General features: G+C 61.1%; 53 protein-coding genes and 1 pseudogene. 18 read left to right on the top strand and 36 right to left on the bottom strand.

The features are described from left to right. Nucleotides 1–154 precede the first annotated feature (154 nt). Nucleotides 155–397 (bottom strand): CopG family ribbon-helix-helix protein, encoded by a 243-nt coding sequence (locus Mame_RS25945; protein WP_051085171.1) that lies wholly within the window; start codon nt 395–397, stop codon nt 155–157. A 120-nt stretch (nt 398–517) separates the two neighbouring features. Next, nucleotides 518–997, bottom strand: coding sequence for a MarR family winged helix-turn-helix transcriptional regulator (locus tag Mame_RS25940; protein ID WP_018067055.1), 480 nt, complete (start codon nt 995–997; stop codon nt 518–520). A gap of 103 nt (nt 998–1,100) precedes the next feature. Between Mame_RS25940 and Mame_RS25935 the strand changes: the two genes are divergently transcribed. Then, nucleotides 1,101–1,805, top strand: a complete 705-nt coding sequence (locus tag Mame_RS25935; protein WP_026173870.1) for an SDR family oxidoreductase — start codon at nt 1,101–1,103, stop codon at nt 1,803–1,805. Between the two features lie 55 nt (nt 1,806–1,860). Next, entirely contained in the window at nt 1,861–2,514 is a 654-nt protein-coding gene (locus Mame_RS25930; protein ID WP_018067057.1) for an MBL fold metallo-hydrolase, read from the top strand. 279 nt (nt 2,515–2,793) lie between these two features. Here Mame_RS25930 and Mame_RS25925 read toward each other — a convergent pair whose 3' ends face one another. The 8 genes from Mame_RS25925 to Mame_RS25890 are packed head-to-tail and all read right to left on the bottom strand — an operon-like array spanning nt 2,794 to nt 9,303. Beyond that, nucleotides 2,794–3,240, bottom strand: coding sequence for a RidA family protein (locus Mame_RS25925; RefSeq protein WP_018067058.1), 447 nt, complete (start codon nt 3,238–3,240; stop codon nt 2,794–2,796). After that, complete coding sequence (locus tag Mame_RS25920) at nt 3,240–4,460, bottom strand: pyridoxal phosphate-dependent aminotransferase (RefSeq protein ID WP_018067059.1); 1,221 nt, start codon at nt 4,458–4,460, stop codon at nt 3,240–3,242. Before Mame_RS25920 ends, Mame_RS25925 begins: the two co-directional genes overlap by 1 nt. Before the next feature lie 19 nt (nt 4,461–4,479). Continuing rightward, a complete protein-coding gene (locus Mame_RS25915; protein ID WP_018067060.1) occupies nt 4,480–5,481 on the bottom strand; it encodes a threonine ammonia-lyase in 1,002 nt (333 codons plus the stop codon). Between the two features lies 1 nt (nt 5,482). Next, entirely contained in the window at nt 5,483–6,226 is a 744-nt protein-coding gene (locus tag Mame_RS25910; protein ID WP_018067061.1) for an amino acid ABC transporter ATP-binding protein, read from the bottom strand. Between the two features lie 47 nt (nt 6,227–6,273). Further along, a complete protein-coding gene (locus Mame_RS25905; RefSeq protein ID WP_018067062.1) occupies nt 6,274–6,933 on the bottom strand; it encodes an amino acid ABC transporter permease in 660 nt (219 codons plus the stop codon). 12 nt (nt 6,934–6,945) lie between these two features. Next, complete coding sequence (locus Mame_RS25900) at nt 6,946–7,653, bottom strand: amino acid ABC transporter permease (protein ID WP_018067063.1); 708 nt, start codon at nt 7,651–7,653, stop codon at nt 6,946–6,948. Between the two features lie 43 nt (nt 7,654–7,696). Further along, nucleotides 7,697–8,569: an amino acid ABC transporter substrate-binding protein gene (locus Mame_RS25895; protein ID WP_026173871.1), complete on the bottom strand. Its 873-nt coding sequence runs from the start codon at nt 8,567–8,569 to the stop codon at nt 7,697–7,699. A gap of 29 nt (nt 8,570–8,598) precedes the next feature. Further along, a complete protein-coding gene (locus tag Mame_RS25890; RefSeq protein ID WP_026173872.1) occupies nt 8,599–9,303 on the bottom strand; it encodes an HAD-IA family hydrolase in 705 nt (234 codons plus the stop codon). A 225-nt stretch (nt 9,304–9,528) separates the two neighbouring features. Between Mame_RS25890 and Mame_RS25885 the strand changes: the two genes are divergently transcribed. Next, complete coding sequence (locus Mame_RS25885) at nt 9,529–10,209, top strand: GntR family transcriptional regulator (RefSeq protein WP_018067066.1); 681 nt, start codon at nt 9,529–9,531, stop codon at nt 10,207–10,209. A 14-nt stretch (nt 10,210–10,223) separates the two neighbouring features. On the opposite strand, the gene Mame_RS27475 is transcribed toward Mame_RS25885, so the two are convergent. From Mame_RS27475 to Mame_RS25875, 3 genes are all read right to left on the bottom strand, one after another. After that, nucleotides 10,224–10,544 carry an IS110 family transposase gene (locus tag Mame_RS27475; RefSeq protein ID WP_051085167.1) on the bottom strand — a complete coding sequence of 107 codons (321 nt, stop codon included), beginning with the start codon at nt 10,542–10,544 and terminating at the stop codon, nt 10,224–10,226. A 14-nt stretch (nt 10,545–10,558) separates the two neighbouring features. Beyond that, nucleotides 10,559–10,813 carry a hypothetical protein gene (locus tag Mame_RS27470; protein ID WP_051085168.1) on the bottom strand — a complete coding sequence of 85 codons (255 nt, stop codon included), beginning with the start codon at nt 10,811–10,813 and terminating at the stop codon, nt 10,559–10,561. 406 nt (nt 10,814–11,219) lie between these two features. Next, nucleotides 11,220–11,903: a GntR family transcriptional regulator gene (locus Mame_RS25875; RefSeq protein ID WP_018067068.1), complete on the bottom strand. Its 684-nt coding sequence runs from the start codon at nt 11,901–11,903 to the stop codon at nt 11,220–11,222. Nucleotides 11,904–12,168: 265 nt separating this feature from the next. On the opposite strand from Mame_RS25875, the gene Mame_RS25870 reads away from it, so the two are divergent. The 6 genes from Mame_RS25870 to Mame_RS25845 all read left to right on the top strand — a co-directional run bounded on the left by Mame_RS25870 (nt 12,169) and on the right by Mame_RS25845 (nt 20,420). Then, nucleotides 12,169–14,094, top strand: coding sequence for an ABC transporter substrate-binding protein (locus Mame_RS25870; RefSeq protein ID WP_018067069.1), 1,926 nt, complete (start codon nt 12,169–12,171; stop codon nt 14,092–14,094). Nucleotides 14,095–14,226: 132 nt separating this feature from the next. Continuing rightward, nucleotides 14,227–15,213, top strand: a complete 987-nt coding sequence (locus tag Mame_RS25865) for an ABC transporter permease (protein ID WP_018067070.1) — start codon at nt 14,227–14,229, stop codon at nt 15,211–15,213. Further along, nucleotides 15,210–16,355 (top strand): ABC transporter permease, encoded by a 1,146-nt coding sequence (locus tag Mame_RS25860; RefSeq protein WP_018067071.1) that lies wholly within the window; start codon nt 15,210–15,212, stop codon nt 16,353–16,355. The genes Mame_RS25865 and Mame_RS25860 overlap by 4 nt, the downstream gene beginning before the upstream one ends. Further along, complete coding sequence (locus Mame_RS25855; RefSeq protein ID WP_018067072.1) at nt 16,352–18,037, top strand: ABC transporter ATP-binding protein; 1,686 nt, start codon at nt 16,352–16,354, stop codon at nt 18,035–18,037. The genes Mame_RS25860 and Mame_RS25855 overlap by 4 nt, the downstream gene beginning before the upstream one ends. Before the next feature lie 13 nt (nt 18,038–18,050). Then, on the top strand, nt 18,051–19,256 hold the full coding sequence (gene manD, locus Mame_RS25850; protein ID WP_018067073.1) for a D-mannonate dehydratase ManD: 1,206 nt from the start codon (nt 18,051–18,053) through the stop codon (nt 19,254–19,256). A gap of 9 nt (nt 19,257–19,265) precedes the next feature. Continuing rightward, nucleotides 19,266–20,420, top strand: a complete 1,155-nt coding sequence (locus tag Mame_RS25845) for a mandelate racemase/muconate lactonizing enzyme family protein (RefSeq protein WP_018067074.1) — start codon at nt 19,266–19,268, stop codon at nt 20,418–20,420. 77 nt (nt 20,421–20,497) lie between these two features. Here the strand turns inward: Mame_RS25845 and Mame_RS25840 are convergent, their stop codons facing one another. From Mame_RS25840 to Mame_RS26970, 9 genes are read right to left on the bottom strand one after another with little or no spacing between them, the layout of a single operon-like run. Next, nucleotides 20,498–21,529, bottom strand: coding sequence for a Gfo/Idh/MocA family protein (locus Mame_RS25840; RefSeq protein WP_018067075.1), 1,032 nt, complete (start codon nt 21,527–21,529; stop codon nt 20,498–20,500). A gap of 60 nt (nt 21,530–21,589) precedes the next feature. After that, a complete protein-coding gene (locus Mame_RS25835; protein ID WP_026173873.1) occupies nt 21,590–22,669 on the bottom strand; it encodes an ABC transporter ATP-binding protein in 1,080 nt (359 codons plus the stop codon). Between the two features lie 3 nt (nt 22,670–22,672). After that, nucleotides 22,673–24,376 carry a D-lactate dehydrogenase gene (gene dld, locus Mame_RS25830; protein ID WP_018067077.1) on the bottom strand — a complete coding sequence of 568 codons (1,704 nt, stop codon included), beginning with the start codon at nt 24,374–24,376 and terminating at the stop codon, nt 22,673–22,675. A 45-nt stretch (nt 24,377–24,421) separates the two neighbouring features. Further along, nucleotides 24,422–25,474: a glycoside hydrolase 5 family protein gene (locus tag Mame_RS25825; protein ID WP_018067078.1), complete on the bottom strand. Its 1,053-nt coding sequence runs from the start codon at nt 25,472–25,474 to the stop codon at nt 24,422–24,424. 55 nt (nt 25,475–25,529) lie between these two features. Continuing rightward, nucleotides 25,530–26,540: a zinc-dependent alcohol dehydrogenase gene (locus Mame_RS25820; protein WP_018067079.1), complete on the bottom strand. Its 1,011-nt coding sequence runs from the start codon at nt 26,538–26,540 to the stop codon at nt 25,530–25,532. Nucleotides 26,541–26,563: 23 nt separating this feature from the next. Then, nucleotides 26,564–27,379 (bottom strand): carbohydrate ABC transporter permease, encoded by an 816-nt coding sequence (locus Mame_RS25815; RefSeq protein ID WP_018067080.1) that lies wholly within the window; start codon nt 27,377–27,379, stop codon nt 26,564–26,566. Beyond that, the gene (locus tag Mame_RS25810) at nt 27,376–28,320 is read right to left on the bottom strand and encodes a carbohydrate ABC transporter permease (protein WP_079921072.1); all 945 of its coding nucleotides are present in this window, start codon (nt 28,318–28,320) and stop codon (nt 27,376–27,378) included. The genes Mame_RS25815 and Mame_RS25810 overlap by 4 nt, the downstream gene beginning before the upstream one ends. A gap of 21 nt (nt 28,321–28,341) precedes the next feature. After that, entirely contained in the window at nt 28,342–29,637 is a 1,296-nt protein-coding gene (locus Mame_RS25805) for an ABC transporter substrate-binding protein (protein WP_018067082.1), read from the bottom strand. A gap of 1 nt (nt 29,638) precedes the next feature. After that, complete coding sequence (locus Mame_RS26970; RefSeq protein WP_155122311.1) at nt 29,639–29,872, bottom strand: hypothetical protein; 234 nt, start codon at nt 29,870–29,872, stop codon at nt 29,639–29,641. 64 nt (nt 29,873–29,936) lie between these two features. Between Mame_RS26970 and Mame_RS25800 the strand changes: the two genes are divergently transcribed. Next, nucleotides 29,937–30,596 (top strand): TetR/AcrR family transcriptional regulator, encoded by a 660-nt coding sequence (locus Mame_RS25800; RefSeq protein ID WP_018067083.1) that lies wholly within the window; start codon nt 29,937–29,939, stop codon nt 30,594–30,596. Nucleotides 30,597–30,763: 167 nt separating this feature from the next. On the opposite strand, the gene Mame_RS27755 is transcribed toward Mame_RS25800, so the two are convergent. The 8 genes and pseudogenes from Mame_RS27755 to Mame_RS25760 all read right to left on the bottom strand — a co-directional run bounded on the left by Mame_RS27755 (nt 30,764) and on the right by Mame_RS25760 (nt 44,414). Then, the gene (locus tag Mame_RS27755; protein ID WP_418287804.1) at nt 30,764–31,006 is read right to left on the bottom strand and encodes an IclR family transcriptional regulator; all 243 of its coding nucleotides are present in this window, start codon (nt 31,004–31,006) and stop codon (nt 30,764–30,766) included. 392 nt (nt 31,007–31,398) lie between these two features. Further along, nucleotides 31,399–32,190: a TIM barrel protein gene (locus tag Mame_RS25790; protein WP_018067086.1), complete on the bottom strand. Its 792-nt coding sequence runs from the start codon at nt 32,188–32,190 to the stop codon at nt 31,399–31,401. A 749-nt stretch (nt 32,191–32,939) separates the two neighbouring features. Beyond that, nucleotides 32,940–34,235: an HlyD family type I secretion periplasmic adaptor subunit gene (locus Mame_RS25785; RefSeq protein ID WP_018067088.1), complete on the bottom strand. Its 1,296-nt coding sequence runs from the start codon at nt 34,233–34,235 to the stop codon at nt 32,940–32,942. 1 nt (nt 34,236) lies between these two features. Then, complete coding sequence (locus tag Mame_RS25780) at nt 34,237–35,952, bottom strand: type I secretion system permease/ATPase (RefSeq protein WP_079921070.1); 1,716 nt, start codon at nt 35,950–35,952, stop codon at nt 34,237–34,239. Nucleotides 35,953–35,964: 12 nt separating this feature from the next. Continuing rightward, on the bottom strand, nt 35,965–37,299 hold the full coding sequence (locus Mame_RS25775) for an FG-GAP-like repeat-containing protein (protein ID WP_079921069.1): 1,335 nt from the start codon (nt 37,297–37,299) through the stop codon (nt 35,965–35,967). A gap of 106 nt (nt 37,300–37,405) precedes the next feature. Next, nucleotides 37,406–38,482 carry an ISAs1 family transposase gene (locus Mame_RS25770; RefSeq protein WP_079920686.1) on the bottom strand — a complete coding sequence of 359 codons (1,077 nt, stop codon included), beginning with the start codon at nt 38,480–38,482 and terminating at the stop codon, nt 37,406–37,408. 59 nt (nt 38,483–38,541) lie between these two features. Beyond that, nucleotides 38,542–43,080: a DUF4214 domain-containing protein gene (locus tag Mame_RS27565; RefSeq protein ID WP_079921068.1), complete on the bottom strand. Its 4,539-nt coding sequence runs from the start codon at nt 43,078–43,080 to the stop codon at nt 38,542–38,544. 168 nt (nt 43,081–43,248) lie between these two features. Beyond that, nucleotides 43,249–44,414 (bottom strand): annotated as a pseudogene (locus tag Mame_RS25760) (RHE_PE00001 family protein). Nucleotides 44,415–44,777: 363 nt separating this feature from the next. Between Mame_RS25760 and Mame_RS25755 the strand changes: the two are divergent. Genes Mame_RS25755 through Mame_RS25740 form a run of 4 tightly spaced genes read left to right on the top strand, consistent with a single transcriptional unit; the run spans nt 44,778 to nt 48,732 of the window. Continuing rightward, the gene (locus tag Mame_RS25755; RefSeq protein ID WP_026173986.1) at nt 44,778–47,135 is read left to right on the top strand and encodes a hypothetical protein; all 2,358 of its coding nucleotides are present in this window, start codon (nt 44,778–44,780) and stop codon (nt 47,133–47,135) included. Between the two features lie 48 nt (nt 47,136–47,183). Next, complete coding sequence (locus Mame_RS25750; protein WP_026173985.1) at nt 47,184–47,543, top strand: type II toxin-antitoxin system RelE/ParE family toxin; 360 nt, start codon at nt 47,184–47,186, stop codon at nt 47,541–47,543. Beyond that, nucleotides 47,533–47,856 carry a helix-turn-helix domain-containing protein gene (locus tag Mame_RS25745; protein WP_018067756.1) on the top strand — a complete coding sequence of 108 codons (324 nt, stop codon included), beginning with the start codon at nt 47,533–47,535 and terminating at the stop codon, nt 47,854–47,856. The genes Mame_RS25750 and Mame_RS25745 overlap by 11 nt, the downstream gene beginning before the upstream one ends. A 45-nt stretch (nt 47,857–47,901) precedes the next feature. Then, nucleotides 47,902–48,732 (top strand): protein NO VEIN domain-containing protein, encoded by an 831-nt coding sequence (locus tag Mame_RS25740; RefSeq protein ID WP_018067755.1) that lies wholly within the window; start codon nt 47,902–47,904, stop codon nt 48,730–48,732. Nucleotides 48,733–48,798: 66 nt separating this feature from the next. Here Mame_RS25740 and scpB read toward each other — a convergent pair whose 3' ends face one another. Next, complete coding sequence (gene scpB, locus Mame_RS25735) at nt 48,799–49,500, bottom strand: SMC-Scp complex subunit ScpB (protein ID WP_018067754.1); 702 nt, start codon at nt 49,498–49,500, stop codon at nt 48,799–48,801. A gap of 2 nt (nt 49,501–49,502) precedes the next feature. Continuing rightward, nucleotides 49,503–50,456, bottom strand: a complete 954-nt coding sequence (locus tag Mame_RS25730; protein ID WP_026173983.1) for a DUF1403 family protein — start codon at nt 50,454–50,456, stop codon at nt 49,503–49,505. 146 nt (nt 50,457–50,602) lie between these two features. Here Mame_RS25730 and Mame_RS25725 point away from each other — a divergent pair, with 146 nt between their 5' ends. The 3 genes from Mame_RS25725 to Mame_RS25715 all read left to right on the top strand — a co-directional run bounded on the left by Mame_RS25725 (nt 50,603) and on the right by Mame_RS25715 (nt 52,503). Next, a complete protein-coding gene (locus Mame_RS25725) occupies nt 50,603–51,673 on the top strand; it encodes a site-specific integrase (protein ID WP_018067752.1) in 1,071 nt (356 codons plus the stop codon). A 144-nt stretch (nt 51,674–51,817) separates the two neighbouring features. Next, complete coding sequence (locus Mame_RS25720) at nt 51,818–52,084, top strand: type II toxin-antitoxin system Phd/YefM family antitoxin (RefSeq protein ID WP_018067751.1); 267 nt, start codon at nt 51,818–51,820, stop codon at nt 52,082–52,084. Then, a complete protein-coding gene (locus Mame_RS25715) occupies nt 52,081–52,503 on the top strand; it encodes a type II toxin-antitoxin system VapC family toxin (protein ID WP_018067750.1) in 423 nt (140 codons plus the stop codon). Before Mame_RS25720 ends, Mame_RS25715 begins: the two co-directional genes overlap by 4 nt. A 120-nt stretch (nt 52,504–52,623) precedes the next feature. Here the strand turns inward: Mame_RS25715 and Mame_RS25710 are convergent, their stop codons facing one another. Further along, complete coding sequence (locus Mame_RS25710) at nt 52,624–53,043, bottom strand: DUF1761 domain-containing protein (protein ID WP_018067749.1); 420 nt, start codon at nt 53,041–53,043, stop codon at nt 52,624–52,626. Between the two features lie 116 nt (nt 53,044–53,159). Between Mame_RS25710 and Mame_RS25705 the strand changes: the two genes are divergently transcribed. Then, a complete protein-coding gene (locus Mame_RS25705; RefSeq protein ID WP_026173981.1) occupies nt 53,160–53,852 on the top strand; it encodes a helix-turn-helix transcriptional regulator in 693 nt (230 codons plus the stop codon). A gap of 76 nt (nt 53,853–53,928) precedes the next feature. On the opposite strand, the gene repC is transcribed toward Mame_RS25705, so the two are convergent. The 3 genes from repC to repA form a co-directional block, all read right to left on the bottom strand. Beyond that, nucleotides 53,929–55,248: a plasmid replication protein RepC gene (gene repC, locus Mame_RS25700; protein ID WP_018067137.1), complete on the bottom strand. Its 1,320-nt coding sequence runs from the start codon at nt 55,246–55,248 to the stop codon at nt 53,929–53,931. Nucleotides 55,249–55,406: 158 nt separating this feature from the next. Next, the gene (gene repB / locus Mame_RS25695) at nt 55,407–56,393 is read right to left on the bottom strand and encodes a plasmid partitioning protein RepB (RefSeq protein ID WP_018067138.1); all 987 of its coding nucleotides are present in this window, start codon (nt 56,391–56,393) and stop codon (nt 55,407–55,409) included. 72 nt (nt 56,394–56,465) lie between these two features. Then, nucleotides 56,466–57,671, bottom strand: a complete 1,206-nt coding sequence (gene repA, locus Mame_RS25690) for a plasmid partitioning protein RepA (RefSeq protein WP_018067139.1) — start codon at nt 57,669–57,671, stop codon at nt 56,466–56,468.

Raw genomic sequence — 57,671 nt, 5'->3', positions numbered from 1 at the left:
GGGCCTCCTCGGGCATGTCATCGACCATCCGGCCAAGGTGAGGATCTTCAGGCTTTGGCGAATGGTCTCATCAGCACGGCGGGCGGCATCGGGTTCTTCGGGCGCAGGAAGTCTCAGAGTCGTTGCAAATCCCGGATGGCTGCCGGGGCAAATATTACCTGTAACATTCAGGCGCATGCAGCTCGTTGTCCGTTCCCCAGCTTTCCAGCCAGCGGTCCACGTCTTCAGCCGTCGCGTGAATGCCGGTTTCTTGGAACTCTTCCCAAGCACGCACCGTATCGCGCCGCAAAGCTTCACGCTTCTCCTCACGTTCAACATACTGCGAGATCGCTTTCCGCATGATCCAGTGCGACGTTCGTTGCCGCGCTTCCGCCAGATGCCAAGCGCGGCCTTTCATGTCGTCATCGAGCTTGATAGACGTTAGCTGATGCCACACGAGCCTCCGTATCGAAAGGTACTACCTGTTGACACTATATGGTCCGGTTTGTCGAGGGCCGCAGAGCTACCTGACATGGATCTAAACGGAGGTCTGACGAGCGGTGCCCTTGCTTCCTGAAGCGTCGCCCTTCCGGCGCTCGATGAGCCTGGTCTCAATATGCCTCAGCGTTGCGTTGACCGCTTCGAGCTGACGGTCATCTTCGATCAGTCCCGAGAGGTCGCGGCTCCAGACCTCCTGCATTCTTTTGAAGTTGGCCTTGGCGCGGTCGGTCAGATAAAGCCTCTTCCCCCGCGCATCGCGCTCGTCCGTTTCCTGCCGCAGCAGGCCTTTTTCGGTCAATCCGCGAAGAACGCGGCTGAAATTGCTCGAGGGCAGAAGGGCAGCCTCGGCGGCTTCGCGCGCGGACGTGCCGGGGTTTTGCAGAACATGGCGCATCACCAGGATTTCGACCGGCGTGCACGGTCCGGGTTCGAGGCCGTCCGGAACAGACAAATGACGTCCGACGGCGTGAATCAGGTCAGCGAGCGTGTAGAGCTTGCGCGCGGTGTCGTCGTTCATGGTTGCCATTTTGCCTATTATATGATAGTTATCTTATGATAGCATCATTTAGCCCATCGGCATAGGCTCGGACCTCCAGCCGGCCACAACAGGGGTAAACGGCATGAACATTCAAGGTTCCGTCATCATGATTACCGGCGCATCGTCCGGCATCGGCGCTGCGACGGCGCGGGCGGCGTTCGCCGCCGGCGCGCGCCTTGTCCTGCTGGCGCGGCGCGAGGATCGCATCACCGAACTCGCCGAAGAACTGGGCAATGCCCTTGCCGTTCGGTGCGATGTCACCGACAGGGATCAGGCTGAAGACACCTATGGACGGGTCGACGTGCTGGTCAACAACGCCGGTCAGGGACTCGAAGCCGCCATCGAAGATATCGCGATCGAGGATTTCCGGGATATTCTCGACCTCAACCTGGTGGCGCCGCTGATCATGATGCAGGCGGTGCTTCCACTGATGCGCGCCCAGGGCGCCGGCGCCATCATCAATGTGAGCTCGGGGGTGACGTTTTACCCGCGCCCGCATAGCGTCGCCTATAACAGCGCCAAGGCAGGACTCAACATGCTCTCCGCCGTGGCGCGCGCGGAACTGGCCGATCAGGGAATCGCGGTCTCGACCATGCTTCCCTTCGTCACCGCCACGGAATTCACCGATGCACTCAAGGCCGGCAGCGAGGCGGCCAGGGCCGAGCCCGCCGCGGCCGTGGCCCACACGCCAGAGAGGGTCGCGGACAGAATTCTCGACCTGATCAGGAGCGGCGACGAGCGGGCGGATCTCGTTCCCCAACGTTTCGGCGGATCGCTTGCGGCGTGATGATGGACAGCAGCCGCAACATACAAGCCGCACAGTCAATGAACGGAGGAAGCCAATGCTGACGCAGGTCACAAGCAACGAAATTTCCCTGCCCAATCTCTTCACCACGTCGGCCGCGGACCTGCCCTTCATGCGCGACGTCGTCGTCCGGTCCTTCCTCATCAAGGGAGAGAACGGCACACTGGCGATCTACAACGCGCCGGGCCTGTCGGAAAGCGCCACAATGGAAGGCGGCGCGCCGAAAACGCTGCTGATGAGCCATTGGCACGAGGAAATGTATGGGCCGCCCGAGCTGGACCTGACGCCCTATGTCGCGGCAGCCGATCGGGCCGAGACGGCACGTTCCCTGCCAAATGTCCGGACCTTCGATGCGTATCAGAACAACCAAGCGTATATCGACATCATCCCGACGCCCGGTCACACCGCTGGCTCCGCCATGTTCCTCTGGACCTGCGGAGACCACAGGGTTCTGTTCAGCGGCGACAGCATCTGGAACCATGACGGCCGATGGGAGGCGGTGGTGCTCGGCGAAAGCAATCGCCAGAATTACATCGCCAGTCTGGAAGCCATTGCAGAACTGGACTTCGATGTGCTGATCCCGTGGGTGGCAAGACGCGGGACCCCTTGCGTGAATGTGTGCGACAGGCATACGGCGCGGACCAGCGTTCTGGAGATCGCTCACCGCCTCAGGCAGGGAGAACCCACATGAGGCAGCGAGAGTTATATTCGTCACACACCTGTCGGCCGTCCTGAAACGCATGGTATCCCGGTGCAGCAAACAGCCCGCCGAGCCAGCGCATGTTCCACCGATCCAGTTGACGCAAGAACCCGGTGCACGGGAATCACGGTGAAAATCCGAACGACAAAGAGTGCATAAGTCACTAACTCGATGCTGCCAATTTCAGCAGTGACACAACCTGTCAGTGGGGTTCGTCACAAAGGTCTTGAAGGGATTCGAACCTTACACCTAGCCATCCGATCATCGGTGTCATTCAGAAACCGCTTCGGGCACGACATGGTTTGCCGTCGCGATCATAGACACTTCAACGGTGGCATCTCTCGGCAGGGAACTCACTCCGACGGCAGCCCGGCTGGATATGCCATCATTTGTATACTTTTCCAGGAAGCTTGAAGCAAAATCGGCGATCTTGCTGTGAAGGGTATATCCCTCCGGTGCGTTCACATAGACCGTCAGGTTTAGAACCGAAACTATCTGTTCGCCATCGAACAGTTGGGACCGCGCTGCCCTCAGCGCATTCCCGGCAGCCAGTTCCACCGCCTGCCGGTAGGTTTCGACCGGGGCATCCGGCGCAACCTTCCCTACGTGAAGAAGTTGGCCGTCTTCTCTTGGCGTCATTCCGGAGACGAAGATCAGATCGCGGTGACGCTTTGCCGGGAGATAGCGTCCCTGCGGTCGCGGTGCGCTCCGGTCCATCAGCTGTTCTCGCCGCGATAGCGGCGAACCATCTCGACGATGCGCTTGCCGGCTTCGACGGTTGCCGCATGATCCTGCGAGAAGTTCAGCCGAACGCTGTTGGGGTGAGGCCCGAATTCGGTTCCGGGTGTTACGATGACATTGGCTTGATGCCGAAGCAGCCGCACGAAATCCTGCAGACCGACTGAAAGCGCAGGCAGGGTCGGAAACAGGTAGCTTCCTGCTTGTGGTGCGCGCGCATCAAGACCGCCGCTGCGGAAAACCGCGAGGAGATCGTCCCTGATCGCCTGATGCAGGCGGATCCGCTCGTCCATCCATCCCTCCGGCTCATTGAACCAGGTCCTGAACACGGCCTGGTTATAGCCTGCCGCGCGCAAGGACACGATGGCCTGCAGCTTCTCCATCCTCCCGACGATTGACGCGGAGCCGAAGGCCACGCCGAGCCGATAACCGCTGAGCGACTCCGTCTTCGACGGTCCCATGATGGTCAGCACCTTCTCGGCCGGCAGGCCGCGCGCCCGGATATGGGTATAACTTTCGCCGTCATAGCGCAGCCGGGAATAGAGCTGGTCCGCGATGATGGTGACGTCGAATTCGCGGGCGAGTTCGACGATGCTGTCGATCTCACCTGTTGAATAGACGGCGCCGGTGGGGTTGTTCGGATTGGAAAACAGGAAGGTTCGCGCCCCGGCCTCGAACGCGGCGCGCAACTGCGAAAGATCCAACCCGGCTTCGGCGGTCGAATTCATGTAATGCATCGCCACAGGCATCACCTGGCCGCCGAAGAACTGGACCAGCTTGCGGTTGGCGAAGTAGTCGGGCTGCACGATCGCCACCCTGTCGCCATCCGAGACCACGGAGGCGACCGCCAGAAACAGCGCGCCCTGCGTTCCGGGCGTCAGGATGACCCCGTCGTCCGCGGAAACGGATGCCCCTGTAAACGCCGCAAGCCGCTCCGCCAGTTCGGCGCGAATGTCGGACGACCCGCGATATTCGGTATAGGCCTGACGGCCGCCGGCTTCGACGGCTTCCGAAAACCGGTCGAATGCGCCCGGCGTGGGCGTGAAGGCATCAACGTCGCCATGCGAGAAATCGACGAGACGGCCCGAGAGTTTGTCGCCACGCATGATCTCGCTGATATTGCCGGCATTCTGTCGGACTTCCTGCCCCGGCGCGTTGTCGGTTGCGAGTGTGGCGAATTTTTCGGTGATGGAAACCATTTCAACCTCGTTGAGAGAATTACAGTGTGATCGATTGAACGTCGGCGGCGTTGAGAGCGTGCGTGAAAATCGTCGGTTCGACATTACCGCCGGAGATAATGACGATCACGGTCTTCCCGCGAACGGCCTGAGGATCGTTCAAAAGCGCAGCCAGCGCGATGACGCCTCCCGGTTCGGCGACCAGACGCAGTTCCTCGAAAGCGTAGCGGATCGCCCGCAACACCTCCGGATCAGACGCGACCAACACCTTTGCCAGACCCTCACGGTTAATCGAAAACGGCAGTTCGGCGGGCGTCGGCGCCAGAAGCGCATCGCAGATCGAGCCGGAGAGAGCCTGATTGACTTCGCGCTTTCCGCTTGCAAGCGAACGCCGCGTATCGTCGAAATCCTCCGGCTCGACGGCCCAGATTTCCGCGCTGGAAGGCACTGCTCTTGCCGCAAGGCATGTTCCCGCCGAAAGACCGCCTCCCCCGCAAGGCACCATGACCGTATCGACCGCGATGTCCCCGACCTGCTCGAACGCTTCCGCAGCGACGGTTGCCTGCCCCGCAATGATAAGCGGGTTATCGCCGGGCGGCACGATGGCGACGGGTGATTTTTCGGCGATTTCGGCGGCGATCTGTTCGCGCGACTGGGTGTGGCGGTCATAGAGCACCACGTTCGCGCAATTCTCGCGCGCCTTGCTGATCTTGATCGCGGGCGCATCGGCTGGCATCACGATGGTTGCGGCGATGCCGAGCATCCGGCCAACCGTTGCGATCGCCTGACCATGATTGCCTGTCGAATAGGCCACGACCCCACCCGGAAAAGCCGCGCGATCCAGCCGCGACAGGCAGTTATAGGCGCCCCGGAACTTGAAGGCGCCGGTACGCTGCAAGTTCTCGCATTTGATGAAAACCCTGGCGCCGGTCATGGCGTCGAGCTTTTCGGATCGCAGCAGCGGCGTGCGAACCGCCACGCCTTCAAGCGTGTGGCGCGCCTCGATAATGTCGTTGGCGGTGGGGGCTATGAGGTCAGTCATGTCAGTGGACCAGAATGCGAGAGAGGAAAAGGCGTGCTCGTTCGGAGCTAGGAGAGGCAAAGAAGCGTTCGGTTTCCGCCTCCTCGATGATCGACCCGTGATCCATGAAGACCATCCGGTCCGCGGCGGCCTTGGCAAAACCCATCTCGTGGGTGACCACGATCATGGTCATGCCCTCCTGCGCAAGTTCGGTCATCACGGCGAGTACCTCGCCAATCATCTCGGGATCAAGCGCGGAGGTAGGCTCGTCGAAGAGCATGGCGACAGGGTCCATGGCGAGCGCCCTGACAATGGCGATGCGCTGCTGCTGGCCGCCGGAAAGCTGAGCAGGATAGGACTGCTTCTTGTCCAGCAATCCGACGCGCTTAAGAAGGCCCTCGGCCTTGCTCACCGCCTCGTCGCGGCTGCGCTTCAGCACATGGACCTGCGCCAGACAGATATTGTCGAGAACCGGCAGATGCGGGTAGAGCTCGAAATGCTGGAACACCATGCCGACACGCGCGCGGAGTTTCGCCGCCGCCCTACCCTTGCTCGGAAGCGCCTCGCCCTCGATCGTCACATGTCCCGAATTGGCCGGTTCAATCCCGTTGATGCATTTCACGAACGTGCTCTTGCCGGACCCGGATGGCCCGCAGACGACGACGACCTCACCGCGCCTGACGGTCAGGCTGCAGTCTTTCAGGACCTGCAGATGGCCATAGCGTTTGGACAGATTTTCGACCCTGATCATTTCGCGCGACGTCATTGGCATATCCAGTCATAGATGGGAGGACCGTGCGGACCGAGAATGGCTCAGGCACGGTCTCGCTTGGGTTTCAGCCGCTCGGCGAGCGCGCCGCCGAGCGTGCAGAGAATGAAGTAGACGACCGCCGCGAACACATACATCTCGACAATGCGGTTCTGCGTATTGGCGACAATGCTGGCGGAGGTCATGAAATCGTGGAGCGAGACGACGTAGACCAGCGACGTATCCTGAAACAGGATGACGCCCTGGGTGACCATGAGCGGCGCCATCTTCCGCAGGGCCTGCGGCAACACCACCAGCCGAATGGTTTGCAGATAGCCCAGTCCGCTTGCCTTGGCCGCCTGCCATTGGCCGGGACGCACGCTCTGCATGCCGGCTCTCAGAATCTCCGAGTAATAGGCCCCTTCGAACAGGACGAAGGCGATGATGACCGAGTGAAGCGCGCCAACCGGGCGGCCCACCGCCAGCGGGACCAGGAAGTAGAACCAGAAGATCACCAGGATCAGCGGTATCGCGCGGAAACCGTTGACATAGAGAGCGGCGACGGCGCTCACGAGGCGAAGTCTCGAAAGCCGCAGAATCGCAAGAACCAGCCCCAGCAACAGACCGCCGACCATGGCAATCCCAGTCAGCATAAAGCTCATCATCAAGCCTTTGCCGAGAAAAGGCAGGGCGTCGGCTATGATGGAGAAATCAAGTCCTGACATGTTTCCGCTTTCTCAGATGGTTCCCGGTAGCGCCGTGCGGCGCTCGACATGGCGCATGACCATCGTCACGGAGAGCGCAATCGATACGTATATGACAGTGGCGGCGGTGAACGCTTCGAAGCCCTGATAGGTGTAGCTTTCGATCTGCTGGGTACGCGCCGTCAGTTCGAAGACGCCGATTGTCAGCGCGATCGACGAGTTCTTGAAGATCGTCAGGAATTCGGAGGTCAGCGGCGGCACGATGACGCGGAAGGCCTGCGGAATGAGCACGTGGCGATAGGCTTGCGCGAGCGAAAGACCGGACGCTATCGCCGCCATCCTTTGGCCGGGCGGTAGCGCAGCAATGCCGGCGCTGACCTGCACGGCAACGCGCGACGAGGTGAACAGTCCCAGGGCGACGATGGCGGTCACCACCGCCGGATACGGCAGGTCGCGCTTCAACCACGTGCCTGCCGCGTCCGGAAGCAGTTCCGGGACCACGAAGAACCAGAGGAACATCTGCAGCAATAGCGGGATATTCCGGAACAGGCTGATAAAGCTGCGCGTCAGTAGCCTGATCCAGACATTTCCCGTGCTGTGAAGGACGCCGATAAAGGTTCCGATCGCAAGGGCTGCCACCCAGGCAACGAGTGAGATCACGATCGTCATCAGCGTGCCCCACACGAGCCACTGCAGATAAGGTTCCGAGAACAGAACAGCCCAGTTCCACGAATAGTTCATCCTTGCGTCCTTCCGTGCGCCAAAGCGGGATTGTTGCGGCGCCCTATTCCGGAATGGCGATCACATGAAAGACTGTCGCAAGGTCAGGCGAAAGCGGGACGCCCATCGGGTCGAACCACTGGCCGTAGAGCGCCTGCAATTCCCCCTCGCGCGAAAGCCGCGCCAATGTGGCATTCACGAGGGTCAGGAAGACGGTGCTGTTTTTCTGGACGAGAAAACCGTAGCTGTCGTAGGAGAGCGGTTTCCCGACGACCTCATACGCCGCGGGATCAACCGCCTTGTTTTTAAGCCCGAACAGCAGGATATCGTCGGTCGAGAATGCATCAGCGCGACCGGTCTGAAGCGCGAGGAAGCCTTCCGAATTATCCTTAACGGGGACGATCCGAACATTGAGGTCATCCTTTTCGACCAGGGACTTGATCAGCCGCTCCGGAACCGAATTGATCGGCAAGGCGATAGACTTGCCGTCAAGGTCGGCGAGTGCTGCTATCCCCGAACCGGCCTTCACCAGAAAGCGGGTATGGGAGATGAAGAACGGGTTCGAGAAATCGACCTGCGACTGCCGGCCGATCGTGTTGACGGCCGATTCGCAGGAGATGTCGACCGTGCCATTCGCCACGAGCGGAATCCGGTTCTGAAGGTTGACCGGGACCCACTCGATCTTCAGGTCCGGCAGATCAAGCGCAGTCTTCACCGTTTCGGCAACTTCCTTGCAGAGATCGGTCGAATAGCCGACCGGCCGGCCCTCTTTGTCAATGTAGGAGAAAGGAATCGAGGCCTCGCGGTAGCCGATCGAGATTGCGTTCTTCTCCCTGATCCGGTCAATCACCGCGTCGCTGGATTGGGCAAACGCGACGGTCGACGAGAGTAGCGAAGCCGCCATCATTGCGACCGCGGATAATGTGCGAAATTTCATGTCATTCCCCTTTTTGGTTTTCAGATTGATTAGGCGATTGCGTCCAGCAGTTCGGCCAGGCTTTCGACCGTCAGATCCGGCCGCGCCTCGGCGGCGCCTTCGCCGGAAAGTCCGAGCAGCCTTTGCGGGCGATTGATCCACGCGTTTTTCAGCCCCAGCTTGTTGGCCGGCGTGATGTCCGCCCGCAGGCTTTGGCCGACGTGAAGGATGCGGCTGCGCGGGATACCGAGCGCATCCAGGTCGGCGATGGCCGTATCGAAATGTTCCTGAGCAGGCTTGTAGGCGCCCACCCTTTCGGCCGTGACGACGATATCGAACCGTATGTCCATCTTCGCGCAAGAGGACGAAAGCGAGGCATTGTCGATGTTCGAGAGCGCGCCGATTTTGGCGCGTACCTGCAGCGTCTTCAGCCCTTCCGAGGCATCGGAATAAGCCGGCCATTCATGCGGCGTTCTTGAAAACGCCTCCCGTTGCCCGGCATCCACCGGGACGCCGAATTCGGCGGAGATGCGATCGAAGCAGCGGCGCAGTACCTCGGGATAGAGATGAGCCGGTCGCTCCTTCTGGATTTCCGCCCTGGCGCGATCGAAGGCCATGATCAGCTCTTCGCCATCCGCCTTCACGCCGGCCTTCCTTGCCCATTCTGTCAGAAAGGCAACGATGGAAGGCTCCCAGTCGATGAGGGTCCCATAGACATCAAAAGTGACGGCGTCGAAATCGGAGAGTCGCAACATCAGAAAATCCACATGGCTGTTATTTGGTATTTTTAGCGATAATCGTTAATCGATAATGTGTCAAGCGAGGTCATGATCGAGCAAATAGCTATTGTGCCAATAGGAGTTCGGGGATAAATCCATGTAAATATTGACTTATGAGGAAAGTTCGAGAAAAATTGACGGCAACCACGACACTGACGACGCGAATAATTATCGCTAAAATTTGCAGCAAGGACCGAGATTTTGAGCGACACGGATAACCCACAGGCGCGCCGTCATGGCGACAATCGGTCGGCAGCGACCCTCGTCATCGATGAACTGCGGACCGCGATCCTGCACAATCGCCTCGCCGGCGGCGAACGTGTCCGTCAGGATGCGGTTGCAACGCAGTATGGCGTCAGCCAGATGATCGTCAGGGAAGCCTTTAAGCAACTCACCGCCGAAGGTTTCCTGAAGGCCGAGCCGCGGCGCGGCGTCAGCGTCGCGGTCCTCAGCGCAGACGAGGCATGGGAAGTGTCACAGCTCCGCGCGCTTGTGGAGTGCCAGGCCCTGCGATGGGCCATTCCGAATATGGTGCGCGCCGACTTCATCCAATGCCAGGACGTTCTTGACGCGCTGGATGCCGCAAGCTCGGTTGACGCGAAGATCTCGCTCAACGCCCGCTTTCACGCACAACTCTATACCCCCGCCCGGCGGCCGAAAACGCTGGAACTGATCGAAAACCTGCGAATGAATTTCGAACGCTATTTGCGGTTTACCTGGGAAGAGACGCATCATAGCGAACAATCGCAAGCCGAACATCGGTCGATCCTGGAACTGTGCAAGATCCGCGACACCGAACGGGCGTGCGACACGCTTCGCAAGCACATCCTCGCGACCGGCGACTTGCTCGTCGAAAGCCTGAACGCGTCGCAACGTCTTTAGAGTATCCGTCTTGGTCAAGCTGCATTTCTTGACCATTTTCGATCATCGCGGATGAGTGCGTTTGCCAGTTCGATGAGCTTTCGTATGATTGCTGTCAGGGCGACTTTTCCGGGTTTTCCGGCGCTTTTCAGCGCCTCGTATTTTGCCTCCATCTGCGTGTTGAAGTGCATGGCGATGAGGGCCGGCATGTAGAGAGCGTCGCGCAGGAATTTTCGTCCCCCCTGAATGAAGGCCTTGCCGTGCCATTGACCCGATTGGCGGGTCATGGGCGCCAAACCCGCAAGGCTGGCGATTTGCTTTCGGCCAAGCACTCCGATCTCGGGGCATTCGATCAAGATCGCTGCCGCTGTCACCGGACCGATGCCGGGAATGGAGGTGAGGATGTCGAGCTTTCTGGCTTGCAGTCATCCTCGCGCAGGCGCGTTTCGATCTCGGCCTGGATGGCCGCGAGCTGGCGCTCGATCTGGGCGATGCGCGCCTTTGAGTGCCGCTTCGTCAGGGCAAGCGGTTGGGTCTTGATGCGGTTAAGCATCCGTGTACGGTCCTTGACGAGAGCGATGCGCTCGATCTGCAGTTCCTTGAGTTCATGCGCGGTTTCGTCCACAGGCCAGTCTGACTGAAGGTCAAAGGCTTATCCCATCTGCGCCAGCATGTGCGCATCGACGCGATAGGTCTTGGCGCGGCTGCCGCGCGCCTGGGCAAACCGGCGCGCCTGCAGCGGGTTGACCTTGACGAGCGGGAGGCGGGAGGCGGGAGCGCACTCAAAAGCGCCGTGATGTAAATCGGCACAGGGGTTCGCCGTCGATCAGCACGATAAGTATTTGAAATATTTAAAGCGTGTGGGGACCTGCTGCCAGGTCGAATAACATAGTAGGTCCTGAGTCTGGCAGCTCGCCTCTGAGGCTACATACTTGATGGCCCTGCTGATAAAACAGCATGGCGGTCACTTGGCGACCCAATACGTCCAGATCCTGCCGAGCGCGCGATGACCGCAACATCGAAACGGGAAATCAGGTGCCTAGCCTGTGGCCGGCATCGCTGCCGCGCATCTGCTCAATGATATGGCGGCCGGCCGCCGCGACGTGGGTGGCGATGATATCGGCGGCCGCGTCGGCATCCTGGCTGCGGAGCGCCTCCAGCAGCGCGCGGTGTTCGCGCAAGACGTCATTCCGGCGTTTCGGCGATATCCTGAAGGGTCGGCTGATCGCGCCCAGAATATCACGATGGCGCCACCACAGCTCGACGGCATGGTGGTTGTAGTGACGATCGTACATCCGGCGGTGGAACAGCGTATCCAGCCGGGAATGTTCGGCATCGTCGCTCTCGGGGTCGAGTGCTTCCATTTCGGCGCATATCTGTTCGAGAAACCGCAGGTCTTCTGTCGTTGCCATGCCGACATACCAGCGGGTCAGCTTCGGCTCGATCAACATCTCGATCTCGACGATGTCGCGAACGAAATCCGCATCCATCGGCCGCACCCAGGCGCCGCGATTGGTCTCCATGATCACGAAGCCCTCACCGCGCAGCTGCTGCAACGCCTCGCGCACCGGGTTGGTCGAGGTGCCCATGCGCCGAGCGAGTTCGGATACCTTCAAGCGCTCGTGCGGCTTGACGCGACCGTGAACGATATCATCGCGCAGGCGGTCATAGACCGACGTTTCCTCGTTCGACGCCCTGGTCGTCCGACCTTCCATAACATTCATCCATCGGCCCCGTTTGTTTCGTCGCCGTCAATTTACTGAAACCGATCAGGGTCGACAATGGACGATATCAAATTAAATAACGCATCATAATTGACATATAATGTACGATATGGTCGATTTCGCGTAACGAAGCGATGGGGAGCATCCTTCGTTGTCTGCATCTGGACCGGGAGCCCATGCAGCGAAAAAGACGCATTACGGAAAGCGGCCCCGGCCGTGAAAACCGATTGGCCCTTTGAAAGGGGCGGGAGGAAACATGATTCTGTCGAAAGCACTGAAGCGAGCCGCATTGTCGACGGCTCTGGCGCTGGCGTTTGCAAGCGCGGCGGGCGCGGTGGATTATCACCAGGCACCTATGTTGGATGAAAAGGTTGCCGATGGCACGCTGCCGCCGGTCGCCGAACGCCTGCCGGAGAACCCCTATGTCGAGACCATGGTCGATTCCATCGGCGATTACGGCGGCACGCTGCGCACCACCATTCTCGCCAATGGCGACCATTACAATCTGACCCGCACGGTCGCAAACGAGCTTCTGGTGCGGTGGGACCCGGCCTGGGAAAAGATCGAACCGTCGCTGGCCGAAGAGGTCACCGTCTCAGAAGACGCGACGACTTACACGATCAAGCTGCGCAAGGGCCTGAAATGGTCAGATGGCGAGCCCTTCACCGTCGACGACATCATGTTCTGGTACGAAGACGTGTTCATGAACGAGTCGCTGACGCCTTCCAAGAGCTCGAGCTTTGTTGCCGGCGGCGAGCCGGTGAAGGTCACCAAAATCGACGACGACACTGTCGAGTTCAAATTCGCCGTGCCCTATGGCCTGTTCCTGCAGCAGCTTGCCTATGGCCAGGGCCACCAGCCGGTGATCTTCCCGAAGCACTACCTCAAGCAGTTCCACGAAAAGTATAATGCCGAAGGCATTCCGGCGCTTCTGGACGAAAATCCGGCCGCCAATGATTGGGTGTCGCTGTTCAACTCCAAGGTCTCGCTGACCTTCCAGCCGGCCTATTGGCAGAATGTCGACCTTCCGACCATGAACCCGTGGATCCTGACGGTGCCCTATGCCGACGGCGAGCGCGTGGCGGTGACCCGCAACCCCTATTATTGGAAGGTCGATCCGGACGGCAACCAGCTTCCCTATATCGATAACGTGACTTGGGCGAAGGTCGACGATCCGCAGCTCATGGTGCTGAAGATGACCTCGGGCGAGTTCGATTTCGCCTTCCGCCACATCAACAACGCCACCTTCCGTTCTGTTCTTTATGATGGCCAGGAAAGCGGCAATTACCACTTCATCGATGTTCAGGACCTGCCCGCCAACGATGCGGTTCTTCTGCTGAACCTCAACACCGATGATCCGGTCAAGCACGAGATCTTTAACAACAAGGACTTCCGCATCGCGCTCAGCCATGCGATCGATCGTCAGGACATCATCGACCTGATCTATGTGGGTCAGGGCCGGCCGGCCCAGGTTGCGGTGCAGCCTTCGCACGAACTCTACAACGAGACCCAGGCCACCCAATACACCGAGTATGATCCCGATCTCGCCAACGAGATGCTGGACCAGATCATGCCTGAAAAGGACGGCGAAGGCTTCCGCCTCGGCCCCGACGGCAATCGCTTCACCATCAACTTCATGGTGTCCGACGTCTTCGGTCTGTCCTATCCGGACGTCATGCAGATGGTGCAGGAATACGCCGCCGATGTCGGCCTCGACATCCAGATCCGCACCACCGACCGCGCGCGCCTCAACACCATGTGGAGCGCCAACGAGCAGGACGCCTATATCTGGAATTGCGTCGGCGGGCTCTCCGAAGTCTATACCGACGTAAGATGCTACATGCCGTTCCAGCATGCCGACATCTTCTTCGCGACCAAATGGTCGGATTGGTATTCGGACCATGCCAAGGGCGAGGAACCGCCGGAAAACGTCAAGGAACTGATGGCGGCCTATGACAAGGTGAACGAGGCCGTGAGCGATGAAGATCGCAAGGCGCGCATGGAGGAATTTCTCGAACTTTCCGCCAACGCCTTCCTCAATATCGGCATCGTCAGCCCGGAACCGAAATACATGATGGTCTCCAACGACCTGAAGAATGTCTATGACGGCATTCCGATCAACGGCATCCTCTGGCATCCGGCCCCGACGCTGAGCCAGTGGTATTTCGACGACGGCGAATAAAGGCCGGCCACTGCAGGCGACACCTCCTCCTGTCGCCTGCCCGGCATTTCCCCGGCGGCGCCCTCGCGTCGCCGGGGCGAAGATAAGGCCGAGGCTGCCTGAGGCTCTTGCCTGTTCCAGGGACACACCATCATGCTCACTTTTCTGGCAAAACGGCTGCTCTACGCCGTCCCGACACTGTTTGCAGTGTCGATCATCGCCTTCATCATCATCCAGCTTCCGCCCGGTGATTACCTCACCACGCTAATGGCCGACTGGGCGAGCCAGGGTGGCGCGGTGGAAGCCGGCACGGTCGCCGCCATGCGCGAACGCTACGGCCTCGATCAGCCGATCTACATCCAGTACTACAAGTGGATATGGGGTATTCTGACCCGCGGTGACTTCGGCATGTCATTCGAATACGGCAAGCCGGTCTCCGACCTGATCTGGTCGCGGCTCGGTTTCTCGTTCCTGCTCGCCTTCCTGACGCTGATCTTCTCCTGGGTGATCGCCGTGCCGATCGGCATTCTGTCGGCCGTGCGCCAGTACTCGATCGCCGACTACGCCGCCACCTTCATAGCCTTCGTGTTCCTGGCGCTGCCGAATTTCGTGCTGGCGCTGGCGCTGATGTATGCGATGTCGTCCTGGTTCGGACAGAGTGTCGGCGGGCTGTTCTCACCGGCCTACATTGATGCGCCGTGGAGCTGCGCCAAGCTTTGGGACTTCGCCAAGCATGTCTGGCTGCCCGTCTTCGCGATCGGCACGGGCTCGCTTGCCGCCCTCGTCAGGATCATGCGCGCCAACCTTCTTGATGAGCTGCGCAAGCCCTACGTCACCACCGCGCGTGCCAAGGGTGTTTCTGAATTCCAGCTGCTGATGCGCTATCCGGTGCGTATCGCGCTCAACCCACTGATCTCGGCGCTCGGCTGGATCCTGCCCGCCGCCGTGTCGACCGAGATCCTGGTTTCCGTGGTCATGAGCCTGCCTACCACAGGGCCGCTGCTTCTGCGCTCGCTACTCGCCCAGGACATGTATCTCGCCGGATCGCTCATCCTGTTGATCTCGGTCCTGACCATCATCGGAACGCTGGTCTCCGACATTCTCCTGGCAATCGCCGACCCTAGGATCAGACTGCAATGACCGACACAGCCACTCCCGCAGCGGATGTCCTTCGCGATCCGCGCGCCAACGAACTCGCGGTCGCCGGCCAGTGGAAACTGTTCTGGCTGCGCTTCCGGCGCCATCGCCTCGCCGTGGTCAGCCTGATCGTCGTGATCGCGCTCTATCTGATCGCGGCCTTTGCTCAGTTCATCGCGCCGTTCGACCCGAACGAAACCAATGCCCGTTTCACCTATGCGCCACCGCAGTCCGTCTCGCTTTTCTACGACGGCCGCTTCGCGCCGCATGTCTCGGGGCTCGAAATGACGCTCAACAAGGAATCCATGCGTCGGGAATTCACCCATGATGCCGATCATCCGGTGTTCATCGATTTCCTGGCACCGTCCGAGCCCTATACGCTGTTGGGATTCCTGACCGTTGAAACCCGGCTGTTCGGCATAAACGACCCCAAGCGCGGTGATAGTCTCTACCTTTTCGGGGCAGACAGGCTTGGGCGCGACATCTTCTCGCGGGTGATCTACGGTGCACAGATATCGCTCTCGATCGGCCTCGTCGGCGTTTTCCTGAGCCTTATCCTCGGCGTCACCATCGGCGGTATCTCGGGCTTCTTTGGCGGCTTCACCGATGTCGTCATCCAGCGCATCATCGAGCTGCTCCGCTCGATCCCGACCATCCCGCTGTGGATGGGGCTGGCGGCCGCCATTCCGGTTGGCTGGCCACCGCTTCGGACCTATTTCTTCATTACCCTGATCGTCTCGCTGATCGGCTGGACTGCGCTTGCCCGCGAGGTGCGGGGCAAGTTCCTGTCGATGCGCAACGAGGATTTCGTCACCGCCGCGAGGCTCGACGGCATGGGCGAAATCGCGATCATCTTTCATCATCTCGTTCCCTCCTTCATCAGCCACATCATCGCGACGCTGACGCTTGCCATCCCGACCATGATCCTCGCCGAAACGGCGCTCTCCTTCCTCGGCATCGGACTCCAGCCGCCGATCATCTCCTGGGGCACGCTCTTGCAGGAGGCTCAGAACATCCGCGCGGTCGCGCAGGCGCCATGGCTCTTGTTCACGCCCGCCGCCGCGATCGTCATCGCCGTGCTGGCCCTGAACTTCCTCGGCGATGGCCTGCGCGATGCCGCCGATCCCTATGGAGCGACCTCATGAGCGACAACACCATCCTGAAGGTCGAGAACCTGAAGACCTCGTTTCCGACGCGACGCGGCGTGTTCAAGGCGGTCGACGATGTCTCCTTCACGCTCGAACGCGGCCGCACGCTGGCGATCGTCGGGGAAAGCGGCTCGGGCAAGTCGGTCACCGCCCGCTCGATCCTGCAGATCATCGACTATCCCGGCCGCATCGACAGTGGCGCCATCCACTTCACCCGCGCCGATGGCTCGACCGTCGATATCGCGACGCTCGATCCGCGCGGCCGCGCCATCCGCGACATTCGCGGCAAGGAGATCGCGATGATCTTCCAGGAGCCGATGAGTTCGCTCTCGCCGGTTCACCGGGTCGGCGACCAGATCGGCGAGGCGTTGCGCATCCACGAGAGGATCTCGCGCGTCGACGAGCGCCTGCGCGTCATCGAGCTCCTGAAGCAGGTGGAAATTCCGAACCCGGAAACGGCGATCGACCGCTACACGTTCGAGTTTTCCGGCGGCATGCGCCAGCGGGTCATGATCGCGATGGCGCTCGCCTGCAACCCGCATCTGCTGATCGCCGACGAGCCGACGACGGCGCTCGATGTCACCACCCAAGCGGAAATCCTCGACCTGATCCGCAGACTGCAGAAGGCCCATGGCATGGCGGTGATCTTCATCACCCACGACATGGGCGTGGTCGCCGAAATCGCCGACGACGTGCTGGTGATGTATCGCGGCAAGGTGCGCGAGAGCGGCCCGGTCGAGCAGATATTCCATGCGCCCCAGGACGATTATACCCGCGACCTTATCGGTTCTGTGGTCAAGCTCGAGCAGAAGGCCGAGATCCGGCTGAAGCGCGATCCGCTACCGACGGACGACGCCCCGCTGCTCGCCGTCAAGGACATGACGCTAACCTTCCCCAACGGTCTGACGGCGGTCGACAATGTGTCACTGACGGTCCGCTCCGGCGAGACGCTCGGCATCGTCGGCGAGAGCGGATCCGGCAAGACCACGATGGGCCGCTGCCTGCTGCGCATCTATGAACCCGATGCCGGGTGCGTCGAATTCCGCCGCGCCGACGGCCAAATCGATGAGGTGCTGGGTGCAAGCAGCGCAAAGCTGAAATCGATTCGCCGCGAAATCCGGATGATCTTTCAGGACCCCGTCGGCTCGCTCAGCCCCCGCAAGACCGTGGGAGAGATCATCGCCGAGCCGCTGAGACTGGCAGGCATGCGCGGCAAGGAGCGGGAAGACGAGGTCTGCCGGCTGATGGAACAGGTCGGGCTGGAGCCTTCCTGGCGCGAGCGCTATCCGCATGCCTTTTCCGGTGGCCAGCGCCAGCGCATCGGCATCGCCCGTGCCATATCGGTCAAACCGCGGCTGATCATCGCCGACGAGGCGACCTCGGCGCTCGACGTGTCGCTGCGTTCGCAGATGCTCGACCTGATGATGCAACTCCAGGACGAGATGGGCCTCTCCTACATCTTCATCTCCCATGACATGTCGGTGATCCGCTACATGTGCGACCGGGTGGCCGTGATGTATCGCGGCCAGATCGTCGAGACCGGGGGGACCGAACAGGTCGTCAATGATCCGCAACACCGCTACACCCAGGCGCTGCTTTCCGCCATTCCCAATCCCGATCCCCGCCATCCGAGGCTGCGCGACCGGTTCAGATATGTCGCCGAAACGGCGGCTCCATAAACGGACAACAAGCATGAAAATCACCGACGTCAAAGTCATCGTCAGCTCCCCCGGACGCAACTTCGTCACCGTCAAAATCTTCACCGACGAGGGCCTCACCGGCATCGGCGACGCCACCCTGAACGGTCGCGAAAAAGCCGTCGTCGCCTATCTCGAGGACCATCTGGTGCCGATCCTGATCGGCCGTGACCCATCGCGGATCGAAGACACGTGGCAGTATTTCTACAAGGGCGCCTACTGGCGGCGCGGCCCGGTCACCATGGCCGCGATCGCCGGCATCGACACCGCGCTCTGGGACATCAAGGCCAAGGCCGCCGGCATGCCGCTTTACCAACTCCTCGGCGGGGCAAGCCGCGAGAAGATGCTGTGCTACACTCATGCCCAGGGCACGGAGATTTCCGAAGCCGTTGAGGCGGTCGCCGAAAAGATCGAGCAGGGCTACCACGCTGTGCGCGCGCAGGTCGGCATTCCCGGGCTTCCGGCCGTCTACGGCACCGACAAGTCGGCGACCAACGTCGCCGCGCTCAACAACCTGCCGCATGAGGAAGTCTGGTCGACGCCGAAATATCTGCGGCACATCCCAAAGCTGTTTGCGGCACTGCGGGAAAAGCTCGGCGACGACGTCGAGCTGCTGCACGATGCCCACCACCGCCTGACGCCGCTAGAAGCCGCGCGTCTTGGCAGGGACCTCGAGCCCTACCGGCTGTTCTGGCTGGAAGATACGGTCGCGGCCGAGCATCAGGAGGGTTTCCGTCTGATCCGCAAGCACACCGTGACGCCGCTTGCCGTCGGCGAGGTGTTCAACACCATCTGGGACGCAAGGCTCTTAATCGAGGAACAGCTCATCGACTACATCCGCATGACCACGGTGCATGCCGGCGGGGTGACGCCGCTGCGCCGGATCATGGATTTCGCCTCGGTCTACAATGTCCGCACCGCCTGCCATGGCGCGATGGACATGTCGCCGGTCTGCCTTGCGGCGAACCTGCATCTCGGCCTCTGGGCGCCAAATTTCGGCATTCAGGAGTATACGCCCTATCTGCCGGAAACGCTGGAGGTCTTCCCCGGTGCATGGACGGCAAAGGACGGCTATCTCCACCCCGGAAACGCACCCGGTCACGGCGTCGAGATCGACGAAGCGCTGGCGGCAAGATACCCCTACGAGCGTTCCTACCTGCCGGTGAACCGGCTGGAAGACGGCACGCTCTGGCACTGGTGAGGAAATTCCATGAAAATTACTGCAATCCGACCCTATGCCGCCCGCGTCGGCATCCGCAACCAGCTTCTGGTCAAGGTCGAGACCGACAATGGGCTTTACGGTTGGGGCGAAAGCGGTCTCTCCGGCCGCGAAATGGCGGTGATCGGCGCCATCGAACACTATGCCGGTTTCCTCGTCGGGCGTGACCCGATGGCGATCTCGGCGCTCTGGCAGGAAATGTATCGCAGCCAGTATTTCGAAGGCGGTCGGGTGCTGCAGGCCGCCGTCTCCGCCATCGACATCGCGCTTTACGACATCAAGGGCAAGGCGCTCGGCGTGCCGGTCTATGAACTGCTCGGCGGCAAGAACCGCAATTTCATCCCGACATTCGCCACCACCTCCGCCGCGCCCGGCCCGGAGATGATCGAGCAGGCGAAGGCGCTGATGGAGGCGGGGTGGAAGGCAATGCGGCTTTCGGTCTCGGGACACGAGGAGAAGGAAGTTTACGAGCCGCGGGAGCACATCGCCGAAACCGCGCGCTGGTGCGTCGAGGCCCGCAAGGCCCTGGGCGACACGATCGTCCTCGGTGTCGATTTTCACCATCGGCTGAACGTCGCCGAGGCCGCGAGCTTTTGCCAGAAGATGCCGTCCGGAACGCTCGATTTCATCGAGGAGCCGATCCGCGACGAAACGCCCGAGGCCTATGAAAGCCTTCGTCGGATGACCGATATTCCGTTCGCCATCGGCGAGGAATTCGCGTCCAAATGGCAATTCCTGCCCTATATCGAACGCGACATCCACCAGTTCAACCGCCTCGATGTCTGCAATGTCGGCGGATTGACGGAGGCAATGAAGGTCGCCGGCTGGAGCGAGGCACACTACGTCGACATGATGCCGCACAATCCGCTCGGCCCCGTCTGCACCGCCGCGACCCTGCACTTTTCCGCAGCCGTCGCCAATTTCGCCTGGCTGGAAACCCGTTCGAGCCCGGTCGAGACGCATCTTGGTTTCGACGATGCAACTCTGTTTCCGGTACGCCCGGTGCTCGAAGGCGCCGTCTACCGCATTCCGGAAGGGCCTGGGCTGGGCATCGAAGTGGACGAAGCGCTGTTGCAGGAGGCCGTCTACCAACCGTGGGAAGCCCCTCACCTCAAACGCCGCGACGGCTCTGTCACCAACTGGTAGCCGCTCCTGACGGCCGCCTTCCCAGGTTCAATCCTCCTGAAGAGGGCGGTGGCCGTGCGATAGGGGTTGGTTTAATCTTAGCCCTCGAACGGAAATCTGAGGTCGATGGCCTGACGCCACTGGTCCATCACCTCCATATTGGCAATGCTCTCCGCCCGGCTCATTCCAGGGGCTGAAAAACCGGTTCCGCCCGATGCAATTGCAGCATGCACAGCATCGGCCTCGTAGGCGTAAAGCCAGCCATCATCGGTAAAGGGGAGCGCTGTGTGATTGCCGTCGCGATCGTATAGATTGATCGTCGCGGTTCCGCCTTCGCGGCCGCCGGCGAACCAGAAATCGCTGACCGCGATCCGGCCCTCGCTACCCATGATCCACAGCACGTTGTCCTGATTGACCTGCACCGAGCAGGCCACTTCAGCGACGATGCCGTTTTCAAAGGTCAGGATCGCTGCGGCCCATTCATCTACCCCGGTTGCGCCGATCCGGCCCGAACCGGAAAGGCTGACAGGGTCGAGAAAGTCCCTGCCTGCTGAGGCGCCGGCAATCAGCCGGGCCATGGACACGGGATAGCCGCCGACATCGAGTATGCCGCCGCCGGCGAGCCCGGCATTGAGCAGCCTGTGCTCGGGACCGGCATCGCCGATATCGAAGCCGAAGGAGGAACGGATCATCCGAACCTCTCCGACCGCACCGTCGCGTACAAGATCGATAAGCTTCTGCGTCATCGGATGCAGGCGATACATATAGGCCTCGCCCATGAATACGCCGGCCTGCTCCGCTTCAGCATAGACGGTGCGCGCCTCGTCCGCCGTGATGGTGATCGGCTTTTCGACAAGCACATGCTTGCCGGCGCGAGCGCATTTCACGGCCCATTCGGCGTGCTCTGTGTGTGGCGTCGCGATATAGACAGCATCGATCGCAGCATCATCCAGCAGCGCCTGATAACCGTCGTAGCAAGGGATACCCGGGAAGTGTTCGGCAAGCGCCGGGCGCGGATTGCGCGAGGCGATCGCCGTCAGGCGCCCGGTTTTCGAATGATGCAGGCCGCCGGCGAAGGCGCGGGCGATCGTGCCTGGGCCGATGATGCCCCAGTTGAGATGGTCTTTCATGATAGTGTCAGCTCCTCCGCTTACCGGGCTTGCAATGGTTAACGCTCGTCGCCGAAGGTATCAGGCCTCTTGCAAGGCGGTGACCGGTTCGACACGCCGGCCGGTCCTGGCATCGAAGAGATGCAGCTTTCCGGCGTCGGGCAGGATATTGAGCCTCTCGCCGGGCCGGGCCTCGACCCGCTCGCGGAAGGCGGCCGTTACCGGCGCTCCGGCAAATTCCGCCATCACCTGCGTTTCCGAGCCGGTCGGCTCGACCGTCAGCACCTCGACGGAAATGCCGGCGGGGGCGAAGCTGAAATGTTCGGGCCGGACGCCAAGGACGATCTCGCCATCTGCAAGACCGGCGGCGGCGGCGCCGAGCGCGATCCGGGAGCCGTCGGCGGCGACGAACTCGCCGCCCTTCAACCCGCCCTCGAACATGTTCATCGACGGTGAGCCAATGAAGCTCGCGACGAAGCGGTTGGACGGACGGTCGTAGAGTTCCAGCGGCGTTCCCATCTGTTCGATGATGCCGTCATGCATCACTACGATCCGGTCTGCCATGGTCATGGCCTCGATCTGGTCGTGGGTAACGTAAACGGTCGTTGTCTTCAGCCGCTGATGGTTCTGCTTGATCTCGGAGCGCATCTGCACGCGCAATTTGGCATCTAGATTGGAAAGCGGCTCATCGAACAGGTAGACTTGGGGATTACGCACGATCGCGCGACCCATGGCGACGCGCTGGCGCTGGCCGCCGGAAAGCTGGCGCGGATAGCGGTCGAGATAGGGATCGAGGCTGAGCATCGCCGCCGCGGCCGCCACCCGCGCGTCCAGTTCGGTCTTTTCGACGCGGGCGAGTTTCAGCGAGAACCCCATGTTCTCCTTCACCGTCATATGCGGATAGAGGGCGTAGGACTGGAACACCATGGCGATGTCGCGATCCTTGGGCGGCAGGCTGTTGACCACCTTTCCGGCAATCGAGATTTCCCCGGAGGTGATCGCCTCGAGCCCCGCGATCATGCGCAGCAGCGTCGACTTGCCACAGCCCGACGGGCCGACCAGGATCACGAACTCGCCGTCGTGGATATCGAGCGACACCCCGTGCAGCACTTCGACGGCGCCATAGTTCTTGCGCACATTGCACACGCTCATTGCACCCATGATTTACCTCCCGTTTTCGCAACATGCATGGTCTTCCCAGCCGGCCCGCTTCGTGGCGTGCCCGATGCCGGGGTTGAAACTGTTTGTGGGGTCTATGGACCGGTAGAAATCGAGCGTCTGCTCTCCGGCCCGATAGGAATGGCCGAAATTGTGCTCCGCCGGATAGCGCGCGCCGCGCCGGTCGAGTTCGATGAGAAGCCGCGCCTTGATCGCCTCGCAATCGACGCCGCGGCGGACCAGATATTCCTGGTGGAAGACGTGGCACAGGAAGTGTCCGCAATACATCTTGGCCTCGAGATCGGCCTCGATCTCGGCGGGTAGTGTCTCGAACCAGTCGCGCGTGTTGCGCGGCAGGGCGATGTCGAGCGCGACGATACCCTCCACCGTGCGGGCATGAACCGCCCGGTAGCGCACCACCGCCCCGCCGATCGCGAATCGGTGAAGGAACGCGGCATGCGCCTCGGTCTCGCTGCATTCGAAGAAGGCTCCAGTCTCAGATGGAAACCGGCTTTCGAGAAACGCGCGCGCTTCTGCCGCGCCCTCCGCCGTCGTCTTCAGGACGAAATGGTGGGCATAGTCGCGGCGGAAGCGGTTCATCCGTTCCGGGAGGTGCGGCGGCAGACGGCGCGAGAACCATTGCAGGATATGGTCGCTGACGAATGAGCCAAGGCCGATGGCCTCAGTCAGCCCGTCGAACCAGCTCTTGGCGGCGAAGGCCTTTGGAATGTTTCCCGTGCCGAAGCGGTTCAGGAACCAGAACAGGTCCTTGCCGTAGTCGCGGCTGAGATCGTAGGCGGTGGCGTGGATATATTCCCCGGCGATCGGCAGATGGTCGAAATGCGCCAAGAGATGGCGCCTGATACTCTCGAGTTCGGCGGGATCATTGGTGCCGATATAGAATGTGACCGGGCCGTCGTCGGCAGCGAAGGTATCGAGCCTCAGCGCGAAAACGGCGAGATGGCCGGCGGAGCCGGAAGCCTCGTAGTGCCGGCGCGGATCGTCGTTGAAGCGCGCCGGGGTGTCGTCGTCGACGTCGCGGACATGGGTATGATATTCCCGGTCCGAGGCGACGCGGTTTTGATCCGCGCGGATTGTGCCTAAATCGCCGCGCTCAAGCCTGCCGAGAATCTCCTCGGGCTCGGTTCCAAGCTCGATGCCGAGATGGTTGACGAGCACCAGCCGGCCGGTCGCGTCGATCTGCGCGAACAGGGCCAATTCGGTATAGGCCGGCCCACGCCGCACCAGCGACCCGCCGGAATTGTTGCAGACGCCGCCGGCGACCGAAGCGCCGATGCAGGACGAGCCGATGACCGAATGCGGCTCGCGGCCAAGCGGCTTCAGCCGACGTTCGAGCTGCTCCAGCGTTGCGCCCGCCTGACAAACCACCTGCCTACCATCGGCGATCACCGTAATGTCCCTCATCCGCAGCGTGTTGATGATCACCACCGGGCGGTCGTAACTGTCGCCGTCGGGCGTGGAGCCGCCGGTCAGCCCGGTATTGGCGGCCTGGCTGATGACGATGACGCCGGCATCGGCGCAACGTTGCAGCACCCGCCACTGCTCGACCGGCCGGCCCGGACGCACCACTGCCAGCACCGGGCCATCGCCGTAGCGATAGCCCTTGCGATAGCGCCGGGTCGCGCGCGCGCCGGTCAGCACATGGCGCCGACCGACGATTTCGCGAAAAGCTTCGACAAGCGCGTCCAAGGTTTCAGGCCCTTTCGACAGACAGGTTGACGGATGCCGCCGGCCTCAACTGGCTTTCGCCCGCAGCACGGACGGCGCGTACTCGTTGAAGGCCTCGTGGCCCGCGCGCAGCGTACCATCGGCCTCGATGAAATGCAGGCATTCCGGCAGCCCGACCGGTCCGTATTCGTCGCGGTGCAGGTCGGAGATCAGACTGTGGTGCAGCGCGTGCACGGTGAAGCCGACGCCGCGCTTGGAAAGCTCGTTGAGCGTGAAGCGCATCACCTCGACATGCTTGGCGTCGTCGCGCGCGCCCCAGACGGTCTCGCTGGCGATCAGACCCTTGCCGGCTTCCTTCGCGAAGGCGACGGTGTCCTCGATCAGCTTGATGAAACCTTCCTTCCTGGTCACCTGCGGCTGGGCGGCAATGCCATTCCAGACGTAATAGGGGTGGAAGGACAGGATATCGACGAAGGGTTCGGTCGCCTTGACCGCGGAAAGGCCCGGATAATTGCCGATGGTCAGCGGCTGGTTTGCGCCCAGAAGACGGACCTTGTCGGCGCACCATTTCAGCCATTTGATCTCGGCGGCCCTCAGCGGACTGTCGGGGTCATCGACATATTCGCCCATCAGCGGTTCGTTGCACAGGTCCCAGCAGTAGATCCGGGGATCGTCCTTATGCGCACCGATGACGGCCTCGAGATAGGTGGTGAAAACCTCCTCGACGATGGTCAGCTTGCGGTCGCCCGGATCGGCGCTTTCGAACAGGTCGTCGGCATGGTTCCATGCGGTGGCCCACGGGATCAGGTGCTCCAGCCCGACGCCGCCGAAATCGCAGACCGGATCGCGCCAGCGGTTGAACAGCACCGGGATGACGGTGATGCCCTGATCGGCGAACAGGCCGAGGCCGGCATCAAGATTGGCCATGAACCGTTCCGGATTGCGCTGATAGCTCTCGCTGGACAGCCACCAGCGCGCGGTGTTCCATTCCGGAAAATAGCGCTTGCCGCGCGCGATTTCGACCTTCATCAGGCCGTGGTCATGGTGGTTCCAGACCTCAAGTCCGCTGCTTCCCCACGATCCGTCATAGTTGAAACCGAAAACCTCACTTGTTTCCATTTTTGCTCTTCCCGTATTCCATTGGTATTCAAGATGCGGAGATTTCCGCGGTTTCTCAGAGCCGGTCCTCGTCGTCCGGCAGGATCAGAAGTTTTCCGGTGCCCGGCCTGTTTTCGAGGAGCGCGGCATAGGCCTCGCGCGCCTCCGACAGGCGGTAGCGGCCGGTAATCAGCACCGACGGTCGCATCCGGCCGCGACCCAGCAGTTCCAGCATGTGCGACCACACACCGGGGCTGCCGAGCGAGCCCGTCAGCGACTGGTCGGAGACGACGATGCGGTCGATGTCGACGGCGTGGGCGGCGCATCCGGTGAGGCTTACGGCCACCAGCCGGCCGTTGCTGGCGAGGCGTTCCAAGGCGCTTTTGAGGCCGTTGCTATTGCCGCTCGCCTCGATCACGACATCGAAGCGCTCGTCCGGCTCCGGCACCCGCGCGCCGATGGCGGCGACGCGTTGCATGCGCTCCATGTCCGGTTCCAGCACCGCGACGGAAACGCCATAGCTGTCCATCGCGATCGCCGCGGCGAGCCAGCCGATCGTGCCGGCGCCGACGACCAGTATGCTGTCGCCTTGCTGAAAACGGGCCCGGAGCACGGCGCGCAGCGCCACGGCGGAGGGCTCGGCGAACACCGCATCCTCGATCGCGATGTCCTCCGGCAATTTATGCGCGCTTGCTGCGGGAAAGCGGAAATAGCCGGTCATCGCGCCTTCCTGTTTCATGATCCCGGTTTCCGCGCGCGTCTCGCACTGGTGATAGTCGCCGGCGCGGCATTTGGCGCAGGTTCCGCAGCCGATGCTGCATTCGCCGACAACCATGTCGCCGATCGCGAAGCCCTCGACGTGGCTGCCCTTGCCGGCAACGCGCGCGACCCATTCATGGCCGGGTGTCAGCGGCAGGCTGGAACGCCCGTCGCGCAGGTAGATCATGCTGCCGTCCGCGAGTTCGGCGTCGGTGCGGCAAAGGCCGATGGCGAGCGGCGCCAGCAACAGGTCGTCCGGTCCCGGCCGAGGGGTCTCGCGCGCCACGAGCTCGATCTTGCCCGGCGCTGTGATGAATAGGCTTTTCAAAATCTTGATCCTCGGTATCCGGGTCAATGGCCCGCAAGTGAGCCGCCGATCCCGCCGACGCTGAAATATCGGTTGAGAATGGAAAACAGGATGACGGGCGGCAACATGGTGATGACCGAAACGGCCATCACCGCGCCCCAGTCGGTCGATGTCTGCTGGAAGAAGGATTGCAGGCCGATCGGCAGCGTGAACATGGAATCGCTCTTCAGGAACACGATGGCGACGAGATAGTCGTTCCACGACAGGAGGAAGGTGAAGATCGCCGTCGACAGGACGCCCGGAAGCGAGTTGCGCAGCACGATCCGGATAAAGCCGCCGAACACCGAGCAGCCGTCGATCCAGGAGGCTTCCTCGAGGGCTGCCGGGATGGAGTCGAAATAGGCGGCCATCATCCAGGTCGCGACCGACAGCGACCCGGCGACATAGATGATCACCAGCGCGCCGAGGTGATCGGCGAGACCGAGCCTTGCGAACAGCATGAACAGCGGAATGACGGCGGTGATCACCGGCAGCGACTGGACCACGAACAGGAGCAGCGAGTAGCCGGCGATGATCTTGTGGCGGCCGCGCGAAATCACATAGCCGGCGGGCGCCGCGACGATGATCGCGGCAACGACAGTGAACAGCGAGACCATGAGGCTGTTGGCAAGCCATTGCAGCACAAGCGTCTCCCTGAACACATGGACGAAATTCTCGAGACTGATCAGCGCCGGGGCGCCGCCCGGACGGGGCCTGAGCGACAGCATCACGGTCGCGCCGATCGGCAGCAGGGCAATGGCAGTGAACAGATAAACGAAGGCGCTGCGGATCAGCTTACCCTTGTCGAGTGCGAGGCTCATGCCTTTCCTCCCGCTTTACGGATCTGGCGGAACAGCGCCAGTGAAATCAGGACCATGGCGGTCGTCATCATCAGGGCGATGGCCACGCCTGGTCCGGTCTGGAAATTCTGGAAAACCGTCCGGTAGGCCAGCACAATCAGTGATGTAGTGGCATCGATCGGGCCGCCAGCGGTCAGCAGATAGATCGTCGGGAAATCGTTTACGCAGAAAATCGTCATCAAAATCCAGCTGATATAGGTGGTCCGCGCGGTCAGCGGCAGGGTGATGTGCCTGAGCTGCTGAATGCCTGTCGCCCCATCAATCGCGGAGGCCTCGTAGATGCTGCGGTCGATCGCCGATAGCGCCGCGCTCATCATCAACATCATGAATGGAAAGCTGCACCAGACCTTGAAGACGCAGACTGTGATGGCGGCCAGCGTCGGATTGGCCAGAAACAGCGGCGTGGCGAACCCAAGCATACGGGCGAAAACCGGCAGCGGCGAATCCGGCGTGGCGACCAGCCAGTTCCAGGCCATCGACGACACCACAACCGGAACCACCCATGGCAGCAGCAGCAGGACCTTGACAGTTCCGCCGCCATAAATCCGGGCGTTGAGCGCGAGCGCCAGCGCCATGCCGACGACCCAGCTTCCGGCAACCCCGGAGAGGGTGAAGATCAGGGTGAAACGGACGGCATGCCAGAAATCCTCGCTTCCGAGAACCTTGGTGAAATTCCTAAGACCGACGAACTCCCCGGCCGATATCAGCGTACCGTCACGCACAGACTGCACCACGGCGTAAAACACCGGATAGGCATTCAGCGCAGCGAGCAGAAGCACGGAGGGCGCTATGAGCAGGAGAAAGAGGAGGCCGCGGCTTGAACTCCAGTCGGTGTGGTCGCGGCTGGCACCGCGACCGGGCAATGACTGGACCGCAGCCGGCGTGTTAGGCCGGACTGACATCGGTCGGTATTCCTTGGCTGATTACATCAGGTCTTCGAGGTCGGACTGAAGCCGCTCGAGCGCCTTCTTGGCATCAGTTCTGCCGGCCAGCATGGTCTGGGTGAAACGGGTCACCGCCTGTCCGGCATCAATGGAGGCAAGCGCCGCGAAGGAAGCGGTGGAGCGCGCCGCCATCGGCTTGCACACCGGCTGCCATTCCTCGATCACCTTGACCGCCTGCTTGCGCGAGCGGAACTCTTCCGTCTCGGTGATCGATTTCAGCGCCGGCAGCGTCGGCGCCTTGCCGACGGTCCAAGCGTGGGCGAGATTGTTGACGTACCAGACGAGGAATTCCTCGGTATCCGGCGTCGACGGGTTGTTGGCATACATCATGATATTGTTGACGTAATAGGCCGTGCCCTTGTCCCCATGTGGGCCTTCCGGCGGGCTCATGACCACCAGATCGCCATCGGTCTCGCCGAGCACCTTGTCGAGGCCGGGCGTGTGATAGCCGATCGCAACCTTGCCAGTGCGCCACATAGTGTCGAGATTGTCGGTGGAATAGCTGACCGAGGCCGGATCGATCAGGCCTTCCGAGGCCATTTCACGGACGAATTCCATGGCTTCGACATTGCGGTCGTAAAGCGCATCCGGCTCCTGGTTCTCGTTGAACAGGCCGCCGGCATTGTTGATCATCAGCGACACCAGGCCGTGATAGCCGAAATTGTTGTTCGGCCCGGCGCCGGTCGCAAAGGCGTAGACCCCGTTCTTCTTCAATGCCTTCCCGGCGGTAAGCCAGCTTGCCCAGTCCTTCGGCGCCTCGACGCCCGCTTTTTCCAGGAGCGAGGTGCGGACCCAGATCGGGCGCACGTCAAGGTTCCATGGAATGCCGACATAGCCGTCCTTGGTCTTCAGAGCTTCCAACGTGCCGGGCAGGAAGTCGTTGATCTTGCCGCTCTCGCGCAGCTTGTCGATGATGCCATCGGCATAGAGTACCTGGCCCTGCTTGGCGAACTGGAAAGCCTGGAAGGCGCCGCCGGTGCTAGCCGCCGGGCCGGTGTTGGAAGCGAGCGCAGAGGCGAAGACCTGCTGGAAATTCGCCCACTGGATGGTCTGGTAAGTTGCCGTGCGGCCACCGGGACCGGCATAGCCTTCAACCAGATCCTTCATTGCATTATTGTATGTCGTGCCGCCCCAAGGCATGTCCCAGAACTTGATCGCTGCCTCATCGGCGCGGGCCGGAAGGCCGAAGCTTGCGCCACTTGCGAGGCCCGCGGCCGTTGCACCGGCGAGGCCCAGAAAGCCGCGTCGCGACCAACCATTATGCGAATTAGACATTTCACTCTCCCTGATCTTCCAGCGCATCTCCGGCCATCGCGGCAAAGTAAAGCCAACTGCGACGCAAACTGTGCGTGCGCAGCGGATCCTTTCCGCGAATTTGCGGGATGACGCCGTCTCCGTTTTCCCTCAGCCCGGTTGCGCAATACAGCGCTTTACCTCCCGCCGAAGCTGATGTAATGAAAAGTATATAAACATTTACATTTTGGCAAGTGGCAATTTCACCGGGATGCATTATGGTTCCAGAACGCAGTCATATCTGGGCATCCACCGCATTGCCGAAGGTCGGAGAATAAGGAATGCAAGAGGTCAAACGCGCCCGCGGCCCCTATCGATCGGGCCTGAAACGACGCGCGAAAATTGTCGAGCAAGCTGTCGAGGTGTTCGGCCGGTACGGCTACTCCAAGGGGTCGCTGCAGGAAATCGCCATCCGCTCCGGCATCACCCCGGCTGCGATCATGCGGCATTTCGACAACAAGGAAGAACTGCTGGTCGAGGTGCTGCGCCACTGGGACGACGCGCAGGTCGCCGACGAAAAGCGTTACCAGGGGCTCGCCTACTTCCGCAGCTTGCGAAGCGTCACGGAAAACAACATCGCCCATCGCGGCTTTATCGACCTCTATCTGACGCTGTCGATCGAGGCCAGTCGCGCGGACCATCCCGCGCACCCCTTCGTGGTCGAACGCTACGAACGGACGATGGAGGTGTTTACCCGCCACCTGCGCCACGCGATCGACAACGGTGAAATTCCCGCGATGGACGACGACACGGTGACCTACGAAGCCCACCTGCTGATCGCCGTTCTGGACGGTTTCGCAATCCAGTGGATGCTCGACGCCAGGATCGACCTGCTACTCATGATCGGCACCTATGTCGATGCCGTGATCACGCGGTGGAAGATCGGGGGCGGCTATCGCCCCGAGCCGGCAGCCGAAAAACAGGATCAGGACGCCGGCTGACCCTGCCCCACCCGCTGACGGATATGCTGCGGAAGGCCGCCGCGTTTCATTCCGAACTGGCGCCGCCGCCCGGCAACAACGAGCACTGCAGGTCAGCGCCAGACCGAGACCTATATCAGGATGGTGGGGCATGCCGGAATTGGCACTCTGCGCCTTGGCGATCAGGGTCAGCCGGTCACCGTCGACAATTGCGAGGCGCACCAGTTTACCCGTGTGTTCGGCGAGGCGGCGCGACGCCGGCTGGGCAACTCAACAAGCCCGGACTTGCTCAGCCAGTTGATCCCCATGGCCGGCATTTTGGTGGTCAGCCTGCGGTTGCCGCGCTCCGACTGCTGCACATAGCCGCATGAGGCAAGTTCAAGAAGCGTCCGGTAGCGTCCGCTACGGGACTGGTTGAGCCCCGTGGCGATCTCCGCAAACTCCGCCCCCTCCGGCCGCGCCGCCAGAAATTCCAGGATACCAAGGGTCAGCCGGTCACCGCTATGAGGGAGTCGGGCGTGAAACGGGTCGTTTCGATCAACATGACCGCGTATACGATAAAAACTATGCCGCTCTCATCCCAAGTTGAGATCAGAATTCCTTCCCTCTTTGAGCCAGCAGCAGAAATATAGGCGCGGACAATCGTACAGTTGCACATCTGAACCCGACCTGCCGCCGAGGAAAGCGATGCCGCCTACAGACAAAGCCAGTCACCCCGGCTTTTATCGCCACGTCTTGGCAGCGACGTCGGAAAAGCCTTAAGCGCTATCTGCCGGTCATCCTCTGTCATTTCCGTGCGCATGCCACCTTCCAACAGATGGCGTCATACTGCGGCAAGGCTTCTCTCGAAATCTGCACGCATGCCAGCCAGAGCCTGGTGATCCGTTGTCATGGGTTTGAACTCGAAACCGATGCGCCCTGCATAATGATTGTCAAGCAGCCACCGAAGCCGCCGAACAAGATCGACCGAGCCGCTGCCCGGTTCGTGTCTTCCGGGATGATCCGCAACATGGACGTGAACGATCTTGTCGACATGACCCGAAAGCGTTTCTTCGAATGGCTCATCCATGACGGCAGAGTGATAGAGATCATAAACAATACCGACCTCTGCCCGTCCGACCTTTTCAATCACCTCGAACGCCTCAGACGTCGAATCGAGAAAATAGCCAGGGTGATCGACACGTGTATTGAGCGGCTCAAGGCCAAGGCGCACGCCGGTCCCAGAAAGCATCTCAGCGGCTCGTCGCAAAGCGATGACAAGCGCTTCTGCTTGCGACCGCCGGTCGGCGCCCTGTATCTCATCCCCGGCCTGCGCTATCAGGAGCGGCACTCGCAGCCGTTTGGCGACCGCTATGGATTGTTCAAGTCCCGCCAACCATCTCTCATGGTTTGCCGGATCAGTCAGCGGGACCATAGGTTCGGCCACGCAGCCGGCCACGGCAATGTAATGCTCTTCAGCCACGCTGAACATGGAGTCAATATCCTTGTTCGACCACAGCCAGAACTCAAATGCAGAAAAACCCGCTTCTGCAGCACGGGAAATGCGGTCCACAAACACGTCGGACGGCTCGGCAAAAAGCCATTCGAGGCAGGCAGAAAATTCGGGTTTTGACATGATATCTCTCACTTTGTCTGGCGCCGCTTTCTAAATATCCGAATGAAGCAATAGATTGTCCGGAACCGCATCATCAGATGCGGTGAGATAGGGGCAAAGAGTCAACGGCCCGTCGAGGGCGATCAGCGATGCGTCCTTTCCTGTCGCTTTACCTGTCATGGCCGAATACGCATACCGCTCATCTGTTCCAAAAAATAAAGCAGTTCCTCAGGCAGGTTGCCCTGATCCTCTCGCCGATCTCAACCTTGATCGCTCATGGAGCACGATCACCGGGCTCTGACTTTTGATAGACAGAATCAGGGGTCTTGAAGGGATTTGGACCGTCGACCCATAATCTCGGCGTCACTGAAATGATGTATCCATATGATTTTGTCGGAGACAAGCCGTCTTGCGTCTCTCACAGTAAGACTTGATGAAACCTGTCCATTAAATGCACTATTTTCGCGTGGGGCGGGCCAATCCATCAACGATTTGTTGACCCTCAGCCGCGCGTTAGCCCGCGTTTGTGATCGCGACGATCGCATACTCGTCGACCTTGTCTGTGTGCACCAAACCGGATCGCTCAAGAAAACTTATCACCACCCGAATTTCTTCTGGGTTTCGGTACATACTATATTTGCGGAAACCAAAATCTAACGAAGCTAAGGACTTCTACAGCCTGAATAGGCAAACGTCATCAACTCCCGTTCTTTCAACGGCGAAACCTGCGACGGCAAAAAGCCTTCGGGGCTTCTGGATGGCGAGATAACTCACTCCTCCCTGAAGGCCTGATCGAGATAGTCGGTGAATGGCTTCAGCAGATACGAGGTTGGACTGCGGGCGCCGGTCTGGATGAAGGCCTCGACCGGCATGCCCGGCAGGATGCCGCGATCTTCCGCGGCGGCAAGCGATGCCGGGTCAAGGGCGACCTCGACGCGGAAATAGCGCTGGCCGGTCTCTTTGTCGGTAAGCGCATCGGCCGAGACGGTGCGTACATGACCGTCAAATTCCGGGGTCTCTCGATCATTGAAGTTTGGGAACTTGACCACAGCCGCCTGCCCGTCATGAACCCTGTCCACCTGGCCCGGTTCGACCTTGACCGTCAGGATTACCGGGACATTGGCTGGAAGAATCGCAGCAACCTCCGCGCCTGGCTGGATGACGCCGCCGATCGTAAATACGTTCAATCCGTAGACAACCCCATCCATTGGCGCGCTCAGTGACAGCCGGCGGTACTTCTGCTCGGCCACGTTCAATCGCTCTGCAATTTCCGCCGCCTGCGGCTGAAGCTCGCGATATTCGGTTTGCGCAGCCTCGCGCCGGTCGGCCGCAATCTTCAGCATCTCGACCTCGTAGCCGGCAAGCGCGCCGCGGGCCTCGGCAATAGATGCTTCCAGTCCGGCGATATCGCCTTCCAGCTCGGCCGCCTGCTGCTTCGTTGCCGTCAGCGGGCTCGCCTGTGACAGGCCGCGGTCGAGGAGACCTTGATAACGCTCCAGTTCTTCCTCGACGACGCCAAGCTGCTTGTTGAGCGCGGCGAGTTGCCGCAGCCGGCTCGCGATCATCGCGTCCGTCTGTTCCCGCTGCTTCTCGAGCTGACTCAGTGTCAGCGCCAGCGTCTCGCGCCGCGCGTCAAACAGGGAACGCTCGTCCTTCAGCACCAGCGTCAGGGCGTCGTCATCGGCGGCGGCTTCCGCGAGTTCCTCCCCGAAGTCGAGGCTTTCGTCGCCGCGCACTTCCGACGCCAACCGCGCAAGCCTTGCTTCTGCCTCGAAGGCTTGGCGCGACAGCATCTGGCGCTCGGCCAGCAGTTCGGTCTCCTCCAGCCGGATCAGCGGCTGCCCGGCAACGACGGACTCGCCGTCGCGGACGTTGATCTCGACAACCGTGCCGCCATCGCGATGCTGGATGACCTGCCGGCGGGCCTGAACCTCGACGACGCCGCTGGCAATCACCGCGCCGTTGATTTCCGTCGCAAAGCCCCAAAGCGCAAAGGCGCCGACGCCGATGGCGAGCGCAACAAAACCATTGCGCAGATAATGGTGGGCAGACCACTCGCCGCTCATCTCAATGCACCCCCTCGGCAAGCTGAGGCGAACGGACGAAGCGCTTCAGCACCTCGTCGCGCGGTCCGGCAGCGCGCACCCGACCGCCGTCGAGCAGCAGCACCTCATCACATTCGGCAAGCGCGGACGGGCGGTGGGACATGATGATCACAGCGCGGCCATCGGCCTTCGCGGTCGCGATCGCGCCGTTCAGCGCCTTGACGCCGGGATCGTCGAGACTGGCGTTCGGTTCGTCGAGCACCAGCACAACGGGATCTCCATAAAGCGCGCGCGCAAGTCCGATCCGCTGGCGCTGGCCGCCGGAAAGCCGGCTCTCGCCCTCGGTCAACACCGTATCATAACCTTCCGGAAGGGACAGGACCAGTTCATGCGCGCCCGCCTTTTGCGCCGCCAGCACGATTGCTTCCGGATCGGCGTCATCGGCGAATCGGGCGATGTTCTGTGCCACCGTTCCGGGAAACAGCATCACGGTCTGCGGCAGATAGCCGAGGAGGCCGCCAAGCACATCCGGCTCGTAATGCCGGATATCAGCGCCGCCCAGCCTGACCACGCCGCTTGCCGCTGGCCACAGCCCGGTGATGGCCTTTGCGAAGGTGGATTTGCCGGCAGCGCTTGGGCCTATCACCGCAAGCGCGGAGCCCGGTGAGACCTCTACGCTGACGCCGGAGAGAACCGGCTTCTTCTCGCCGGGCGGCACAACGGCGATCGCCTCCACCGAAAGCCTTCCTTCAGGCCGCGGCAACGGCATAGGCGCGCCTTGCGGAGGCACCGCATCGAGGAGCTTGCCAAGCGAACGCCAGGCCCGGCCGGTGCGCTGGAACGTCATCCACTGTCCGATCACCTGCTCGATGGGAGAGAGCGCGCGGCCGAGCAGGATCGATCCGGCAATCATCGCGCCGGCCGTCAGTTGCCCTTCAAGAACCAGAAGCGCGCCAAGCGCCAGTACTGTCGATTGCAGCAAAAGCCTGAAGGCCTTTGTCGAAGCGGTCAGCCCGCCGCCCTTGTCGGAAGCGGCAATCTGGGCGCGAAGGGCAGCGCCGCGCACCGCCTGCCACTGAGTCAAAAGCGGGCGCAGCATGCCGAGTGCACGCACGGTGTCGATCTGCTTGCGGGTGCGCTCCGTCGCGGCTTCCGCATCGCGCATCAGCCGCGCCGCCTCCGCATGGGCATCGCGGGTGAGCCGCTGATTGGCGAAGGCCAGAAGCGCAATGATGATGCCGCCTGCAAGACCGAGAACACCCATCCAGACATTGAAGGCAAACAGGATTGCCAGAAAGAACGGCGCCCAGGGCAGATCGAAGGCAGCCCCCGGCAGTGGCGAGGACAAGAACGTCTGTATGCTGGCAAGATCCCTCAGCCCGGCCGCCGGCTGTTCTCGGAAGCCTGGATGTTCCGCCTGTTTCAGCACCGCCCGGAACACCCGTTCATCGAGCCGGGCCTGAAAGCCCGCACCGACCCTCGAAAGCACACGCCCGCGCACATGATCGAGAAACCCCATCAGCGCAAACAGAAACACCACGATGGCGAACAGCACCAGAAGCGTCGCCGAGGAATGACTGGACAGCACACGGTCATAGACCTGCAGCATGAACAGCGGGCCCGTCAGCATCAAAAGGTTCACCACCGCGCTGAAAACAGCCACGCCAATGAGTGCGCCGCGTGAGAAGAGCAGCGCCTGGCGCAATTCAACGCGGCCTTTCTCCAGATTAGTGGTCAACGGTTCGGCTCATCAGAAAATGAAATCGCCTTCGGAAAGCGAGGCTTTCGACACGCCTTCGAGGACGATCCAGTTGCCCATATCATCGGTGATGAACGCCTGACCGTTGCTTTCGACAAGGTGGTTCTGAGAGAGATCCCACCAATCCGTGATCGCCCCGACGGTGGAAAGATCGATCCTGTCAACGGCATGCTGAAAGTCCTTGATCTCGTCATGGCCGAACATGTTCTCAAAGACAAAGACGTCGGCCCCGGAACCACCCTCCAGCCAGTCATCGCCCATTCCGCCTTCGAGCCTGTCATTGCCGTTGCCGCCCAGCAATATATCCCGGCTGCCCCCGCCAAGCGAGGTGGCCAGAATATGAGCGTGGTCATTGTCCAGTTCGGAAAAGCCGATCAAATCGTCCTTGCCATCGCCGTCCACATCCGCCAGTTCCTTGAACTTGCCGTACCAGGAGGAACTGGCCAGTTGCGTCGAGATGCTATGAGAATAGGTGAAATGTCCGTCGGCCGTGCCAGCGTAAATCACGGCTGTCTGGTTTCCCGTTCCGAGCGCGACGATATCCGCTCGCCCGTCTCCGTTGACATCCCCGACATATTTTTCCACCGAACTTAATGAGCCGGAAGCAAGTTCATCGTGCGTATATATGGCATTCGAGAATGTTCCGTTCGCCTGACCAAGGAGCACGTGAATATTCGCCGCGCCATCCTGACTGAAGCCGATAAGGTCGGCTCGGCCGTCGCCGTTAACATCATCAAGAAACTGTCTCGAATGATAGGGAGTAAGTGCAACCACCCGTGTTTGGACATTGGCGCCAAACGACCCGTCGGCCCTTCCCTTCCACACATTTGTGTACTGGTTTCCGTACTGGTCGCCGGAAAGCGCGACGATATCGGCGTGACCATCGCCGTCGACATCGCCGAGGAACTTCTCCTTGGCGCTCCACCACTGGTTGGCGAGTTCGTTGTAGCTCACAGTGGGGGACGAAAATGTTCCGCCGCTGTTGCCGTACCAGACCTCGACGCGCTGCGCGCCATCCGCCGTGATGGCCACGAGATCGTCTTTTCCGTCCCCGTTAACGTCGCCGACAAATCTCTGACGGCCGGCCCACCAGCCACCGATCGGCCCCTGATCCGTCCAGCCCGCATCGGAAAATGTGCCGTTGCCGTTGCCGAACGAGGAGCGCAGGACGCGATAGCCATCATTTCCGGAAAGCGCGATAACATCATCACGCCCATCCCCGTTGACATCGCCAACACTGCGGAAGTGATGGCTCCACCACTCCGACGCGATGGTAGTTGACGTGGTGACATCGTGGAAAACGTGGTCACCCCCACCCCGAAGCACATCATTCCCGTCACCGCCATAAAGCAGGTCCTCACCATGCCCGCCATCAAGCGTATCGTTCCCGGCGCCACCGATCAGCGTGTCATTGCCGCCACCGCCCTCAGGGCTATCGCATATGAGCGATCATTGAGATTAGGAAGGTATCGTCCCATCCGGCTTTTTTCATTTTGCGCCGGATGGACGCCTTGTCCGGGTGGTGTCGGATGATGTTGAGAGCGAGCTTGCGAAGGATCGAGAGGTTCCGGGGCCCGTGATCCTTTCGGTTTCTGGCGGCGTCTTCGCAGAAGGCGACGTCGAGCACCCAGTGCAGTTGGTTCTCGATCGTCCAGTGCGCTCTGGCGATGTCCAGAAAGGCGGTAGCGCTGACTGACCTGGACAGCAGGAAATGTCGGATGTGACGCGTTTGCCGGCCATCGGGCTCCACCCGGATGCTTTCAAGCCGTGCGATCGCCTTGACGCCGGGAAAATCCATTCCTTCCGCCTTGACGATGACGGCGCGTCGGGTTTCGGTTCTGTCATGGGCCTTGCCATCGGCCTTTTCGGCTCTGTCGGGGTTGCTTTCCTTTTCAAGCAGGGCGATCGCCCGGTTGAGAAGGCCCGGTTGGTTGCCCTTGAGTGCAAGCGCATAGTCGGCGCCGGTCTTGAGAATGGCAGAGGCTGTGTCTGCCCTGCAATGCAGCGCGTCAGCCGTGACGATGCAGCCATCCAGCGACAAGCATGAAAGAGCTTGCAGAACGCCTTTGACTTCACTGCGGCCCGGCGCGAGCTGCTGGCCGATGACCATGCGCTGGTCGGCGGCCCAGATGTTGACCAGATGCAGGGGCGAGGCCTTGTCGCCGCGTTTGTAGGCCCCGCGCACGGCCTTGCCGTCGATGGCGATGACGCCGCTGATGGATTTTGCGAAAGCCTGCGCGAAGCGTGCAAAGACCGTTTCGAAAGCCTCAGGGTCGATATGTCTGAAAACATTCGAGAAAACGTCGTGACTGGGAGTGCCGTAAGGCAGAGGCACGATCTCCTTCAAAAGCTTGTGCTTGGAGACGCCAAAGTCGGCCATGTCCTGACAGGTTTCGGCCCCGCACAGCACCGCGGCCAAGGCAATGAACAAAACGCTGTTCAGCGAATAGCGGACATTGGCCGCCCGAGGGTCCGGAACCGACCCGAAAAGAGACGCAAATCCGTCCATCCAACCCTCCACAACAGAAAGGCTGAAGATGAATCGATTTGCGTCAAATATTCAATAGCTTAAAAGCCATACGCGATTCCCCTGCCACCGCCCTGAAGGTCGTCATTGCCGGCGCCCCCGTCGAGATAGTCATCGTTGACAGTGTCCGGGGTTTCACCGCCGGCAAGCAGGACGTCATTGCCATCTCCACCATAAAGGCGGTCGCTGCCAACACCTCCATTGAGCACATCGTTACCACCGCCGCCGGTTATGAGGTCATCGCCCTCATAGGCTACGAAATAATTATCTAGCTCGTTGCCCAAAAGAAGATCACCATGCGAACTGCCCCACAGAATGCTGTTGAGATGGTCAACCGAGGCGACAGAGGTCACATCGGACGGCTGGCCGATGTAGAAAACCGACTCGTCGGCAAAACGCAGGAACTCAATCCGGCTATTTTCGAATTTCCAGTTGCCAATCGTAATGACATCATCGAGTTCGGAAATACTCTTGCCCGGGTTGTTCTCGTCCCGCAATCCGATCAGGAGGTCATTGCCCGACAAGGTCACAACCAGATCTGCAGCGGATATGGAGTCGCCAAAATACAAGGCGTCGTATCCACCGGAAGGATCATAGATGTAGTCCCTGCCGAACCCTCTGTCGAAAATGTAAGTGTCATCGCCTGATCCGCCGTCAAAAGTGTCGTCTCCGGCGCCACCGATCAGCGTGTCATTGCCGCCACCGCCCTGAAGGTCGTCATTGCCGGCGCCGCCATCAAGATAGTCATCGTTGACAGTGTCCGGGGTTTCACCGCCGGCAAGCAGCACATCATTGCCATCCCCACCGTAAAGGCGGTCGCTGCCAACGCCGCCATTGAGAACATCGTTACCCGCGCCGCCGGCGACAAAATCATCGCCGCTTCTGGCGTCGATGGTGTCATCACCATCATAACCTGCGATTTCGTCATCGTTTTCGGTTCCGTTGAGGGTATCGTTTCCGGCCGTCCCCTCGATCTGGTATGCGGCGTATGCGGGCGGGTTTTCCGGGGTGTTTCCGGTGGTTTCGTGTTCGGTACTGAGTGCGAGCGAGGCAACGAACTGGGCTGCGGAGATGGTGCCGGCATCGATATGCTGGGTCCAGGTGTCGGTCTCGGCCTGGCTCGCTTCGCGGCCGAGCGCATTGCGGAAAGCCTGGCGGATGAACTCCGCGGTCGAAAGCCCGGCAAGCGCGGAGGTTGCGCCCGATCCGCCGTCGATCAGCCATTCTGCGATATCGGCGAGCGTATCGCGGCCATACATCAACTGCTCGGTCAGAAGCACCTTTTCGCGCACCGAGGGATCGCGGTCGAAGATGACGTCCGTCAGCTTTTCCAGCGTCTCGCGGACATGCACTTCATCGAGGCTGCGCTCAAACACCGCCGCGTTCATGATCGTGTCGTAGTTGTTGGTGAGCGCGTGTCCGTTGCCGGCAAAGATATGCTCGGAGGACTGCGCCAGTTCAGCTGCGAAGGCGGCACGGGTGAGGCCTCCCGAAGCCAGCGTCGAAAGCACTGCGCTCAAAGCCGAAAGCCCGGGCGCGCGACCATAGGCATTGAGATAGAGCTGCGTCACGAAGCCGGCATCCGACAATTCGCCGTAGCGAAGGGTGAACTCCTCCGATGCCATCAGCGCTTCCGCCAGGGCGCTTTCATCCAGCGCGCCGCCGGCGACGTAGCGCACCAGTTCTTCACGTTCGGCGAAGTCTGCATCGCGGTCGAGAATCGTGTCGTAAAGGCGCGCAGCATCGGTCAGCAGACGGGTACGGGCAGCTTCGTTCAGCTGTATCTCATGGATTTCTGTCCGGACGGCGCCGTCCTCGTACCATGTCTCGGTCAGCACCCAGCGCTCAATGCCTGCAGCGTCGACCGTGTGTTCGCTGGCCCGGTGTGTGTCATCGCCGTCGGCCGTAATCCCGTTGTTCCAGCGATAGGAGCCGTTTTCCAGCGGAGACCAGTGGATCGTCTGCGTGACATCGCCGCGCAGAATGGTCTGCTGCAATCCGTCGGCGCTTGTCGTGGTGACGAAGGTCTCGGTCACCACGCCTTCGCCATCGAAGGTCTTTTCCGTGACGCCCGTCCGCCCGTCGTCTTGCGTGACGCTCACCCGTTCCTTGTCGATACCGCCATCGCCGTCATAATCGAAGGTTTCGGTTTCCGTCAGACCATCGGCGCTGACGATCTTGCGGTAAGCGGTCTTCAACTGGCCATCGGCATAATGTGTTTCCGACAGCGATTCGATCCGGCCGTCATCGAGATAGGTTGTCGACACCGTCTTGGTGATATCGGTCACGCCATCCCCGTCCGCGTCGACCTCCGTCGCGCTCGTCAGGCCGTTCTGCGCGACCGTGCGCAGCTCCCGGTGGACCAGACGTCCGCCGGCATATTCCGAGAGGGTCGTCACTTCATTGCCGGCGTCGTCGTAAGCGATCGTCTCGGTCCGGCTCAGATCGGCCGCGCCGTCACCATCAAGATCGAATGTGGTCCCGGTTTGCATCCCGCCTGCATCGCTGTCCTGCCGGATCACAACTGCGGCATTGCCTGCCGTCTCCAGATCCTCCCACACCGACGTGGTCGACTGGTCGGCATCGATGAGCGAGGACATCCGTCGGTCCCCCGCACCATCACCATCGAGATCAAGCAGACTTGTCACGCTGCGCCCGTCGGCGCTGGTGGTCACGGTTTTCGACCAGACCAGTTGCCCGTCATCATAGGCCCGGCTGGAAACGGTGGAGCCGCCGCCGGCATGGTCAGCTCTTTCGCTGACGAGGTCGACCACCCCGTCCCCATCGAGATCGGTCTCACTCACGCCGACAAGCCCGTCACCCGTCGTCGTGGTCGTGACGGCGGACAAGAGCCCGCCCAGATCGTCCCGGGTCTCGGTGCTTTCCACGACCGTTCCGTCGCTTTCAAACACGGTGTCGGATTCCGTCACGAATTCGAAGACATCGTCACCGTCGAGATCGAAGTAGACGGCGCTGTCGAGCCCGTTGGCGTCTGATACGACCTGCCTTTGCGCCAGAAGCGCCTCCGTCCCGTCATACCAGGCATCCGTCTCGCTGACCGTCCCGTCCGCGGCAACACCGGCGCTCGCGTGGCGCCTGAGGTCGGCAACGCCGTCGCCATCGCGATCGAAAAGCACGCTGCGTTCAAGCCCGTCGCCGCTGACCGTCTCCGTCCGCGTGGCAGCGATGTCGCCGGCATCATCGAACCATGTCGTGGTCGTCGTGGTCGCGCCGATATCGCCGATGGCAGTGATCGCCTCGCTGTCCGTCGCTCCATCGCCATCGACATCGCGCGTCACCGTGACCAGCCGCCCGTCGGCGCTGGCCGTCTGCGCCTCGGCGGCCAGAAGCGCCCCGCCCGCCGCGCTCAGCAGCGTCGTCACCGAGGTCACGCCATTTGCGGAAACCGTCTTCACCGTCTCCCGACTGCGGTCGAACACCCCGTCGCCGTCCAGATCGCGCCTTTCCGTCGAACGCAAGCCGTCGCCGCTCTTCGTGGTTTCGGTTCTGGCCGAGACTGCGCCATTGCGCGCGCGGGCATCTTCGACAAGCGTTCGCAAGCCATCGGCATTGAGAACCGTTTCGGAAACCCGGATGATATCGTCGTCGCCATCGCCGTCGCGATCCGCGGCTGTCGTGACCGTCAGCCCGGCTGCATCCTTCACGCGCGTCTCGCGCGCATAGACCCCATCGTCCTTCAGATAGTCCGTCGCCGTGGTGACCGTGCCATCCGCGGCGGTGGTCGTGGTATCGATGCGATCGATCGTGCCGTTGCCATCGACATCCCGCGTCACGCTGCTTGCGCGTCCGTCACCTGAGACGGTCTCGACCTGTCGCGAACGCAGAACGCCGTCGCCATCGCTCAGCTCTGTCGTGGTTATCGTGCCGCCATCGTCCTGCAGAACCGTCACGCGGGTTTCAGCAAGATCGAAACTGCCGTCGCCGTCTTGGTCCTGCCGGCTCGTCGTCGAGAGACCGTCATCGCTGACTGTTTCCTCGATAGCGGAAAGCAGCGTCCCGTCTTCGGCAACCGTCTCGGTCACAGTCGTTCGGCCGCCATCCGCATTGAGCGTCGTAGTCGCAGTCTGCGTTCTCTCGAATACGCCGTCGCCATCGCTGTCGGTCTCGGTCGTGACAACCAGCTTGTCATCGCCGACTGTTTTGCGGCTCACCGACCGCAGCGATCCGTCCGTGTTTTCGATCCGGGTCTCGGTGACCGTGCTGCCGTCCACCAGATAGCCCGTCGTATCCGTCCGCACGCTTTCGGCAATACCATCGCCATCGTCATCTTTACGCACAACGGTTTCAAGCCCGTTGGCGCTGGTCTCGCTGCGGATCACACCGGCGACCGTGCCGTCTGCGTAATAGCCGGTCTCGGTCACTGTCACCGCGCCGGCGGTATCGGTCACGCTGGCGGTGACCCGGTCGATGGCGCCGTCGCCGTTTTCGTCGGCGCTCACCGTCACCGCAAGCCTGTCCGCGCTCTTCACCGTCCGCGTGAACGCGGTCAAGGTAACTCCATCGCCGGCATAGGACGCACTTTCGATGGTCGTCACGCCCTCCGCATCGGTCTCGGTCACATCATCGGTGATCGCATCCGCGATGCCGTCACCGTCGATATGCGAACGCTACCTGATAAAATGCCTGCTCTCTTGCGCACAGGATGCGAGCTGCCTTCCGATCATAGCTTGTCTGCAAGCCGAAATCCCGCAAGGATAGGTCGGTGAGCTTCTTACAACAGTTAGTAATTACAGTCCCCAAGCCCTAAATCTCCCCCTCCCCGTTCTCTCCGTGATGCCGAGTTGTTGGACGATGCGCCGTGCCGCTTGCGGCGTGACGCCGAGCGTCTCGCGGACCATGGTGGCCGACACGAGCGGCTTGGCCACGACGAGCTCGACCAGGTCCGGTAACCTCGATGACGCACGCCGACCTTCCAGCCTCCGGTTCATCATGGTCTTCGCAAGCAATAGCCTGTCATGCTCCTTCGTCCCGAGCTCGGCGGGCCGCCACGAGGCCGCCGGCGATGGCAATCAACCGAGTGTCGCGGTCGCGATGCCGGCGCCGATCGACGGGAATGGTTCTGAGTCCGGAGTTGATGCCGGCGAGATGGGCGCCGGTGGTGACGCCGGCGTGCCGCAGGATTGAAGCCGAAAGCAACCGCCCGAGCCACGGCGCATGCTGCAGGACGGAAAGCTCATTCCAGGCATCGAGAGCGATGATCGCCTGCAGCACCGCCGGCAGTCCGTCGGCCTGGCACAACGCCGCGCGCCATTCATCGAGCCGGGCGTCCTCGTCCCAGTCGAGATCATAGATCATCGGATCCTTTTCGGGGCTGCTGGCCGTCGCACGGCCGCCGGTGCGGCGCGGACGTGTAGCGTCCTCGATTGCGGCCGACGATCGGCCAACGTCGCATCGATGGCGGCATAGTCGACGTCGGGCAGATCCTCCGCATCTCTGTGACCCTTCCCCTCCCCTTCCGGATCGGGCACGGCCGCGATCGCGATTGCCGGGCGGACGGAGCCGACCATCTTCGCCTCGCTCTGGTCGGCCGAGGGGATCTCCGAAATCTGTCGCAGCGTGCGCAAGCCGTCAGCCGATAATGCCCAATCAGGAGACTGGCCCGAAATCCGCCGGCGGGTGAGCAGCACGTCGCGGGCGATGGTGAGTTGGTGGGTCGGCGTGCGGGTATCGCGAAGAGCGTCGTGGAGGACGAGGTCTCGAGATGGACGAGTTCGCCGTCGATCCACAGCGAGGCGCAGGCGTCGGCGAAATGTTGCCGCTCGAGAAAGCCGGCGCCGACCGGGGAGCGGGCGATGCGCTCGTCGAGACGCGCCAGGGCGATACCGGCGCGAAACGCCGGCTCCATCAAGCCGCTGATTGGCAAAGTCGCGATTTCGTAAGACATTGAAATCATAGTAAATGATTTTCTAAACGAACTCTATCTCAAAGGCAGTATTCCTCAAATGGTATTATTGACGGTTGAGTTGCTAACCATCAACAAGTAAACCTCATTCGAAATGAGAGTTTTCGGTTTACCGCTGGTAAACAACCAAAATCTATAATGAAACACAATATTCTATTTGGTATATTAATATCTATATCTGGAAAATTTTCTAAAGAAATCGAATGGGGTCTAACCCCGACAGGTGCGCCTTTCGAGTATCGGTGGCGTGTCACCGGAGTCGGCATTCGCTTTGCGGCGTGCATCATTTGTTAAACAGCAATTTCTATCTCCGGTTCCTTTCGGCATTGGTGCCGATTGCAACGGAAAAAGAGCATGCCAAAACAAGAATTTTCATCATGTCATTTTCAGCCAAAAATCTCAAAATTCTGCGAGATACGCATAGCGCCGGTCGCGTCCAAGCGGACGCTGGAGAAGATCAAGCCCTATCTCACCAGCCTCGTCACCTATCGAGAGTCACCACCCTTGCGGAACGGGCGCATCGACTGGGCTGCAGTCAGCGATGGCTGTGGGATTGAGGATGAGATTTCCGCTGATTTGAAGAAGCAGTTCCGCATCGCATTGGATGCAATCACTCGGTGGCTCGGCGCCCCTGCCCTGTCCGAGGACGGCCAGGCGCCAAAGCCTAGGGTCCGACAAGGGTATGCCGCCCGCGATGCCTCAAAAGTTAAAGGCTCTTCCACCCGAAAGCCTCGACGATCTGGGGCTAGCCTTTCACAACCGGATCCCATGCGGGTTTCAAGAGGCCCCAAACCCAAACCGATCCAGGAATTTCCGGAACCGCTGTTCGATGCAGCACATGATCCCGATGGTTTCCAAGAAGCGCTTGCATATCAGATGCGTCGGTTCGGCGAGAATTACTGGCAGCTCTATCGCGCCGTCGTTCGGCTCGATGAAACATTCGACCACAAGACCATGCTATCCTGGTTTGAGGGCAAAAGCGTGCCGAGATCGGTCGCGAGTTTCCGAATTCTCTCCCGCATCGAAAAGCGGTACCGATTGCCGGAAGGATATTTCAAGGCGAAGCTGCCACACCAGAACCGCTCTCTCCATGGTCACGACCTTGGCGATATCAGTCCTGCCGAGCGAAGACGGATTGCGGTGCACCTTCCTGATGATTTCAGCAGTCTTCCCTTCAGCAAGCGGGAGGAGATCGTTGACTGGGTCCGCCGGGTAATCATATCGGGAACAACCGACTATCGGCGCTATCAGGCCAAGGCCAGCAAACAGCGTTATGCCGTTCGCTTTCCCGGCGTTACGTATGGAGGCGGATCGCTTTCTCCCCGGGAGCATTCCCTGGCGGAGAACATTCACAATACGGCTGCGGAATCCTTTGAGGATCCTGACCTTCTATCTGGCGTCGTAGACGCGCCGCCGCGGCTGGCAATGGAAATGGCCGACCTGATTCGGTTCAAGACGTCGACGCTGACGGCGATCGGGCTGCAACGCAACGGAGTCTGGGGCGAGGAAACGGCATCGCAAAAGATCGAACATCTCGGCCTGATGTTCGGCGCGCTTGCCGCCTCCCCTTCCGGCATTATCAAAGGCCGTGGGGTATCGCTCAGCCAGCTTACATTCGGTCTGCTGATCTTCCCTGGCGTCTGGGATTGGTATCTGCAATGGCGGGAGCAGCGCCGTGGCTTCTACACCAAATGGGAAGAAGACATGCTGATGGTCGCGCAATCCCTCACTCGCTCGGAGGTAGGCTGGATCCGGCAACATCCCGAACTCTTGCAGAAAGTTCGCCCGATCGAAGGCCTGATTGCGCCGGAGGAGATCGCGTTTGCCTCTCGGGACTGGCATGGCGCCTGCGATGCATTCCACCGACATGCCGGCTACCGCTCCAAGGAAATCCAGCGGGTGATGCGGGTGCATCGCGATCCCTTCGAACCGATCATGGTCGTCCTTGAGGCGGACAGTCCACTGTCGGAATATCGCAAGATCACCGACGAGATTTTGAGACGCATGCCGGACGAAGACCGCTATCCGCGCGCGGCTGCAGAGGCGGTGCGGTTGTTCCGGCTGCTTCGTCTCGGTCTGCATCTGGGGCTTCGGCAGAAGAACCTTCGCCAGCTTCGCGTCTGCCCTCGCGGTCAGTTCCCGACATCCGAGCGAAGGCTGGAAGACATGAAATGCGGCGAGTTGCGCTGGAGCGATCGTGATAGCGGATGGGAAGTGCTCATCCCGTCCGTGGCCTTCAAGAACTCCGGCTCGTCCTTCTTCGGGCAAAAGCCATTCCGCCTGATCCTGCCCGACCTGCTCGATCTCTACAAATACCTCGAGGCCTATATCGATCGTCACCGCGGCGTGTTGCTCGGACCGGCAGATGATCCCGGCACCCTGTTCATCAAAACGGTGAAGGCGACCAGCAAGCAGGCAGCATACGGCTCCACTACGTTCTATGAAGCCTGGCGCACGGTGATACAGCGCTATGGAATCTATAATCCCTACACCGGTCGCGGCGCCATCAAGGGTCTGCTGCCACACGGCCCGCATAATCTTCGCGACATTCTGGCAACCCATATCCTTAAGCAAACCGGGTCTTACGAACAGGCAAGCTATGCGATCCAGGACACGCCGGATGTCGTTCAAGAGCACTATGGGCGCTTCCTGCCACAGGACAAGGCAGCGCTTGCCGCCCGGATTCTGAATCAGGTATGGGAGGCGGCATAGCGGCCTTTTCAACCTTGAGGAATATAGCACTTAGTGCTATATAGATAAATGTCAGAACGAGTGTTCAAAACAGCGTGGTTCGCAAAAGCGGCAAAGAAGGCGCGGATATCCGACAAGGCTCTGTCGAAGGCAATTCATCAGGTTGCCCTTGGTCAGGCCGACGATCTCGGCGGAGGCGTCTTCAAGAAGCGGCTCAACGAAAACATGCATCGGTCCATCGTTCTGGCAAAAGCCGGAGAATTCTGGGTATTCGCCTATCTCTTCGCCAAGAAGGACCGGGCGAACATTGATGACGACGAGCTTGCGGCCTTCCGGAAGCTCGCGGAGCTTTACCGTCGCAAGACAACTGCCGACCTCGAGGCGGAGCTCGGGATCGGCGCCCTGCTGGAGATAGACCATGGCGAGTAAACGCAAATTCAAGAGCGACGCCTTCGAGGCGATCCATAGTGCGGTTGAAGGTATGCATGCAGCCGGGACCATCGACAAGGAAACGATGCGAACCTTCGATGAGGACTGCCTTGTAGTCCCGCAGGAACTGACGCCTGACGCGATCAAGGCTCTGCGCGAACACAACCATGTCAGTCAGCCAGTCTTCGCCCGTTACCTGAACACAAGCCCGTCAACGGTGCAGAAATGGGAAACCGGCGCCAAACGGCCAAGCGGGCCGGCGCTCAAGCTCCTCTCGCTGGTACAGAAGCATGGGCTGCAGATGCTCGGCTGACGGGTTTCCCGTGACAAAGCAGTTTAGCCGTCATAGCCTGGCGCCATGAACGCTGAGCATTGGTCCGATCCGGAAAACGACGCGATCGTCGCCGTCTACTTCGACATGCTGAAGGAGGAGCTGGCCGGTCGCGCCTATAACAAGGCGATGAACAACCGGTGCCTGCAGCAGTCCCTTGGCCGGTCCAAAGGCTCGATCGAGTTCAAGAACTGCAATATCTCGGCCGCGATGATCGGCTTTGGGCTTCCTTACATCGGCGGCTACCAACCCCGCTTCAATTTTCAGATGGCGCTGGCGGAGGCCGTTTCGCGATGGCTTGCCAGAAACCCGTCGTTCGAGACTGCAAGCGCGGTCGAATTGCCTTCGGGTTTCGCGGAAGCCCCACCCCTGTTCTTCGGCGTACCGCCGACGATGCAGAATGCGCCGCCTCCGGCCGAACTGTCACAGATCGAGGCGATCGCGCGCAGATTTGACGTGGCGGGAAGGGACGAGCGAAACCGCTCGCTTGGCAAAGCTGGCGAAGAGCGTGTTTTCCATCACGAACGCGCCCATCTTGCAGCCTCGGGGCGGAGGGATCTGGCGGCGAAGGTCCGCTGGGTGTCCCAGGAGGATGGTGATGGCGCAGGCTATGATATTGCCAGTTTCGCGCCCGACGGATTGCCACGACTGATCGAGGTGAAGACGACGAATGGATGGGAGCGCACGCCTTTCTATATCTCGAGAAACGAGCTGGAGGTCGCAGACGCTCGTTGCCACGAATGGAGCCTGGTGCGTCTGTTCGACTTTTCCCGGGACGCCCGCGCGTTCGAACTCCGGCCGCCGCTCGAAGCCCATGTTTCACTGATGGCCGCTCAGTTTCAGGCCGCCTTCAACTGAAGGCGGATTCCGGGTGGCAGTTGTCATGAAGGTTCAAGGAGTCGCGCGAGCCCGGCGGCAACAGCCTTACTCTTCCTCGCCCTCGACCACGGCCACCATCGCCTCCTCCTGCATGACGGCTCTGCTGAGCAATCCGGCATCCTCCAGCGCTTCGATATCGGGCAGATCGCGCAGCGTTTCCATGCCGAAGGCGGAGAGGAAATGCTTCGTCGTGACGTAAGTGTAGGGCGCGCCGGGTGTCGGGCTGCGGGGGCCGGAGGCGATGAGGGTGGCGCTTCGGAGCGCGCCGATGGTGTCGCGGCTGACCTCCTTGCCGAAGATTTTTGACAGTTCGGCGCGGGTGATGGGCTGGAAGTAGCCGACGGCCATCAGCACCATGGACTCGAATTCGGAAAGGGCTGACACCCCGCCCCTTGTGGGCGCCGCAGAGGCGCGGATCGCGTCGGCATAGGCGGGGCGGCTGCGGTGCTGCCAGCCGCCGGCGACCGCGACGATCTCGTAGGGCCGACCGGTGAGTTCTTCACGAAGATCGTCGATCAGAAGATCGATGCTGCAGGCCTTGCCGACGACGCGGGAAAGCGTCTCGCGGGTGACCGGCTCGGCGGCGGCGAAGATCACCGCCTCGACCCGCAGCATCCATTCGCGCCAGCGCAGTTCGGGCGGCAAGGCCTCGAGCTCCCGATCAAAGAGGCGTTCGCCTCCCGCCTTTTGATCTGCGGCATTCGCTTTCCTGCGGCGGGATGGCCTGTTCTCCGCTGCTCCGGCCATCGTCACAATCCAAAAATCCGAAAGGAGGAACGGCCCGACAATTCGCGCACGGCGCCGAAACCTTCGAGCCGTTCGAACAGGCGGGTTGCGGCCCAGCGGGAAAGCTTGCTGCCGGGCGCTGAAGCCGGCATGGCGTCCTCCTCCAAGAGCGTCTGAATGACCGGGCCGGCCCCCTTCGTCCGCACCTTGAGGGCGACGGCCACAAGAATGTCGGCCCGGCGCGCGATCGCACCCGCCGTCCGCAATGCGGCCCCGGCCCCGTCGGCAAGCGCCAGACAGACCGCGCGGGCAAAAGCCGGTTCGCCTGGCCGCACACGCCCCCTACCCCCAATGGTCCGAAACGCAGGGCCGTAACGCTCCGCTATCATCAAAGGTACGGGCCGGTTCCACTTCAACAGGGTTGCGATCAGCATGTCGGCCATCGCCCAGGCCAAAGGTTCGGCGTCCGGACGGGCGGCGAGGATTGCGGTCACAAGGTCGGCGACCACGAAGGGAACGGCGCGACCGGACTGGAGCGCGGCTTCCGCCAGCTCTAGGATCGACGCGAGATCATCATTCCAAGCGATCCCCATGAGGTCGGCAAGTTCTTCGACCTGTTTCACAGAAAAGCCGGGTTTTCGGGCGACGAGCCTTTTGTAGGCCAGAAACATCGTTCCGGCGGGGCCCGGATCGTCGCCGGCGGCGGTGAGCAGGACGGCATCGCGCAGCGCCGCCTCGTCCTCGCCCCGGCCGGTCAGGCGGACGGCGGCGGCGGCGCATTTCAGCGCCTGCCGTTCGCGCCAGCAGCCGGCCCAGACGGGTTCGGAGCGAACGAGATCATCAAGGGATTTCAGAGCGATACCGGCCGAGAAGGCGGCATCGGCTTCGCTCAATTGGGGCCCGCGCGGGCGGGTCCAAGCTGGCAAAGGCGCGGTGGTCGCGGCGGTTCTGGCGGGTGGCGCGGCGTACGAATCCATGGCGCCAACGCTAACCGAAACGAGCAGTTAATGCCAGCATAATCGACATAAAGCGCACAGCTTGTCTTTTTGCTATTATGATTGATAATCTTGCATTATCGTTCATAATGCTCATTATAGAGAAAAACCCCATTTTGAGGCCCTCAATGCCCGAAAACGACGTCGATCCGCACGCCAGCCCGTCTCTCGGCACGAGCGCCGCTTATGAATTGCAGCCGTCGGGCGCGTTGACGGGCCATCTCGCGCCGCTGGTCGAACGCGCCCGCGGTTACGTCGACGCCGCGAGCGCGGCCAATACAAGGCGCGCCTATGCCGCCGACTGGGCGCATTTTTCAAGCTGGTGCCGGCGCAAGGAGCTTGCGACCCTGCCGCCCGATCCGCAGACCGTCGGTCTCTACATCACGGCCCTCGCCTCCGGGGAAGCGGCCCCGCGGGCAAAGCCGAGCGCGGTTTCCACCATCGAGCGGCGGCTGTCGGCGATCGCGTGGAACTATGCGCAGCGCGGCCTCACGCTCGATCGCCGCGACCGGCATATCGCCACCGTGCTCGCCGGCATCCGCAATCGCCATGCCGCCCCCCCGCGCCAGAAGGAGGCGATCCTGCCCGAGGAGCTGATCGCCATGGTCGAAACGCTCGACCGGGGCACGCTCAGAGGCCTGCGCGATCGCGCCATGCTGCTGATGGGGTTTGCCGGCGGGTTGCGCCGCTCGGAGATCGTCGCGCTCGATTGCGGCCGCGACCAGACCGAGGACGGAAACGGCTGGATCGAAATCCTCGACAAGGGGCTGCTGGTGACGCTGCGCGGCAAGACCGGCTGGCGCGAGGTGGAGATCGGCCGCGGCTCCTCCGATCTCACCTGCCCTGTCCATGCCGTGGAAACCTGGCTGAAGCTCGGCAGGATCGGCCATGGCCCGCTGTTTCGCCGGGTCACCGACAAGGGCAAGGCCGTCGGTTCCGAACGGCTGAAGGACCAGGAGATTGCCCGCCTCATCAAGAAGACCGTTCTTGCCGCCGGCATTCGCGGCGAGTTGCCCGAGGCCGAACGGATAAAACTGTTCTCCGGTCACTCCTTGAGAGCGGGCCTCGCCTCCTCGGCCGAAGTCGACGAGCGCTACATCCAGAAACAGCTCGGCCATGCCTCCGCCGAAATGACAAGGCGCTATCAGCGCAGGCGTGACCGGTTCCGCGTCAATCTCACAAAGGCCGCGGGGCTGTAGAGCACTTCCAGGCAAAGTGGATACCGTTTCACCGTCCATGAAATGCGGTAACGCGCCAGACGCCTCCCTGCCCTGGCGCCTCTTGCCGTTCATGAGGGGATTGATTATATAGTCATCATGGTCATTCTGGTCAGGAGGCGCGCAATGCAGCCCGTATCGCACGATGAAAAGAACTGGACGGTCGCCAAGGCAAAGGCCAAGCTTTCAGAGGTGATTGAGCGTGCGCAATCCACGCCACAGACAATTACACGCAACGGCAAGCCGAGCGTCGTGGTGGTCTCCGCCGAAGAATGGCAGCGGAAGGTCGCGCGCAAGGGGACCCTGGCCGAGTTTCTTCTGGCGTCCCCGCTGCGTGGCGCCGAGCTTGATCTCGACCGGCAGGGCGACGAGCCACGCGATCTATCGCTGTGAAGCTCCTGCTCGACACCAACGTCCTGTCTGAAGTGACGAAGCCGCGCCCGGAGAACCGCGTTCTTGCATGGCTGGATGAGATTGACGAGGATCGCTCCTTTATCAGTGTCGTGTCGCTTGCCGAAATCCGTCGCGGTGTCGCGCTCATGGACAGCGGGCGAAGGCGCGATGCTCTTGCCGATTGGCTTGCCAACGACCTGCCGCAACGTTTCGAGCAACGCGTGCTTGCCGTGGACGAAGACGTGGCTTTCGCCTGGGGCGACCTGATGGGGGACGCAAAGCGCCGTGGACGCGGAATGTCGTCGATGGACGGGCTGATCGCGGCCACGGCAATGGCACACGGGCTCACCCTTGCGACACGCAATATCAAGGATTTCACGGGTTGTGGCATAGAGCTGATCGATCCATGGGCCGTGTGAAGTACAAATCCGGCCCGGCCGATCCTCGCAATTGCTAAGTCGAAGCCGTGTGTCGGCTCGTTTTCACACACGGCCGGCCCCCCTGCCCTCACGCCGTCCATGCCTTTTCAGGTGATGGCCCTACTGCAACAGGAATAGAAGGGCAGCCGTCATCAGACTGCTGATCAGAAAATAGGGCGCATTCACCATCGTATAAAAGAACGGCCGGGGGAAATTGGGATTGATCGCAATCGTCATGCACATCGCCAGAAGATAACCGACGCCGATCACCAGCCCGAGCGAAAGGGCGTCGGTAAGGGAGGCAATGGCGATCATGCGCATGATCGCCGCGGTGGTGACGATCATGACGACATTGCACAGAAAAGGCCCGAGGATGGTCAGCGCGTCCGGCCGGGCGGCGGGCAGAGCCTCCCGCCCGAGTGCGATTGCGTAATATCGCGGCACCAGGCCGCCAAAATACAGGCCCCCGAACACGAAACCGAATGCGGCGGCCGCAAGAATGCCCCAGAGACTGATCTGGGCAAATGCACTGAAAATCATGACTTTCTCTTTCGCTGAAATCTGGAGCCGGGGCGCTTGATGGACACTCGTTGGCTATCCGACCCGGATGAAGCGTGTATAGATGGACCCAACTGACACTTCACGGCAGTTGGACGATGAGCGGACCCGACAGATTGCTGCGCCTTCTTCAGCTTATGCGCGTCATGGCGCCGCCGGTCACGGCGAAACGCCTGGCGGCCGAACGCGGCGTATCCGTGAGGTCGATCTATCGCGATATCGAACTGTTGCGATTGTCGGGCGCTAGAATCGAAGGAGAACGCGGTTATGGCTATCGCCTGATAGAGGACTACGCCCTGCCGCCGCAGACCTTCGATCGTCTGGAAATCGAGGCGATGACCGTGGGTCTGGGGGAAGTGCGCCATATGGGCGACCCGGACCTGGCGCGTGCCGCCGAGGCCGTTCTTGCCAAGATTGCCGCGACCTTGCCCGATGACAGCGAGCAACATTTGCTGCATGCGATATCCCATGTCTATCGGCCCGCTGGACGCTACGACGCGCATCCCTGCCTGCCCACCCTTCGGCAAGCGTGCTGGGATGAGTACGAGATCGAAATCGGCTACCGCGATCAGGCCGGCGTTGCCAGCCGGCGCCTCATTCGTCCCCTTGCCATCATGTACAGCGAACGCGTCCTGACGGTTCTGGCCTGGTGTTGCCTGCGCGATGACTTCCGGATGTTCCGGGTCGACCGGATCGAAAGCCTTTCGGGTAGGGGCGCCAGTTTTCGGCCCCGGCGGGCGAGTTTGCTGCGGGACTATCTGGCACGACTCAGCGACGAAAACAGCGCGTGAACAATCGGAAGACGTCGCGGTCATGCGGTCGTTTCGCCGATCATGATCCGCCGCGCAAGACGAACCGCTGACAGGATCACGATCGCGGCTTCTTCAGGGAGCGGGCGAGAGCGGAAGAAACGGTCAACCCATCGTCACGGCCGTCCTCCCCTGTCCCGTCGTCATCGGTAGGCGGTGTCTGCGTGGCATTCCCTGCCTCGATCCTTGCCCTCAGCAGCGCCATGACCATCGGCCAGACGGAGAACTGGCCATCCCTCGCCCGTTCCGTCAGGTTGCGGAGATAGCCGCCGGGGCTGACGACGGCCTCGCCGCGCTGGTAGATCGCTGCCAACGTGATCGCGGCCTGTTTGTCGCCCATGATTTCGGCCGCCTCCCGCCAGGCGCTGGGGCTGACGCCCAGCATTGGCCGGGCGATCTCGGCGATGCCCAGGAAGTCCCGCCAGTTACGGATCGAGCCTCCCTTTGCCAGATCCCGAAAGCCCTCGCAGGCATCCAGCACCAGTGCCAGCGGCAATTCCCGCTTCGGCAGGCTGTGCAGGTTGTCGGTTTCGTCGGCGCTGCCGCTCGCTTCTGATTTATTTCTTAAGCCATATTCAGATTCAGATTGGGATTCTGGGTTTGAATTCTGTTTGTGGCGCTCAGCATGAGACTCATTGGCGTTTATTTTTTGCGAATTTACGTGAAATTCCAATGTCTCACGCACTTCCTCATGCAGCAGAGCCAGGGCATCGCAAATATCTTCGGCGATCGCCAGGTCTGGAAGGCGCGGTAGCCGGTCAATGATGTCGCGGTAAACACGGCTCATCTTCGCCCAGTCGCCCGGAACGCCCTCATCGAGCCCGGCCTCGATCATCTTGACGATGTCCCGGCGCAGCAATGTCAGCCGTTCGCGGGCGCATTTCAGCGCCAGGCGCTCCTCGGCGATCCGCGCGGCCATCGCCTCGAACTCGGCCGCCCTGGCCACCAGCGGCGACAGGTCGAAGCCATAGGCCTGCTCGACCTGCCCTCCCCTGCCCTTCCTGGCGAAGCGCTTGCCGTTCGGACTGTCGCGCCGGATGATCAACCCGCACTCGACCAGGACGGCCAGGTGACGGCGCAGCGTCGCCGGCGAGATGCCGTTGGCGCGCGCGATCAACTGCTCGTTGGAGGGCCAGACCACGAAGCCGGTCTCCTCGCAGAGTTCGTTCTCGGGATAAAAGGTCAAAAGCGCGTTCAGGATCGCAAGGCCGCGATCGCTCGCCCCCAACGCCGTACGTGCTTCCCGCACGGTATGAAACAGTTTCCACTTGTTGAGCCGCGCCCCCTTCGGGGCCTCCCGCGCCACTTTCTGGTTTGAAAGCATCGCGAGCGACATCGGCCGCCGCCCAAAGGGCGTCGTTGTCATCGCATTGTCCATAGGTTCACCTTTCAAAAAGGCAAAAGAAATCCCGTCCGCAGTCCACGGAATGAACTGCAGCCTCTTGACTGGGACGGCCGGAAATGCGAATCAGTAGGTGCTAGTTACAAATCGGCTTCCGGACGCTCGTCGTTTGGGGGCCTTTTTTCTTTTGCGCGTTATCCTTTCTTCTGCTGGCTTTGAAATTCGGCGTAAAGCTCTTCCAGTTGACCGGAAAGATAGGTGCCAAAGGCATCTGCATCCGTGGCCTTGAGTGAGAGAGAAAAGCCGTTTGCGGCGTGCTTCGTGGTCACGCTCATCTTGTTCTCGCCCAGCGACCATTTCTTTTCGCTGCTATTCTTCGGCTTCGCCCGCCTTCCCTTGCGCTTCAGTTCTTCCAGCAGCGCCAGGCACCGATCCGGCGAGGAGAGCTCCTGAAAAGGCTCCTCCGCCATAAACTGACGCGCCTGTTCCAGCTTTGCCGGGGGCAAAAGCAAGCGCTTGAGCTCGTCCCAGCGATCCCGGCCAATGCCTTTGGCCGCGCCGATCTGTTCGAGAATGTCCGTCGGAATACCTTCCGCGATCGAGAACATACGCGAAAGCATGGCATTGTCGATGCTGAGCGCCTGACGGATAGCCTGCCTGTCTATACCGGATTGCTGCAGCCGGCTGGCAAACAGCGCCTTTTCGATGAAGGACAGGTCCGCGCGCGCCGTATTCTCCTGCCCCTGCGCCACGACATGGGCAAGGTCCTCGATTTCGCGAATGATCGCGCGGACCTTGATGCCGAGTGTTTTTGCAGCGCGCGTGCGGCGATGACCATAGACGAGAATGAAGCGGCCGGGCTTCTCCGGGTTGGGCCGCACGAGTACCGGCGAAATCTGGCCGGCCTCGCGAATGGCTTCGACGAGAACATTGAAAGCCTCGCCGTCTTCCTCGATACGATCGACATAGGGCGACGGATCGATATCGTTCGGATCCAGCATGACGATCATCTCGCCATCCTGAACCCTGAGCGAATTCTCTGCCATTTCCTCAAGCGACTGCAACATTGAGCGCGAGGCGCCGCGCAGCGCATAGGCAGAGCGCCCGTCGCGCTCGCCCTCGGGCTTGTCGCCCGCTTCCTTCGGGTTGATGATATGGTTCAAAAGGTGCTTGCGTGCCATATCAGCCTCCCCGATCAATCGATAAGCGTTTGAATATGTGCAAAAATCCGGCTGTCCGTACGGCTGGCAACATCACTTGCGCCCCCATGCTTCGTGGATGAGGTCGGCGATCTCGCCATTGACGTCGTTGAGGCAGCCGATCGCTCGGTCATAGGTCGTCCGCGTAAACTGCACGCGTTCCACCTCATAAAGCGTCTGCTTGGTAATGCCCGCATCGGAAATGGCTGTGGACTTCACCATATGATTCTTCAGCATCCGGCTGCCGAACATCGCCTGCATGAAGCCGACCATCTGCGCCTGCGGTCCATCCGTGGGCTCATAACGGGTCACCAGATAGCGGAACCAGTTGAGCTTGACGCTGGCACCGACCCCGCGGATCGAATCGAGAATTCCGCCAAGCATCAGCAGAAACTGGCTCATCGACAGGATATCGAGCATCTGCGGATGCACCGTGATTAGGACCGAGGTGGAGGCGGTCAGGGCCGTCAGCGTGAGATAGCCAAGCTGCGGCGGGCAATCGATCACCACCACATCATAATCGGCTTCGACCTCCTTCAGCGCTCGCGTGAGGCGGGTGAAGAACAGCCGACCTTCCTGGGACGACCGGTCGGTGGCCGCTAGCGGCGTTTCATATTCATATTCCTGCAGCTCGAGATTGGCCGGTACGATGTCGAGCCCGGGAAAATTGGTCGGGCGGATGATCTCGCTGATCGGCTTGATCTCGTCATCATAACGCAACGCCTCGAACAGCGAGGGCGAGTTGTCGAGCTCCGGCTGGATGCCGTGCAGGGCGGTGAGCGAAGCTTGCGGGTCGAGATCGATCGCCAGCACGCGATGCCCTGTCAGCGCCAGATACTGGGCGAGGTGGGCCGTCGTCGTGGTCTTGCCGCTGCCACCCTTGAAATTGACCACGGAGAGAATTTGGAGATCGTCGCCCGGGCGACGATGAGGCACGTAAAACTTCTCGGAGCGGCCGTTCTTGTCCAGAAACCGGCGCAGTTCCAGGATCTGTTCGGCCGAATAGGAGCGCCGGCCGGAGGCCGAAACGACGGGGGAGGGGCCTTTGCCCTCCAGATGGAGTTTCTTGATATGGTTCTGGGTAACGCCGAGAAACTCGGCGACTTCGGCAATGCCGAACAGTCGCAAGCCCTTTTGCGCATTCGGCGGGAATTGCTCGATGCGCAGCAGGTCGAGCTTATCCGAGATAAGCTTTCCCTGATCAAGAATCTCGTCGGCAAAATCAGTTTTGCCGGTGTTTGGAACAGACTGTGTCGTCAA

This window comes from Martelella mediterranea DSM 17316, from assembly GCF_002043005.1.
Taxonomy (GTDB): domain Bacteria; phylum Pseudomonadota; class Alphaproteobacteria; order Rhizobiales; family Rhizobiaceae; genus Martelella; species Martelella mediterranea.
The sequence above is the reverse complement of the archived record's forward strand: the minus strand, read 5'-3'. Positions and strand labels throughout refer to the sequence as shown.

Bases quoted from the DNA above. Each gene is read 5' to 3' on its own strand.
- Mame_RS25730 (WP_026173983.1), bottom strand. From the start codon at position 50,456: ATGGATTCGTACGCCGCGCCACCCGCCAGAACCGCCGCGACCACCGCG.
- Mame_RS25815 (WP_018067080.1), bottom strand. From the start codon at position 27,379: ATGAGCCTCGCACTCGACAAGGGTAAGCTGATCCGCAGCGCCTTCGTT.
- Mame_RS25725 (WP_018067752.1), top strand. From the start codon at position 50,603: ATGCCCGAAAACGACGTCGATCCGCACGCCAGCCCGTCTCTCGGCACG.
- scpB (WP_018067754.1), bottom strand. From the start codon at position 49,500: ATGGCCGGAGCAGCGGAGAACAGGCCATCCCGCCGCAGGAAAGCGAAT.
- manD (WP_018067073.1), top strand. From the start codon at position 18,051: ATGAAAATCACCGACGTCAAAGTCATCGTCAGCTCCCCCGGACGCAAC.
- Mame_RS25895 (WP_026173871.1), bottom strand. From the start codon at position 8,569: ATGAAATTTCGCACATTATCCGCGGTCGCAATGATGGCGGCTTCGCTA.
- Mame_RS25855 (WP_018067072.1), top strand. From the start codon at position 16,352: ATGAGCGACAACACCATCCTGAAGGTCGAGAACCTGAAGACCTCGTTT.
- repC (WP_018067137.1), bottom strand. From the start codon at position 55,248: ATGGACAATGCGATGACAACGACGCCCTTTGGGCGGCGGCCGATGTCG.
- Mame_RS25720 (WP_018067751.1), top strand. From the start codon at position 51,818: ATGCAGCCCGTATCGCACGATGAAAAGAACTGGACGGTCGCCAAGGCA.
- Mame_RS25845 (WP_018067074.1), top strand. From the start codon at position 19,266: ATGAAAATTACTGCAATCCGACCCTATGCCGCCCGCGTCGGCATCCGC.
- Mame_RS25710 (WP_018067749.1), bottom strand. From the start codon at position 53,043: ATGATTTTCAGTGCATTTGCCCAGATCAGTCTCTGGGGCATTCTTGCG.
- Mame_RS25945 (WP_051085171.1), bottom strand. From the start codon at position 397: ATGAAAGGCCGCGCTTGGCATCTGGCGGAAGCGCGGCAACGAACGTCG.
- Mame_RS25810 (WP_079921072.1), bottom strand. From the start codon at position 28,320: ATGTCAGTCCGGCCTAACACGCCGGCTGCGGTCCAGTCATTGCCCGGT.
- Mame_RS25860 (WP_018067071.1), top strand. From the start codon at position 15,210: ATGACCGACACAGCCACTCCCGCAGCGGATGTCCTTCGCGATCCGCGC.
- Mame_RS25865 (WP_018067070.1), top strand. From the start codon at position 14,227: ATGCTCACTTTTCTGGCAAAACGGCTGCTCTACGCCGTCCCGACACTG.
- Mame_RS25925 (WP_018067058.1), bottom strand. From the start codon at position 3,240: ATGGACCGGAGCGCACCGCGACCGCAGGGACGCTATCTCCCGGCAAAG.
- Mame_RS25905 (WP_018067062.1), bottom strand. From the start codon at position 6,933: ATGTCAGGACTTGATTTCTCCATCATAGCCGACGCCCTGCCTTTTCTC.
- Mame_RS25940 (WP_018067055.1), bottom strand. From the start codon at position 997: ATGAACGACGACACCGCGCGCAAGCTCTACACGCTCGCTGACCTGATT.
- Mame_RS25790 (WP_018067086.1), bottom strand. From the start codon at position 32,190: ATGTCAAAACCCGAATTTTCTGCCTGCCTCGAATGGCTTTTTGCCGAG.
- Mame_RS25785 (WP_018067088.1), bottom strand. From the start codon at position 34,235: ATGAGCGGCGAGTGGTCTGCCCACCATTATCTGCGCAATGGTTTTGTT.
- Mame_RS25770 (WP_079920686.1), bottom strand. From the start codon at position 38,482: ATGGACGGATTTGCGTCTCTTTTCGGGTCGGTTCCGGACCCTCGGGCG.
- Mame_RS25915 (WP_018067060.1), bottom strand. From the start codon at position 5,481: ATGACTGACCTCATAGCCCCCACCGCCAACGACATTATCGAGGCGCGC.
- Mame_RS25920 (WP_018067059.1), bottom strand. From the start codon at position 4,460: ATGGTTTCCATCACCGAAAAATTCGCCACACTCGCAACCGACAACGCG.
- Mame_RS25705 (WP_026173981.1), top strand. From the start codon at position 53,160: ATGAGCGGACCCGACAGATTGCTGCGCCTTCTTCAGCTTATGCGCGTC.
- Mame_RS25800 (WP_018067083.1), top strand. From the start codon at position 29,937: ATGCAAGAGGTCAAACGCGCCCGCGGCCCCTATCGATCGGGCCTGAAA.
- Mame_RS25805 (WP_018067082.1), bottom strand. From the start codon at position 29,637: ATGTCTAATTCGCATAATGGTTGGTCGCGACGCGGCTTTCTGGGCCTC.
- Mame_RS25755 (WP_026173986.1), top strand. From the start codon at position 44,778: ATGCCAAAACAAGAATTTTCATCATGTCATTTTCAGCCAAAAATCTCA.
- Mame_RS25890 (WP_026173872.1), bottom strand. From the start codon at position 9,303: ATGTTGCGACTCTCCGATTTCGACGCCGTCACTTTTGATGTCTATGGG.
- Mame_RS25840 (WP_018067075.1), bottom strand. From the start codon at position 21,529: ATGAAAGACCATCTCAACTGGGGCATCATCGGCCCAGGCACGATCGCC.
- Mame_RS25740 (WP_018067755.1), top strand. From the start codon at position 47,902: ATGAACGCTGAGCATTGGTCCGATCCGGAAAACGACGCGATCGTCGCC.
- Mame_RS25910 (WP_018067061.1), bottom strand. From the start codon at position 6,226: ATGACGTCGCGCGAAATGATCAGGGTCGAAAATCTGTCCAAACGCTAT.
- Mame_RS26970 (WP_155122311.1), bottom strand. From the start codon at position 29,872: ATGCATCCCGGTGAAATTGCCACTTGCCAAAATGTAAATGTTTATATA.
- Mame_RS25750 (WP_026173985.1), top strand. From the start codon at position 47,184: ATGTCAGAACGAGTGTTCAAAACAGCGTGGTTCGCAAAAGCGGCAAAG.
- Mame_RS25935 (WP_026173870.1), top strand. From the start codon at position 1,101: ATGAACATTCAAGGTTCCGTCATCATGATTACCGGCGCATCGTCCGGC.
- Mame_RS25835 (WP_026173873.1), bottom strand. From the start codon at position 22,669: ATGGGTGCAATGAGCGTGTGCAATGTGCGCAAGAACTATGGCGCCGTC.
- Mame_RS25825 (WP_018067078.1), bottom strand. From the start codon at position 25,474: ATGGAAACAAGTGAGGTTTTCGGTTTCAACTATGACGGATCGTGGGGA.
- Mame_RS25930 (WP_018067057.1), top strand. From the start codon at position 1,861: ATGCTGACGCAGGTCACAAGCAACGAAATTTCCCTGCCCAATCTCTTC.
- Mame_RS25900 (WP_018067063.1), bottom strand. From the start codon at position 7,653: ATGAACTATTCGTGGAACTGGGCTGTTCTGTTCTCGGAACCTTATCTG.
- Mame_RS25745 (WP_018067756.1), top strand. From the start codon at position 47,533: ATGGCGAGTAAACGCAAATTCAAGAGCGACGCCTTCGAGGCGATCCAT.
- Mame_RS25875 (WP_018067068.1), bottom strand. From the start codon at position 11,903: ATGGAAGGTCGGACGACCAGGGCGTCGAACGAGGAAACGTCGGTCTAT.
- repB (WP_018067138.1), bottom strand. From the start codon at position 56,393: ATGGCACGCAAGCACCTTTTGAACCATATCATCAACCCGAAGGAAGCG.
- Mame_RS25870 (WP_018067069.1), top strand. From the start codon at position 12,169: ATGATTCTGTCGAAAGCACTGAAGCGAGCCGCATTGTCGACGGCTCTG.